This is a genomic window from Paenibacillus sp. J22FR5, assembly GCF_059691975.1.
Map to the genome: position 1 here is coordinate 1 of NZ_JCAUAN010000017.1, position 57,671 is coordinate 57,671.

Genomic DNA, 57,671 nt, shown 5'->3' on the forward strand with positions numbered 1-57,671 from the left:
AGATTCGACCTCACGGTCGACACCCTTGTCTTAAGCTATGGCTACTACTGCCTTCGCCATTCGGGACTTGAACCCTAGAGATAGCGCCCATGCTGGGCGCACACGGATAAAGCCCGTACGGTAATGACCGTACGGGCTTTGACAACGGCGGAGCCTTCTGACACAGGTTCTTTTATATAGCTAACGCATCTCTGTGTTCTTCATCTTCAGGGAACTCGTTCATTTCTTGGTAGGCTAGTTCTTTTTCCTGCCATGCTAGAAATCGGAAAGGATCAATCCCTAAAGCAGATACAATCTCCTGAAGCTCTAACGTCGGTTTCATTATTACTAGCCTCCACAACATAAATTAGATTAGAACTGCTATATCTCTCAATCATCATGTCATTGGTTAGGTAGAGGGAGATGTTAACTGTTACTTACTATTATTATGGCCTACACTTGTCTTTATTGATAGAGGGTTAATTTGTCGAAGCCTGTATCATTCAATTAAGTCTTAGCAAAATCTCAAGCAATTTACTTGAATTGAAATAGAAAAAGCTTGGAATCGGTTAATGAAACACCTGATTCCAAGCTTATTGTTCGGCTTTTAGCTTACGGATCCTTCCAGGACGTCCATTCGCTTCGCATAGTCCTCAGAACGCACGCGATCCCGCTCCAGGATCGGCTTCAAATATTGGCCGGTATACGACCCGGCCACCTTCACGACATCCTCTGGCGTACCCGCCGCCACGATCAAGCCCCCGCGGTTACCACCTTCGGGCCCTAGATCGATGAGGTGGTCCGCCGTTTTGATGACATCGAGGTTATGCTCGATGACCAGTACGGTTTCACCGCTCTCTACGAGGCGGTGAAGGACCTTCAGCAGACGATCGATATCGTGGATATGGAGCCCCGTCGTGGGCTCATCCAGAATGTAGATCGTCTTGCCTGTGCTGCGGCGGTACAGCTCCGCCGCAAGCTTCACGCGCTGGGCTTCGCCGCCTGACAGCGTGGTTGCTGGCTGGCCGAGGGTCATGTAGCCCAGGCCAACATCGAGAAGTGTATTCAGCTTACGATGAATCCGCGGCAAGTTCTTGAAGAACTCGCAGCCGTCCTCAATCGTCATCTCCAACACTTCGGAAATGCTCTTGCCCTTGTACTTCACTTCCATCGTCTCGCGGTTGTAACGCTTGCCTTTGCAGACTTCGCAAGGCACGTATACATCAGGCAAGAAGTGCATCTCGATCTTAATGATGCCATCCCCGCGACAAGCCTCACAACGGCCGCCCTTAACGTTAAAGCTGAAGCGGCCTTTCTTGTAGCCGCGAACCTTCGCTTCGTTCGTATTCGCGTACACATCACGAATATCATCGAATACGCCGGTATAAGTCGCTGGATTCGAGCGTGGCGTACGTCCGATTGGGGATTGATCAATATCGATAACTTTATCGATATGCTCTAATCCGACAATTTCTTTGTGCTCTCCTGGGCGAACTTTGGCTCCGTTCAAATCACGGGCCAATGTTTTAAACAGAATTTCGTTAATCAGGGTACTTTTGCCTGAACCGGAAACACCTGTCACACAAGTGAATACTCCTAACGGTACTTTAGCTGAAACGTTACGGAGGTTATTTTCTTTGGCGCCTTTGACTTCAATCCATTTGCCATTCGGCTTGCGTCGCACAGCTGGAATCGGGATGAATCGCTTGCCGCTCATGTACTGACCGGTTAGCGAGTTCTCGTCTTCCATGAGCTCCGCAGGTGTGCCTTGGGCAATGACTTGTCCGCCATGGATTCCGGCACCAGGACCGATATCTATGATGTAATCCGCCGCCAACATCGTGTCTTCATCATGTTCCACGACGATGAGCGTGTTGCCCAGATCACGCATATGCTCAAGCGTTTGAATTAACCGTGTGTTATCTCGTTGATGCAGACCGATACTCGGCTCATCTAGGATATAGAGGACGCCCATTAAACTCGAACCGATTTGCGTTGCCAATCGAATCCGTTGCGCCTCTCCGCCAGACAAAGTGCCTGCCGCACGGTGCATCGTCAAGTAATCAAGACCTACATTCACAAGAAATCCTAGACGCGCTCTAATTTCTTTCAAAATCAAATTGGAGATCGTCAGCTCCCGTTCATTCAGCTCTAGACCCTTAAACCATTCCTCCGCTTCCCCGATAGAAAGAGCGGTTGCGTGTGCGATGTTTTTTCCGTTAATCGTCACGGCAAGTGTCTCCGGCTTCAAACGGTGCCCCTTGCACTTCGGACATGGCTTCGTACTCATGTAGGACTGGATATGTTCACGAATGCCTTCAGAGAAGGTATCCTTAAATCGACGTTCTAGGTTACGAATAATACCCTCGAAAGGAACCAGCGCTTCCTTCGATGCTCCCATATCGTTCTCATAGCGGAAACGAATTTTCTCGCCACCCGTTCCATATAGGATCACCTTCATTTGGTCGCTGCTGATCTCTGAGACCGGTACATTACGCGGAATCTTGTAGTGCTCACAAACAGCAGCAAGAAACTGTGGATAGTAGTTGGATGTACTGCCCGCCCACGCTTCAAATGCACCCTCTTCTATTGTTAACTTGTTATCGGGAACGAGCAGGTCGGGATCGACAATCATCTGACTGCCTAAACCGTCACAATCCGGGCAAGCACCAAATGGACTGTTGAATGAAAACATCCTTGGCGCAAGCTCTTCAACACTGAAGCCACATTCAGGGCATGCTAAATTCTGGCTGAACAATAGTTCTTCTTTGTCCATAATATCCACGATGACGCGGCCATTCGCTAATTTAAGCGCTGTTTCGAGTGAGTCTGCCAGACGTGTTTGCACATCATCTTTGACCACGATTCGGTCGACAACCACGTCAATCGTGTGCTTCTTATTCTTATCGAGCTCAATTTTCTCCGAAAGATCGACCGTTTCCCCATTAACGCGTACCCGAACGAATCCTTGCTTCTGAACATCCGTAAACAACTTCGTGTGTTCACCTTTGCGGCCCGAAATGAGCGGAGCAAGAATTTGAATTTTGGTGCGCTCCGGATACTCCATAATACGATCCACCATTTGTTCTACGGTTTGTGCGGTAATCTCGATACCATGCGTAGGACAGTGAGGCCGCCCGATACGAGCGAACAACAGCCTTAAATAGTCGTAAATCTCAGTTACAGTTCCCACCGTGGAACGTGGATTACGGCTTGTTGTTTTCTGGTCGATTGAAATGGCTGGTGACAAGCCTTCAATTGAATCAACATCTGGTTTATCCATCTGCCCAAGAAATTGACGCGCATAAGCAGATAACGACTCCACATAGCGCCGCTGCCCTTCTGCATAAATCGTATCAAAGGCCAGTGATGATTTCCCCGATCCACTTAAGCCCGTCAGAACAACGAACTTATCACGCGGAATGATGACATCAATATTTTTAAGATTGTGAGCTCTAGCTCCTTTAATAACGATCTGATCTCTAGACACAGATACCCTTCCTCTCCTATGTGAAGCTGAACCCTCTTCTAAGCATCAGCCTTCATTTCCATGATGGCGTCACGAAGCTGTGCCGCACGTTCGAACTGCAGATTCTTCGCCGCCTCTTTCATCTCGACTTCTAAGCGCTCAATGAGGGATGCTCGATCTTTCTTCGACATCTTAGCACCCTTCACATCAGCTAGATAATCTGACTTCTGTTCTGCGACCTTGGTTGCTTCGATCACATCACGGATTTTCTTCGCAATCGTCTGCGGTGTGATGCCCAGTCTTTCATTGTTAGCTTCCTGCAAGGCCCGACGACGATTGGTCTCCGAGATCGCCTTCTCCATAGAATCGGTGATCTTATCGCCGTACATAATGACGCGACCATCCGAGTTCCGCGCCGCACGGCCGATCGTTTGAATCAACGAACGCTCGGAACGGAGGAATCCTTCCTTATCCGCATCCAAAATGGCAACAAGCGACACTTCGGGTAAATCAAGACCTTCCCGGAGAAGGTTGATTCCGATCAGCACGTGGAAAGTCCCCAAACGCAAGTCCCTCAGAATCTGCATCCGCTCAAATGTCTTAATATCCGAGTGCAAATAACGCACTTTAATCCCAATTTCCTTGAAGTAATCGGTCAAATCCTCCGACATCTTCTTCGTTAAGGTGGTCACAAGCACCCGCTCGTCTTTGCGAACACGGTCTTGAATTTCTGCGATGAGATCATCAATTTGACCTTTGGTAGGACGCACTTCAATAATCGGATCCAACAGCCCTGTTGGCCGAATAATTTGTTGAATCATCGTCGGGCAATGTTCTAATTCATAAGGGCCCGGCGTTGCTGAAATATATAAAATTTGACTGACCTTCTCCTCAAACTCCTCGAAACGCAGCGGACGGTTATCCAGTGCGGAAGGCAGACGGAAGCCGTGGTCAACCAACACATCTTTCCTCGCTTTATCCCCGTTAAACATCGCGCGAATTTGCGGTAACGTCACGTGAGACTCATCGACCATGAATAACATGTCGTCTGGGAAATAATCCATCAGCGTATACGGTGTTGCTCCCCGCTCACGGAATGTTAATGGACCCGAGTAATTCTCGATTCCTGAGCAGAAACCCATCTCTTCCATCATTTCCATATCATAGCGCGTTCGCTGCTCCAAACGTTGTGCTTCCAGAAGCTTACCTTGCTCCTTCAGCTCGGCAAGCCGTTCCTCCAGCTCCCGGCCAATATTCACGAGCGCACGTTTCATCGTATCCTCGCCTGTCACGAAGTGAGACGCCGGAAAAATCGCAATATGATCCCGTTGGCCGATAATCTCACCCGTCAGGACATTGATTTCAGTAATCCGCTCAATCTCATCGCCAAATAACTCAACGCGGACTGCGTGTTCACTATGCGAGGCCGGGAAAATCTCCACAACATCGCCACGCACACGGAACGTACCGCGAACAAAGTTCAGATCATTGCGTTGATATTGAATATCCACGAGTCGATGCAGGATTTCCGTTCGTGATTTCTCCATCCCCACACGTAACGAGAGCAGCAAATTGCCGTACTCCATCGGTGAACCCAAGCCGTAAATACACGATACGCTGGCAACAACAATAACGTCGCGACGTTCAAATAACGAGCTTGTCGCCGAGTGACGAAGCTTATCGATCTCTTCATTGATGCTGGAATCTTTCTCGATGTAAGTGTCGGAGGAGGCAATGTAGGCTTCTGGCTGGTAGTAATCATAGTAACTAACGAAGTAGGATACCGCATTATGAGGAAAAAACTCTTTGAATTCGCTGCACAACTGTGCGGCTAAGGTTTTATTGTGGGCAATAATCAAGGTTGGTCGGTTTAGTTTGGCTATCACTTGCGCTGCTGTGAACGTTTTCCCTGTTCCCGTAGCACCGAGCAGCGTCTGATGCTTGTTGCCGGCTTGTATGCTCTGGACGATCTCCTCAATAGCTTGAGGCTGGTCCCCTTGCGGAAGAAAATCTGATACAAGCTCAAATTTCTTAGAGCTCATGACGAGTTCACTCATCCATTATCACCCTCATTGTCGAAATAAATCGAACTTTTATCCTATAAACTTTCCCAAACGACATTCCGATATAGAAGTCTATGGAACTTTTACGTACATATATGAAGGATTGCAATAACTATCCAACATAAGAATGTTTGTTCTCGTTTTTCCATTATACTATTTTTAAATCATGGATGCAAACAGCTTTATCTGTTTTAACCTTATTCAAAGCGGCTTTCGCCGTGTTTTGGTTCCTATTCTTTTTATGCTAATTAGGAGTGGTACAGTCATGGATTTGACAACAGTATTAGGATTACTATTAGGTCTTGCAGGTTTAATCGGCGGGTATATGTGGGATGGCGGTCATATCAGCTCCTTGATCATCCCCAGCGCATTGCTCATCGTGTTCGGCGGAACCTTCGGTGCAGTCGCCGTTAGCTTCCCTGGCTCTATATTAGCCAAAATCCCCAAAGCACTCGGCGTTGCCTTCATGCAAGTGAAACGAGATCCTGGTGCAACCATCAACGAAATTGTCGAAATGGCTTCTATCGCTCGCAGAGAAGGTGTACTTGCCCTTGAACAGCGCGCTCAGGAGCACGATAACCCATTTTTGAAAGACGGATTAATTATGGTGGTAGACGGAACAGACCCCGAGCTAACAAGGCAAATTCTAGAGCTTGAAATGGACGCCATTGAACATCAAATTAATAATATGTCAAAAGTATTCGAAGCTGGTGGCGGATATGCGCCAACAATGGGGATTATCGGTACAGTCATGGGACTTATTCACGTTCTAGGAAATCTAGAAGATCCTTCCTCACTCGGCCCAGCCATTGCGGTTGCCTTCACAGCTACTCTCTATGGTGTTATGAGTGCCAACTTGGTTTATTTGCCAATCGCTAATAAAATTAAAGTCCGCGGTAAAGAAATGGTCAATGAAATGGAATTGATGCTAGAGGGCATCCTTGCCCTACAGGCTGGTGAAAATCCGCAATTAATTAAGAAAAAACTGAACTCCTTCCTCCATGATAAATCGAAAAAAGCCGTAGAGGAGGATGACGTTAATGGCGAGGCGCGGTAAGAAGCACGAAGAACATGTTAACCATGAAAGATGGCTTATTACTTACGCTGACTTAATTACGCTTCTGCTCGTATTTTTCATTATTATGTATGCGATGAGTAAAGTGGATGTTCAAAAGTATGCCGTTTTGGCGCAAGCCTTAAACCTGCAATTCCAAAAAGCTGACTCCATCTTGGATAAAAACCATGGTATCAGCGGTTCGATGACCCCGAAGCAAGGTGACGCGGACAGCAAGGACAAGGATTTCACACAACATAATCAAGACGAGCAGAAAGAAGAGCATGACAAGACGAAGACAGAAGACAGCGAGAAAGAAAAGCGGGAGAAAGAGCTTCAGGATCTCTTAAAGCAAGTACAAGCTTATATTAAGGATCAAAATTTAGAAGCGCAAGTATCCGCCAGTGATACGGAACGCGGTGTAGCGATCACGCTCAATGACTTATTCCTGTTCGATTTGGGAAAAGCGGATCTGAAGGCGCCATCCTTCCCGATTCTGCAAAAACTAGCCTCACTCTTTCCAACATTGAAAAGTAAGGTCAGCATCGAAGGTCACACAGACGACTTACCGCTTGCTCCAGGATCTCCTTATAAGGATAACTGGGGACTATCGTTTGCCCGTTCCCTTTCTGTTCTTCGCTATTTCAGCGATACGGCTAATCTAGATGATCATAAATTCATTGCTACCGCCTATGCGGATACCATGCCTAAAGTGGCCAACTCGAGCGATGCGAATCGCAGTAAAAATCGCCGCGTTGAAATCATTGTTTTACGGAACGATATTGCGCCAACGACTCCTGTTCAATAAATTACATCATCCACGGACGTATAATAGCCCTATATTCACTGCATAGTGGAGATAGGGCTTTGCTATGTTCTGCTCTGGTGATCAATGTGCATGCTCAAGCGTTTTGCCGACAATTCATGCAAAAAAAGAGCCGTCCTCTCCGTAGATTTCTCTACTGTGGGGACAACCCTTATCTCACAATGACTTCGTTGAATTGTTCGGTAACAAGCCCGTTAACTTGTTTCGCAAATAGCTAAACAGGTGCATGGGACGCTGCTCCAAGAAATACAGGACATCCTGATCTGGAGCCAGGAGAATGCCTAATTGATGATGATCTCCGTCAAAAATCCCTCGCTTCAGGAACCGAACCTCTCCTTGATCGTTCAGAACTTCCAGCCGGCAGAAAGCTGAATTCAGCCCCATCGCTGCGTGCAAATCCGTCTTCGTCTTGATTTTGTGCCCATTCACCTTGTGAATGATCTCACCGATACGAATGCCTAGCTCTTGGGCAGGACTATTCGGTACAACCGAAAGCACCATGAGCCCGCGTTCGGAGTGAATGTAGAAGGGCGTCCGCTTCGCTTCAGCCCATTGGTTATAGAACAGCACCCCTTCGTGAAGGGCTATGCTAAGGATCGCGCCTAGCAGCACGAGCGGCGTCCAATAGTGGGCAGCAATAGCTGCACCTAGCAGTAGGAGTCCGTACAGGTAGAGCAGATTAGCGCTAAATCGCGCCTGTTTCTTCGGCAGCTTCGAAATGGTGAGTTCCGTGAAACCAATCATCGCTGGGAAAGCTAGCAGTGTCCAACCTGCGCTCAGGTTCGAGGCAAACAGGGTTTGCCACTGCAAGCCGAGTTCACTCCCGCCAGCCATCGGCACTAGGAGGAACAGTGGGACAGGCCAAAAACCTTGCAGCTGCTGCCCGCCAATCATTTGCCCGCGCTTCCCTTCAAGAAATAGCGGCGTAGCCATTCTCGCTCCTTGGAAGCCGACCAGCACTCCCTCCAAGAGGTGCAGAACACCAACAATAACCAACAGGGAGGGGATATCCGCACTCGCGATGGTCTCGAGGATGTCATACGATTCGCGAAGGCTCGCAGCATTCGGAAACCATGAGAAAATCACTTGTGCAATCCCTAGAATCCCTACCGCGTAAGCTAAACACAAGAACCTGATGCGCAGAATCATCAGAACAACCGTTACCACCCATAGTACAATCACAATATCAACTTGGATCGAAACACCGACGAACAGGAGTAACACCGAGGCAACCAGCCCGCCTAACCATCCCCAAAGCACCACGCGCCACGTTTCGCTCAATAAGGAATGAAGACGTGTGTGAAATAACTTCCGTTCTAGTTGGATTTGCTTCCTGTAATGCAGAACAATAAATAATACACCTATATAGTAAAAAGGATTCGTAAACAGCCGCCCTACTGCAAGCAGCGCTCTGTCCAATAATTGAAACCACACATCCATACGAATCTAGGCTCCTTGGTAAATAGAAATAGGAAGGCCGCCTAAGCAACCTTCCTACACTAGTTCGACTGCAAAAGCTTATTTCCTGCCGCTCTTGCACAATTTCCATTAACTTACGGTCATTATTTCCCTAGCTGTTTCTGAATTTGGTAGACCGCTGCTTTCAGCTGTGAGTCGTTTTTCGGATCACGGATTTGCGCTAAAATTGCTTTTTCAATTTTGGCCGCTGTATCCGTATCTACCTCACCAGTCACAGGCAAGTCGTTCGTACGTTGGAATGCCTTGACTGCCATTACTGTTTTGTCACTGAAATAGCCATCCGTCCGTTCTGGATTGAAGCCAAGACCTGCAAGCATCAGCTGCAAATTCTTTACATCATCGCTTGTACTGTCTTGTTTCAGCACTTCCTTCTTCGTCAGCGGAGCCGCTTTGAAGTACCCTGGCTGCTCTACAGCAATATCCGGCGTGATGCCTTTTTTATGAATCCAGTTGCCATTTGGCGTCAGCCATTTGTACACCGTCATCTTAATATTGCTGCCGTCGCCCATTTCCTTCTCGAACGTCACTTGAACCGTCCCTTTTCCATAGGACGTTTCTCCAACGATTTTACTGCCAACTGCTTCTTGGAATGCACCTGCCAAAATCTCAGATGCGCTCGCGCTTCCTTTATTAATCAACACGGTAACTGGGTAATTCTTGCCTTTACCAGTGGAAGGTGTCGGCTCCCGCTTCCCGTCGCGATTCTCAACTTGCACGATTGGCGTTCCACTCTTTACAAATGGATTCACGATATCCACTACGACATTCAATAGACCGCCAGGATCATTACGAACATCGATGACAAGTCCTTTCATCCCTTTGGCCTCAAGGTTTTTCAGCTCTTCCGCAAAACGAACCGCGGTGTTGGAGGAGAATTGACGAATCTCGATTTTTCCAATCTGATCCTGCATCATTTCACCATAGACGGTTTCAACATCAATATTGTCTCGGACCACGATGACTTGCACTGGATCTCCTGTCCCTTGACGCAATAAATCCAGCTTAGCCTGCGTACCCTTAGGTCCGCGGATTTTCATGACTGCTTGATTCAAGGTAAGCCCGTCCAATTTATCGCCATTCACAGAAAGGACAACATCTTTGGATTGAATCCCCGCTTTCTCTGCAGGTGAACCCTTAATCGGTGATACGATCACGAATTTACCATCCTCAAGCGATACCTCAGCCCCGATGCCTTGGAAAGAGGATGTAATACTTTCATCGAACTGCTTCGCTTCTTTCTGATCCATATACACAGAGAACGGATCTTCTAACGATTCCAGCATCCCGTTAATAGCACCGTTAACTAACTGATCATGATCAGGCTGTTTCAGATACTTGCTCTCAATCAGCTGAAACGTGGTTGCGATTTTGCTTAAATCCTTGCTTGAGAGTCCGGACGTAGCGGATACCGAAGTAGCCGTTCCACCCGTTGTTTGCTCTTTCTGTCCCCAAGTAAAGGATGGATCTACAATCGTTAATGTAACAATACTGCTTGCAAACATAGCTAACAGAACAAATACAATGACCGTGCGACCTTTGAATTGCAAAGCGAGATTCACCACCTTTTTCCTAAAACCGAATTTGAGTTAGCCTGTTTGTAGTATATGACAAGCCCTTCCTCTTTTATGAAAAAACCTCTATCGAGGTCATTCATGGATGAGCGACCGCGTATAGAGGTAGGCTTTATCGCCAATAAGAAAGCCTTTTTCGGGAACCGAAAACTTATACTTTCTTATGTGGTAACCAAGTTGTCCTATCGCAAGAACGGTTTAGGATCGGTAGGCACTTCATTTTTCCTTACTTCAAAATGCAAGTGATTGCCGGTTGCCTGACCCGTGGAGCCTACGCCGGCAATTTTATCACCGCGCTTCACGACATCACCGACTTTGACATAAATCCCATCATTCATGATATGTCCATATACCGTCCACAGCCCATTCCCATGATCGATAATGACACAGTTCCCGTAGCCGTTCATCCATGAAGCGTAAATCACAGAGCCATTCTCCGCCGCTAGAATCGGTGTTCCTTTGGGCGCACCTAAGTCAATGCCTTTATGATTCTCAGGTTTCCCCGTGACGGGATTAATACGATAACTAAAATCAGAGGTAATTGGCGCTTGTACAGAGAGAGGGTATCCGAGCTTGCCGCCCGCATACGTAAAAGGTGACTTCGCATTGCTTGCCGCCCGCTTCTTCGCTTGCAAATCCGCCTCTTGCTTCGCTAATTGTGTAATCTGATTATCGCTTTCCTCCGAAATCTCCTCTAGCACTTTCTCTTGCTTGGAGAGTGAAGCAATCTTCACTTCCTTCGCCTTTTCTTTCGCTTGCAGATCGTCTCGCAGGGCATCCGCTTCCGCATAAAGCCCCTTCACGCTCTCAAGCTGCTTCTCGGTTTCGGCCTTCTTCTGCGTAACCATCTCTTTATCTTTCATATTCGACTCTAGTATTTCTTTATCTTGATTCACAATAGATTTAAGCGCTTCGATCCGATTCAAAAAATCAGAGAAGCTCGTCGCACTCAACACCACGTCCATGTAGGAAACGAATCCGTTCATATACATCAGGCGAACACGGGATTTCAGCATATTGTCGCGGCTTTCAACGCGTGCGGCGGCTTCATCCAATTGTTTCGCGTTAGCTTCCAAGTTGTCTGATACTTGGTCAATTTGCTCATTCAGTTGCGTTAGCTTTTTACTTGCTTCGTTGACCTGGTTGACAAGGGCATTCATATCCTTCGTCGTCTGGTCCTTCTCTGATTGCACCTTCGTGATTTGGTTTTGGGCGTTATTGGCTTTCTGCTGCGCTTCCGCCTTCTGCTTCTTGAGCTGCGTCAACTGCTGATCGATCTTGTCCGTTGCCGAAGCGGCATAGCTTGCCGCATTAGGGATGGTCAGTGAAATTGCCATTCCTAATGTCAGCACTACAGGTAGAATTTTCTTCTTCAAGCACGTAGCCTCCCCATCTTCAAGCGTTTTATGCTGCATGTATGGTTTGAATCTCTTACGTTCTGAATTAAAATAAACGACTACGCCGTCCATTTAGGACGAGTGCGTTTATCCAAAAATATAGCCGTCCTATTGCGTGAAACATATTAATTCTTATATTTCTACAAATCTATGAATCTTTGAAAATGAGAAATGAAAAGAAGATGAAAAAGGAGGCAGAGGAACACTCTACCCCAGTTTCATTTAAGGTTACCTCTATACGCGTAGGAATTTCCTTACGGAGATGAGGGAACCCCATACCCCAATCACAATGCCCAAGCCGATCAACAAAACGGTCATCGTAGGCGCAATATTTTCGAAAGGTGTCAATTTAATCATCAACAAATTCAAATTCAATGAGCTTAAGTTGAGCAATTTCCAATAGCCTGCAAGAATGATTGCTGTTGGGATGGCAGATCCAATGAAGCCGAGCAAAGCACCTTCAATGAAGAACGGCCAACGAATAAAGGAGTTTGTGGCACCCACAAGCTTCATAATCGAAATTTCCCGTTTTCTAGCTAAAATCGTGATTTTGATCGTATTGGCAATTAAGAATACCGCTGTAAAGGAGAGCAAAACTACGATGCCGATACCGATCCAGCGTGCAATCTTCGTTACTTTAAACAGGGCTTCAACGGTTCCTTTGCCGTAATTCACCTTATAAATAGGCTTCGGATCCTTGCCGATGTTTAGTGCAGAGATTTGGTCCGCCACACTCGCCACATTCCGCGGATCGTTTACTTCGATCGTGAACGCATCGTTTAGAGGATTGTTATCTCCTTCGAAGCCATCTAGGAGTGCCTTCCCACTATCGCCAAGCTTCTCGCGCAAATAGACAAGTCCCTCTTGCTTCGAAACAAATTTAATCGTTTTGACTTCAGGGATCCCTTGGATTTGCGTTTGGAGTGCCGTGATTTGATCCTGGGCAGTGTTAACCTCCAGATACACATTGATCTCGACCTGTTGCTCAATTTGTGTGGCTACATCATTGACATTTAAGGTTATGAGTACGAAAACACCAAGAATAAATAAGGAAATCGCAATGGAGCTAATCGACGCGAACGTCATCCAACCATTTCGCACGACATTTTTCGTACCTTCTCGCAGATGACGAGAAACTGTACTAATCTTCATAGCCATATTCCCCCCGTAATTGATCGCGAGCAATAAGGCCATTCTCAATCGCAATAACGCGCTTACGCATCGTATTTACGATTTCTTTGTTATGCGTGGCCATGACAATGGTGGTGCCGCGGAAATTAATTTCCTCCATCAATTTCATAATTCCCCATGACGTATCAGGGTCGAGATTTCCTGTCGGTTCATCAGCGATAATGACGGAAGGGCTGTTGATTATTGCCCGGGCAATGGCAACACGCTGTTGTTCGCCACCGGATAACTGCGATGGAAGTGAGTTTGCTTTGTCTTTCAGCTTAACGAGTTCAAGGACTTCCATGGTGCGTTTCTTGATTTGCTTCTTCGGAGCCTCAATAACTTCCATGGCGAAAGCTATATTTTCAAAAATATTTAATTTCGGAAGTAAACGATAATCTTGGAAAATAACGCCAATATTCCGACGAACATAGGGAATTTTGCGTTGCTTCAACTTTTCTAAATTAAAGCCGTTCACAAAAATTTGACCTTTGGTCGGTCTTTCTTCTCTATACATCAACTTCATGAAAGTAGATTTACCTGCGCCTGAAGGCCCAACCACATAGACAAATTCATTGCGGTCCACTTTTACATTAATACCTCTTAATGCGTGAGTCCCGTTGGCGTATGTTTTCCATACGTCCTGCATTTCGATCACAATATCACATCCTAATTATATAGATAGCCTATATCCATTCGACACAAAAGGTGAAAATCCTTCTAAATCCTCTTTGAAATTCATGGGGAATACCGTCATTATACCATGGTTTGTACATATTTTAGCCGAATCAGGAATATGTACTAAATGGGCAGGGAGATTGATACATATAGAGAGACAGGCCGTATCACATTCGTATGTAAAGGAGTGGCTGTTCATGACACGCTCATTCAGAAACCCCATCCCCTATCTCTCTGTCGCTCTTAGCTTGTTCGTGACGTGCGGCATTGCACTCTACTTATATGGATCTCAATCTACATTCCCCGCTAATGTCACAATTGCAGGCTGGCGTGTAGGCGGAATGTCCTACGCATCTTTTCAGTCAGAGTTAGCGCAACGCCTGAATCAACTGTCATCTTTCCCGATTTCCCTGCACACGTCCTATTCGGAAATTCCTGCCAAAGAGCTGCCGCTCGGACAACTTGGTATTCGCTATGACCAGCGTGTTCTAACAGAATCCATGCAGCAATTAACCGGAGACTCCCTGCTAGGTCGTATCAAAGCGCGCTGGACCCTGCGAAATGCCAATATCCCGCTCCAAGTCTCCGTCGATTCAACCCAGCTTACTGCGACTGTGAAGGACACTTGGAAAGAGCTGTATTCGAAACAACCCGTTGCCGCCAAGCGAATCCTCAAATCTCAAGATCAGGTTACCTACGAGCCAGAGCGCAATGTGCTAAGAATTGATACCACGCACTTGCAAGAGCAGCTGCAAACCATCGCCCCTACCTTGGGTACCTTGACGCACGCCGCGCCGATAGGGCTCTCTTTGCCCGTATTCGAGCTGAGCCCCTCCGTAACGCTGGCAGCCCTGAAGCAGCAGGGCATCGATGGCAAAATATCCGAATTCACGACCCTGTTTCCCCTATCTGGGGAAGGACGGGTTCACAATATACGCGTAACCGCGACATCCATTCAAGATTACCTGATGGCACCCGGCGATACGTTCGATTACAGCAAAATTATTGAACAAACAGAAGCCAAATTCGGCTACAAGGAAGCACCCGTAATCCTGAATGGGAGCCTCGTCCCAGGCATTGGCGGCGGCATTTGCCAAGTATCCTCGACACTCTATAACGCAGTCCTCCGAAGCGGCCTTGAAATTGTTGAGCGGCGCAATCACTCACTCCCTGTCAGCTACGTCCCTCTTGGGCAGGATGCCACATTCGCTAGTGGTTATATTAATTTCAAATTTCGTAATAATACGAACAGCTATGTCTGGATTCGAACCATAACGACGGATTCGGCGGTTACCGTGAAGCTTTTTGGCCATCAGACGCCTTCGATTACATATGACATTGACTCCAAGGTTGTGGAAACCATTCAGCCACCGGTCAAATATGTGAACAATCCGAGCTTAAGCCCAGGCTTAGAACGCCCGATCTCTACAGGAAAGGTCGGTTACAAGGTTGAGACCTATCGGATCAAGCGTGAAAACGGCACGCTCGTCAGCAAAGAGTTAATCTCCAAAGATCAATACTCAGCTGTACCGACAGTTATCGCCGCAAACCGCAAAGACATCCAAACGGAAGATCGTAACCCCGCTGCACCGAAGCAGCGTATTATTGAAGATGGCGTCAAGGGACCTGCTGTACAATGATAAACAATAAATGTGATTAAAACATGAAGGTCATGTGACTGTAGTTACTACGTCATTATGACTTTTTTCTTTTATGATAAGACTATGGAAAGAGTATTGAAGGAGGCATATCGATGAGTAAAGCGGATTATTTCAAAGAATTAAACTATCGTCTGCGCGGACTTCCCGAGAAGGAACGTCAAAATATATTAAAGGTTTACGAAGAATTATTTCAAAAAGCTGTAGAAAATGGTAAGCACGAAGATGAGGTTGCGCAATCTCTCGGCTATCCGCGCGTACCTAACTGGGATGCACAGAAGGATGCAACTCCAGCTGTTCCCGTACAAGAGAAAGCTCATGACCATACAACAAGTTCGTATGAAGCTCTTGCAAATCATGCTGATGATGATGCTACGTATTTGAGTGAAGATCAAGTAGAAAAGACAGCTATCCCCTATGCCAAAACACCTGAGCCACCAGCTGCTGGACCTAAAATTCCTGTACAAGCGCCTGAAGCTTGGGAGCCGCCTTCCTATACGCAGCCGCCTCAGCCAAATTACCCCCCCATGTATAACTCGCCTTATCCGAAATCTTATCCAACGAAGCCAGACACGGGGATTAAAGCGATTATTATTTCGATTATGCTCGGTTTCTTTAATCTCATGTTCGTCGTAGGTCCTTGGTTCGGGGTTTGCGCCGCGCTGATCGCGTTGTTTGCTGCAGGCTTTGCCCTTCTGATTGCGCCCATCATCGGCGTGCTCACTAGCTTAGCGGGAACAACTGGCAGTGACTTTCAATTCATTTCATTTTCCCTGCTTGCCTGCTTCGGCTTAGGAATCATCATCACTACGCTTAGCTCTTGGCTGCTCAAGCAGTTTTTCAAGCTTAGCTGGAAGTACATCCAATTCAACGCCAAACTGATTAAGGGGGTTTAAGCCATGCAACGTAAAGTGAAATTTTTCTTATTGACTGGCTTTATCTGCCTTGGGGTAGGCCTGATTGGAGCTGCTGTATCCTTCCAGTCCCTCGACTTTGATACAGGCGTCTCAAAAATTGCTATTGAGAAAAAGATAGCCGCAGCGAATATCGATACATTGATTATTGATAATCATATCTCAGGCATCACCTTCGTTCCTAGCAATTCGGATGAAATTAGCGTTCGTCTAGTTGGTGCTGCGCGGTCCGAAAATGCACAGAATTGCACGGTCGAGGCCACGACAGAAGGTACGAATACATGGCGAGTGAACGTATGCACGAACAAAAAGCCGCATATTAACATTGGATTTGACTTAACAGAATTAAAAAGCTTACTTAGTGGTCAATCCCTTCGCCTACGCACAGAAGTCAGTCTTCCAGACAAGCTTTACAAGGGGATTACGGTTTCTACAGATACAGGCGGAATCACGTTCAAAGAAGTGAAAGCTGAGAAGCTAACCGCTAGTACGGATACAGGCGGGATCACGGTTGACCGCTATGAAGGGAAAACACTCAATCTGCAAACGGACACAGGCAGTATTCACGTCAATGACGGACAGGGCAATGTGAAGCTCAAAACCGATACAGGCAGCATTACAGCAGCGCTCCGGGATCTTGGTGATTCGGTTTCGCTCGAATCCGACACAGGCAGTATTCGCCTGCAGTTAGATCCTACACCTACAGATGTTAGCTTTGATCTGAGTTCAGACGTAGGCAGTACCAATCTGGATGTGCCAGGTGTGAACGTACAGCAACGAACCAGTCATAACAAAGCGAAAGGCTCAATCGGCAATGGCAGCAAAAAAGTAACGGCTCGCACGGATACCGGTTACATTGAGGTTAGAGGTAGATAGTAAGCGACATATTCTGATGAAAGAACGAGGCTATCTCTTAGGTCTATTTAGACCATTTGAGTCAGCCTCGTTTTCTATTTCAAATAGGTCTGAATCTTTTCAAGGAGTCGATTCCAATCAATCGGCTTCGTATCGAAGTCATCGCATCCTGCCTCGAAAGCCATCTCCCGATCTGCAGCCATCGCATGGGCGGTTAGGGCAATAATCGGGATGTCCTTCGTCTCTGGTGCTGCTTTGAGCAGACGTGTGGCATTCCAGCCATCCAGCACAGGAAGGCTCATATCCATAAGAATAAGGGCTGGTACTTCGCTCCTTGCTGCGTCTACACCTTGCTGTCCATCCGTTGCCATGATGACTTCATAGCCTTTGCGCATTAGACGGCGGGACAGCATGTCACGATTCATTTCGTTATCTTCGACTAATAATATTTTAAACATCGTCGTCTGCTTCCTTCTTGCTTCGAATATAAGCTTGCTCCCCATGGTTCTGGTCACTCATCGAACTAGCCATGAGGCTGCGAATTTCATGTAACAGCGTTTCGCGTTTAAAGCTTCCTTTTTGGATAATGTTTTTCACATAGCCGTTCAGTCGCAAACGATCCTCTGACGCGATATCCTTCGCCGTTACCACAACGACCGGAATCCATTGCCATTCCTCACGTTTGCGCAGTTCCGTTACGAACTCGAATCCATCCATGCCCGGCATCATTAAATCTAGCAGAATCAACTGAGGCAGCGCTTGTGACATCATATTCAAGGCCGCGCGCCCATCCTTTGCTTTTGTTACCTTGAAGCCTTCTCTCTCCAACATTTGAGTCATCATGTGACTTGTTGTAACATCATCCTCTATGACGAGTACAGCGTTGGTTTGCCGCTCTGGGATATGCTTATTCAGCACAGAAATCAATTTATCGATATAAACCGGTTTGGTCAAAAATTCCGCTGCGCCAAGCGCATAGCCCATATTTTTGTCATCGGTCATCGACATCATGATAACGGGAATGCCGGATAATTCCGGGTCGTTTTTGAGCGTCGTCAGAACGGTCCAGCCATCCATCCCCGGCATAAGTACATCTAAGGAAATCAAGGTAGGCCGCAGCTCTCGGGCGAGTCGAACGCCTTCTTCTCCATTTTGGGCCAGAGCAACCGTACAGCCTTCTTTACTGAGAAAACGCTGCATCTGCTGCAGCATAGCCGGGTCATCATCAATGACTAGCACCGTGCGGTTTTCCTGTGTCGTGGGTGGGCTGCTCTCCTGGAATGAGTCGTCGCTGCCGCTCGCACGATTCTCCTCCATGGGCAACCATGCGGTAAAGGTTGTACCTTGACCATATACACTATCGACGGTGATGTGACCGCCCATCATTTGGCACAGCTTCTGTGAGATCGCGAGTCCAAGCCCGGTGCCTCCGTACTTCCTTGTTGTCGAGGAATCGGCTTGCTTAAACGCTTGAAATAAATGTTCCATCTGCGGGGCTGTCATGCCGATACCGGTGTCTTGAATGCTAAAACTAATGCCCGTCTGCCGATTAACCCTTTCATAACCAACAGTTAGCCAGATCGTACCATCCTTCGTAAACTTACTGGCATTGCTCAACAAATTGAACAGCACCTGCATCAGCTTCGTGACGTCCGTCCTTATTTCACCCTCAGGGAAAACGACCTCCAATCGGTTGCCTCCCGCCTCCACCAGCGGATTAACGGTCGTCAGCACATCGCGAATCAGTGTCGGTATATCACATACTTCCAAGTAAAGATCCATCTTACCGGCTTCAATCTTTGAGAGATCCAGAATATCATTGATCAGCGTCAGCAGATGCTTGCCGGCGCTATGGATTTTGCTCAAGTCATCTGCAAATGCAGGTTCATTCATGTCTTCGGCATCTTCTTTGAGCATCTCACTATACCCGATGATGGCATTCAGCGGTGTACGCAGCTCATGGCTCATGTTCGCGAGGAACTGACTTTTGATCTGGTTGGCTTCAATGGCTTCGTCGCGCGCTTTAGACAGTTCCGCTGTACGTTCTTTCACCAATTCCTCCAGCTGATCGTTCAATTGTCTCAGTTCTTGATTCACGTAATAAATTTCCCGCGTTTTCTGCTCGGCTATCTGTTCGGCTTCCTTCCGCGCTTTCTTCTCCCGATCCAGCTGCCTTCGAAGAACATCTAGTTCTTGCATGTCTTGCATTTATTTCACATCCGCACTCGTTAAAACAAACCGGGCCGCGGTTCCTTCCTCCAAATTCTCGCGCACCATATTAATCTCCTCACCATAGTGCTGAATGCATCCGTTAATCAACCCTTCGGCCAAATCGGCAAAAGGTCGCGAGGATCGGTACGTCATCATCAACGTTCCAGCTACTGATGTGTCATATTCGAACGCAGGCAATTCAGCGCCTGGATAGAGCTTACGGACTTCTACGTGAATATAGCTGTCTACTTTTTGCAAAAAGCTGAATACCGTGCTGTTTTCTTGCAGAAATTGCGGATGCAGCTGGGTCAGCTGGCCGAACAAATATTCACCGAAGGTAATGATCAAGTCGGTAATGGGGATGCCTGTCCGCTGGCCTAGCTGCACAATAAGCTGAATCATTTCATGATGATCATAGGTGCCGACTGAGGTGTAGCTGCCGCCTGAAGGCAAGTCAGAGCCCTCAATAATTTGATCCACTACGCCCAGAGAAAATTTATTTTCGACCATTTCGAGAAAAGAAGTAAACACCATGCCTTTCATACGAACACGCTCCCATTTCTATTTAGAATTGTTCTCTCTCCCTACGATGTGCATGAAAGCATCCACGACTTGGGGGTCAAAATGCATTCCACGCTGCTTCTGAATTTCTGTCAAAGCTTCCTCGGCCGACCATGCCCGTTTATAGGGGCGCTCATGTGTCAATGCATCATAGAAGTCAGCAAGCGCCACAATGCGTCCTGCAAGCGGAATGGCTTCGCCGCTTAATCCGTTCGGGTAACCCGTTCCATCCCACTTCTCATGGTGGGATAGGGCAATCGTATGCGCCAACTGCAAATCCGGGAATTGACTTCCCTCGAGTATACTGGCACCTATCGTCGTATGAGTTTTCATCTGCTCGAACTCTTCAAGGGTGAATCTTCCGGGCTTTAATAAAATATCATCAGGGATGCCGAGCTTTCCAAGATCGTGCAAAGGCGTGGCACGCTCGATGAGCTCTGCCTCGTGCTCGGGCAGCCCTAGAGAAGAAGCAATCTCCTTCGCCATTTGACCTACACGCTGCGTATGCTGTCCCGTCTGATCATCACGGAATTCAGAGGTCCGTCCAAGCAATTGCAAGATTTCCAGCTTCGCTTGTTCCAACTTGGCGGTCCGTTCCTGAACACGTTGCTCCAGAAGTTGATTCTGGTCTTGCAGCTGTCTATGATAAAACCTTGTTTTTAGTAAGTTATTAATCCGTAATACCACTTCTGTTTTATCTAATGGCTTCGTAAGGAAATCATGCGCACCCAGGTGCAGCGCTTCTTTCTTGGCCTCCTGCGTCACATCGGCTGTAAGCACTAAGATTGGTAGAAAATGACCTTCCTCCACCCGTTCCTTCAAAAGCCTCAACGCAGCAAATCCATCCATTTCAGGCATATGCAGATCTAATAAAATAATATCGGGTTTAACCTTGTCAAACAGGGATTCTAGCTGTTTGGGATCCGTCGTACAGTGTAAATTGGAAAAACCTGCACGGCTCAGTATTCGTTCTAGCAGGCTGATATTGTACGCCTGATCGTCGATAATCAGAAAACTAGCGCTTTGCATCCAAATTTTATCCATGTATGTACCTCATTCCATCCTTGCTATTCAAGCATAAGTCGTATGTATATTTTACCATATATATCATGCTGTGTGATGTTGAAATGTCGATATAAGTCATAAAACAGGCTGAAATAAGCGTTTATTTCCGTAAATTGTAATATTTTGTCGGAGAAATTTTGACCGAAACGCAGCTATCCAGCATCGACGGTATCGCAGCTTCGGTTAAAAACTTAAATGAGATGCCGCCCAGCTGCAGAATGTCATTCAGCAATTTAAAATATAAAAGTCAGTGCAAAAAAAAAGCTCTTCTCAAGCATCCTACATGGTAATTTCCCCTTTAAGTAGACAGGGAAATTACCATCATGGATGATGGGAAGAGCTTCTTTATTTAAGAGATACGTTATTTTTTTGAAAATAAGCTTATTTACTTTTCTCTAAAAAGTCATGCAACCACGACTGCGACTCTGCCAGCACTTGCTCCGCGCGACCAATGGCCTCGCTCACTTGATTGCTTGCCGTTCCGCCGTAGACATTACGAGCATTCACGACTTGCTCTGGCTGAAGCACCGCATAAATATCGGACTCGAAAAGCGCGGAGAACGTTTTGAACTCCTCGATGCTCATGTCGAGCAAGTATTTTTTGTTTTGGATGCAATAGAGAACCGTCTTGCCGATGACTTCGTGCGCTTGGCGGAAAGGAAGACCTTTGTTCACCAGGTAATCTGCGATATCCGTAGCGTTCGAGAAATCTTGGTTCACAGCTTGACGCATGCGATCTGTGTTCACTTTCATCGTTGACACCATCGGTGCAAACAATTGCAACGCACCTTGCAGGGTACGAACCGTATCGAACATGCCTTCTTTGTCTTCCTGCATGTCCTTGTTGTACGCCAGCGGCAGCGACTTGAGTACGGTCATGAGACCGAACAAGTTGCCATAGACGCGGCCGGTCTTACCACGGACGAGCTCCGCCACGTCCGGGTTCTTCTTCTGCGGCATGATCGAGCTGCCGGTGCAGAATGCATCATCGAGTTCGATGAACGCGAACTCGGTCGAAGACCAGAGCACCATTTCCTCGCTGAAGCGAGAAAGGTGCATCATGATCATGGACGCATTGGAGAGGAACTCCAGGATGAAATCGCGGTCGCTGACTGCATCCAAGGAGTTCTCATACACGCGTCCGAACCCGAGCTGCTCCGCCACGAAATGGCGGTCGATCGGGAAGGTCGTGCCCGCGAGCGCGCCAGCGCCGAGCGGCAGCATGTCTACGCGCTTGTAGCTGTCCTGCAAGCGCTCAAGGTCACGCTGGAACATGCTGACGTAGGCCATCAGATGGTGCGCGAACAGGATCGGCTGCGCACGCTGCAGATGCGTATACCCTGGGATAATCGTATCGAGATTAGCCTTGGCTTTCTCAAGCAAAGCTTCTTGCAGCTTGATCAGCAAGCCAACGAACTCAACCACGCGCTTACGCAGGTAGAGATGCATGTCCGTCGCAACCTGATCATTACGGCTGCGGCCCGTATGCAGCTTACCGCCGACAGGACCGATCAGGTCGATCAAGGTTTTCTCGATATTCATGTGAATATCTTCATTCTGAATCGTGTACTCCAGCTCGCCGCGGCGAATCATGCCTTGCACAGACAGCAAGCCGTCTTTGATTTTCTCCACATCGTCAGCAGGAAGAATCCCGCATTTGCCCAGCATCGTTACGTGCGCCAAGCTGCCTTCAATATCTTCCTCGGCAAGCTCTTTGTCGAATGTAATGGATGCGGTATATTCTTCGACCAATTGGTCGGTTTTCTTCGTGAAACGTCCACCCCAAAGCTTAGACACCGTGCATGACCCCTCTCGTATTAACCTACCTTATGAGACAACCTTATGGATAGCCCAAAGGCTTTCCACGAAGGGAAAGCCCACGGCTGAGCAGCTATAATTGACAACGAACATCATGTATGTGATGTAATCGCTGCAATGGAATTACTTCTTCGCGTTTTGTTCCACGCCGGAACCTACTTTCAAGCGCAGCGCATTCAAGCGGATAAAGCCTGTTGCGTCACCTTGATCGTAAGCTTTCGTTGGATCAGCTTCCATTGTCGCGATATCCGGGTTGTATAGGGATACTGGGCTTTTCACGCCAGCGCCCATTACGTTACCTTTGTACAATTTCAGACGAACTGTACCGGATACGTTCTTTTGGCTCTCGGACACAAGAGCTTGAATCGCCAAACGCTCAGGTGCGAACCAGAAGCCATTGTAAACAAGGGATGCATATTTCGTAATCAAAGAATCACGCAGATGCATAACGTCGCGATCCATCGTGAGGGATTCCATTTTGCGGTGAGCGGTGAACAGAATCGTACCGCCCGGAGTTTCGTACACACCGCGGCTCTTCATGCCGACGAAACGGTTCTCAACCATGTCTACACGGCCAATCCCGTGTTTACCACCAATTTCATTCAACGTTTCCATCACTTGAAGTGGGGAAAGCTTCGCTCCGTTGATCGCTACGCAATCGCCGGCAGCAAACTCAAGCTCAATGTATTCCGCTTGATCTGGTGCGTCTTCTGGCGCAACGCTCAGCACGTACATGCCTTTGTTGTCGTCAGCTGCTGCATCGAACCATGGATCTTCCAACATGCCGCTCTCGAAGGAGATGTGCAAGAGGTTACGGTCTGTTGAATAAGGCTTCGCTGCGGATGCCGTTACCGGAATGTTGTGCTTCTCCGCGTAAGCGATCATCTCTGCGCGACCTGGGAACTGCTCGCGGAATTCTTCCAAACGCCAAGGCGCGATCACGGACAGCTCAGGCGCAAGCGCCGCTGCAGTTAGCTCGAAGCGCACTTGGTCGTTACCTTTGCCCGTAGCGCCGTGGGCAATCGCTGTTGCGCCTTCAGCGCGAGCGATCTCAACCATACGCTTCGCGATCAAAGGACGCGCAATGCTCGTGCCGAGCAGGTATTGTCCTTCATACAGAGCACCCGCTTGGAACATCGGGTTGATGAAATCTTTCGCGAACTCAGCGCGTAGATCGTCGATGTAGATTTTGGATGCGCCAGTTGCGAGCGCTTTTTCCTCCAAGCCGTCCAGCTCATCCTTTTGCCCGATATCCGCTGTGAAAGCAATGATTTCTGCGTCGTAAGTTTCTTTTAACCATTTGAGGATAACTGATGTATCCAAGCCGCCTGAATATGCGAGTACGATTTTTTCCTTAGCCATGTCTACTTTTCGCTCCGTTTCTACACTCTCATTTGAAATTTATATCATTGTCGCGGCCATAATGGCCTTTTGCGCATGAAGACGATTCTCTGCTTGGTCGAAAATAATGGAATGCCCGCCATCGATGACGCCTTCACTCACTTCTTCCCCACGATGTGCAGGTAAGCAGTGCATAAACAAGTAATCCTGCTTCGCATATTTCACCAAAGCTTCGTTCACTTGGAAGTTTTTGAACGCGATTTCCCGCTCTTGCTGCTCCGCTTCTTGGCCCATGCTAGCCCATACATCCGTGTAGATGATGTCCGCATTCTCAACAGCTTCGCGTGGATCGCGGGTAACGAGCAGGCTTCCGCCTGTTTCGGCCGCGTTTTCCTTGGATTGACGGATCACTTCTTTATCCGCTTCATAGCCCTCTGGTGAAGCGATCGCGAAATCCATCCCCAGCTTGCTAGCCCCCATCATGAGGGAGTGCACCATGTTGTTGCCATCGCCAATGTAGGCGACTTTAATGCCTCTCAGGCGACCTTTTTTCTCCAAAACCGTCTGATAATCCGCCATCACCTGGCAAGGGTGCGCATGATCGGTTAAGCCGTTAATGACAGGCACTGTCGCTCCGCGCGCCAGATCGATTACCTTGCGGTGCTCGTAGGTACGAATCATGATCCCGTCTAAATAACGGGACAGGGTTTGAGCGGTATCCCATACCGTCTCTCCGCGGCCCAGCTGCAGATCATTTTTGCTTAGGAAAAGCGCTTGCCCTCCCAATTGGTACATCCCCACTTCAAAAGACACACGCGTACGCGTCGACGACTTCTCAAAAATCATGCCCAGCGTTTTACCCGCTAGTACGGCATGCGGCTCTCTCGCTTTCTGCTTGCGCTTCAGCTCGATACCATAGTGAATCAAATATTCGATTTCTTCCGCTGTATAATCAACCAAAGCAAGAAAATCCTTGCCCTTCAACTGGGCAGCCAGTTCTTCCTTGACCATGCTATTCATGTAATCCAACCTCTCTTCGATAAACTTCGGTTAGACGCCGCTGATGGTTGATGCCTTCTGGGAGAGGACACCGCACACCACATCTAACGCCTGATCCAAATCTTCTTGCGGTATAGTTAACGCCGGCACTAAACGAATCACGTTAGGTCCTGCTGGAATGACCAGCACGCCTTGCTTGTGGATCTCACTAATGATTTCGCCCGCTGGCTGTGTACATTCGATCCCAATAAGAAGGCCAATACCACGAATACTCTTGATCAGCGGATTGCCCGCCAACTTGCTCTCTAACTTATTCACCGTGTACTCGCCTAACTTGGCTGCACGCTCCGGCAATTCATTCGTAATAATCGTGTTTAGGGCCGCATGACCCGCCGCTGTTGCAATCGGTGTGCCACCGAATGTGGAACCATGACTACCCGCGCTGAACGCTTCCGCCAAGAATGCTTTGCCCAGCATCGCACCAATCGGGAACCCGCCGCCAAGACCTTTAGCTAATGTGAAAATATCAGGCTCTACGCCATAATGCTCATAGGCAAAAAGCTTACCTGTACGTCCTACGCCCGTCTGGATTTCATCCGCGATCAGGAGTAGATTATGCTCCTTGCATAGCTCAGCTAGCTGCTTCACGAATTCAGGATCAGCTGGCAATACGCCGCCTTCCCCTTGCACGAATTCAAGCATGACCGCACACGTACGATCGTTCACAAGACTGCGGACAGACTCGATATCGTTATAATCGGCATAGACGAAGCCTTCTGGAAGCGGAAGGAAGCCTTCCTTTACTTTGTCCTGACCGGTAGCTGTTAATGTAGCAATCGTACGCCCATGAAAGGACATGTTGAACGTGATAATCTCGTAACGACCGTTGTTCAGCACCTTTTGCGAGTAGCGACGCGCAATCTTAATCGCCGCCTCATTCGCTTCTGCCCCCGTGGAACAGAAAAACACATGATCCGCACAGCTGTTGTCCGTCAATAAACCAGCCAACTTCTCTTGATTCGGAATATGAAAAAGATTGCTCACATGCCACAGCTGATCCAGCTGCTCGATCAATTTCTCCTTCACGGCTTGCGGTGCATGCCCGAGGTTCGCAACGGCAATACCGCTCATCATATCGATGTATTCCTTGCCTGTGTCATCCCACAGTCGGCTGCCCTCACCTTTTACTAGCGTGATTGGATATCTGGCGTAGGTTGGAAACAACGAGCTTTTCCCTTGTTCTGTCATGTACATTCCCTCCTTATGGGTTTCTGATTACCTTACAATGCGTGTACCGATGCCTTCGCCTTTCAGCACTTTGCTTAACACGTTCGGCTCCGAGCCGTTCACGATAACAACTTCCTGCACTTGCCCTTGTATACAAGCAATCGCTGCACGAACTTTTGGGATCATGCCGCCATAGATGTCGCCGCTTGTGATCATCTCTTCAATCTCCGCTACGCTGACGACAGGAAGCACTTTCTTCTCGCCATCCACGACCTTCATAATGCCGGGAACATCCGTCACAACAACCATTTGCTCCACACCAAGGTGAGAAGCCACAGCACCAGCCGCCGTATCGGCGTTAATGTTATACCTTTGTCCGCCATCTGCACCAAGACCAACAGGTGCGATAACGGGGATGTAGCCCATGCCAACGATTCCCTGAATCAGCTCCGCATTGACCTTGGTTACATCGCCAACAAGGCCAACCTCATGACTGTTAGCTACAGGTTTCGCTTCGATCAAATGTCCATCCACACCGGACAAACCAAGTGCCTTCGCACCCGTCAACTGAATACGCCGAACGATTTCTTTGTTAATCTGACCGGATAGCACCATTTCCACCACGTCGAGCACCGATTCATTCGTTACCCGTAGTCCGTTCACGAAGCCAGACTCGATGCCCAGCTTACCTAACGTCTCCGAAATGGCAGGACCTCCACCATGCACGATGACCGTTACGATTCCCTCTGATTGAAGCTGACGCATATCTTCAAAAAAACTACTAGGCAGCGCCGCAAGCGTGCTACCTCCGCATTTCATCACAAAGCAATTGTTCTTCACTGCTCTTTCCCCTTTACGTTCGATAAGCCGCATTAATTCGCACATAATCATAGGTCAAGTCGCAGCCCCAGCCTGTTGCTTTGCCTTCACCCATATGTAAATTCACATGAATTTGAATCGTATCTGTTTTCAAATAAGCCAGTGCCGCTTCCTCATCGAACTTCACCGGACGCGACTGCGAAAGCACTGCGATATCGCCGAGGCGAATATCGACCGTGTTCACGTTCACCGGCTGACCTGAGTAACCGACAGCCGCAATGATCCGGCCCCAGTTCGCGTCAGCGCCGTAAACGGCGGACTTCACGAGGCTCGATCCGATGATCGACTTCACGATCTTACGAGCCGCATCGTCGCTCTCTGCGCCGATTACCGTCGTCTCGATCAGCTTCGTCGCTCCCTCGCCGTCACGCGCAATCGCTTTGGCGAGGTATTCGCCAACGTACTGGAACCCTGCTGCGAAAGCATCCCAATCCGGGTGTCCCGGATGCAGGGAGTCGCCGCCGGCCAAACCGCTTGCCATCACCACGACCATGTCGTTGGTGCTTGTGTCTCCGTCAACGGTAATCATGTTGAACGTATTATCTGTAATCCTGCTTAGCAATAGCTGCAGGTATTCGCTCTCAATCGCGACGTCGGTTGTCATGAAACCGAGCATCGTAGCCATGTTCGGGTGAATCATCCCCGAACCTTTAGCTGCCCCGGCAATGTAAACCTCTTTGCCGCCAACCACAACACGGACGCACGTCATCTTCTGTACGAGATCCGTTGTCAGGATCGACTGGCAGAAGTCTTCGCCTCCGTCTAGCTTAAGCTTCGCTGGCAGCTGCTCGATGCCGCTCAGCACTTTGCCCATCGGCAGAAGCTCGCCGATGACGCCTGTGCTCGTTACGCCGACGTGGTGCTCCGCCACGCCCAGTGCCTTCGCACTAGCCGCACGCATTGCGCGAGCGTCGTCCTCGCCTTGCTGGCCAGTGCACGCGTTGGCGTTGCCGCTGTTCACGATCATCGCCTGCAGCTTACCGCTGTGGGCGATGCTTTCTTGCGTCACGCGCAGCGGTGCCGCTTGGAACGCGTTCAGCGTATAAACGCCTGCCGCTGTTGCTGGTACATCACAGATGATCGCGCCAAGATCATAGCGCTCCGTCTTCTTCAATCCGCAGTGCAGTCCGCCTGCACGAAAACCCTTCGGTGTTGTCACTGTGCCCTCTGGCACGACAGTAAAGCTAACTTGGTCCGACATGGTCGTAGGCTCACCTATCCTCATCTTCTAGTTATGGATATACCGGTGCGAACAACAACCCTGTCGTTTCGTCCCAGCCTTGCATAATATTTAAATTCTGGATCGCTTGACCTGCAGCGCCCTTCACGACATTGTCGATCACTGACACGATGGTTACACGTCCTGTACGCTCATCAACTGCGAAGCCGATATCACAGAAATTCGAACCTGTTACTTCCTTCGTTGAAGGATACTTTCCTAACGGGCGAATCCTTACGAACTTACGGCCTTCATAGTACTGACGATACTTTTCGATGAACTCTTCAGCTGTATGTTCACCTGTTAACGTGGCATACATCGTAGCCATAATCCCACGCGTCATTGGCACAAGGTGCGTCGTAAACGTCGTCACAACCGGTTTCCCTGCAATGCGGCTCAGCGCTTGCTCGATTTCCGGGATGTGTTGGTGTTTATTTATTTTGTAAGCCGATAAATTCTCATTCACTTCGGAATAATGTGCGCCTAAGCTCAATCCGCGACCCGCACCGGATACACCCGACTTCGCATCAATGATAATCGTGGACGGATCGATCCATCCCGCTTCCACCGCAGGAATAAGACCTAGCAGCGTCGCTGTTGGATAACAGCCTGGGTTCGCGATCAGATCACTGCCCTTCACTTCGTCTCCGAACACTTCGGACAGACCGTAGATCGAACGAGCCAAAGCTTCTTCGGAAGCGGCCGGCTTTTTGTACCATTTTTCATAGTCGCTTGCAGACTTCAATCTCAAATCACCCGAAATATCAATGACCTTCAGGCCTGCTGCCAACAACTTCGGCGAAAGCTCTGCGCTCACACCCGCTGGTGTTGCCAAGAACACAACATCCGCTTTACCTGCGATCAGATCAACATCGAGGACATCGAGGATATCCACAATCACTTCCTGCAAGTGTGGAAAATGCTCCGCCAAAGGCGCTCCTGCGTTCGATGTTGATATAACAGATGTAATGTGAACATGTGGATGCGCCTGCAAAAGACGAATCAACTCCGCACCACCGTATCCTGTAGCTCCAATAATAGCCGCTCTTATGCTCTGACTCATTCGAATTCCCTCCCGATGTTCCGAAAATATATGTATTATTATACATTCGTATACATAATAATTCAATGAATTTTTTTGCGTGTTCCGTTGGGCTGAATTCGCTCTCCAGCAAGGCATTTCAAGGCTTTTTTAGACATAAAATGCGGAAATTTATATTCACAGAATAGTCTGACTATATTCGTTCATATGCACAATATGCAATGAAATTACGTTAGATGTGCATAAAACATGGCCTAGTACTTCCGTCGCCATCTCCATCCCAACTTAACCATTATCCCAAACTCAGGAGTGAGAAGGCAAATTATGTTTCAACTCTCTTAGTTATGCACATATCTGTGTGCGTAGTGTGGATAAACACTGGGATTATGCACAGTTTGCCAACAACTTATCCACAATTCAAAAAAGACCATCAGGCAACATACATCCTGAAAGTCCTGATAATTCCGATCATCCTCGCTGAAAACTGATGCTCCTTCGCTACGCGTGCCGCTTAAATCCTTCTCCCAATACCTCATTCGTTTCGCTCAAAATAACAAAAGCCTGCGGGTCCACCGATTGTACCAGTGTTTTCAACCGACTGACCTCATTCTGTTTCACGACCACCATCATGACCGTCCGCGATTCTCCCGTAAATCCGCCTGAGCCGCTAAGCTCTGTTAAGCCGCGATCCAAATCGTACAAAATCGCCTTACGAATGGCATCCGTATGATCCGAAATGATAAAGGCCACTTTGGCATAGTTGAAGCCGAGCTGCACGATATCGATGGTCTTCGTCGTCACGAATAAACCGATCATCCCGTAGAGAGCATTCTCAGGGGTAAACACCACCGCAGAGCTGATGATAACGAGGCCATCGAAGATAGCGACCGAGAAGCCTAGACTTAGACCTGAGTATTTGTGCAGCATTTGCGCTGCAAGCCCGAGTCCACCTGTGGAGCCACGTCCTTTGAAGACGATACCCAGACCAAGGCCCACACCCATACCTCCATACACAGCAGCCAACAGTGGGTTATGTGTAGGTACACCTAAATGACTCGTTATCAGTACACAGAAAGGGAAAATAATCGAGCCCACAACGGCTTTGATGCCGAACTTCTTCCCAAGCAGCCAAAGTGCTAATAGTAAAATAGGAATGTTCAGCGCCCACTGTGTGTACGCGGGGTTTATGTTGGTGACTTTCTGCAAAATGGTAGAAATCCCTGATACCCCTCCAGTTGCAATTTGGTTGGGGTTCAGAAAGCTGTTAAAGCTCGCCGCCATAATTAGCGATCCAACTAACAGCAATATATATTCGAATACGGTATGGCCCTTACTTCCGATCTGTATTCGCGGTTCTCTTCTGGACACACGTGGTCCTCCTTCGTTCGTTTACATGAAAAATCCTACACCTATTAGGTGTAGGATCAACGTTTATGACGTGATACATGCACAGCCCCGCAAATCAGCTTGTTCGGCATGCATGATTTCGTGTGGTGTTGTAGGCCCTATTACTCTGGCTTCCGAATTTGATGACGCAGGTACGCATCGATGAAGGTATCTAGATCGCCGTCCATGACCGCTCCAACGTTACCGGTCTCTGCCGAGGTTCTGTGATCCTTCACCATGCTGTAAGGATGGAAGACGTAGGAGCGGATTTGGCTGCCCCACGCAATATCCGACTGCTCGCCGCGAATCTCAGCAAGGTGCTTCAATTGCTCTTCGATCTTCCGCTCATAGAGCTTGGAGCGAAGCATCTTCATCGCTTTCTCGCGGTTCTTGATCTGCGAGCGCTCTTGCTGACAGCTCACCACGACGCCAGTCGGGATGTGCGTTATCCGCACAGCCGAGTCCGTGGTGTTAATATGCTGACCGCCGGCACCGCTTGCGCGGTACGTATCGATCTTGAGATCCTCGGAGCGGATCTCGCCCACGTCAGTGTCGTCTTCGATCTCTGGCATCACATCACATGATGCAAAAGAGGTGTGACGACGGCCAGAAGCGTCAAACGGCGAAATGCGCACGAGACGATGCACGCCCTTCTCAGCCTTCAAGTAGCCATAGGCGTTGAAGCCTGTGATCTGCAGCGTGACACTCTTCACGCCAGCTTCGTCGCCGGGCAAATAGTCGAGTACCTCGACTTTGTAGCCCCGCTTCTCCGCCCAGCGGCGGTACATGCGCAGCAGCATCTCTGCCCAGTCCTGCGACTCGGTGCCGCCGGCACCTGGGTGCAGCTCAAGGATGGCATTCAGCCGGTCATACGGCTGATTGAGGAGCAAGCCGAGCTCGAAGGATTCGAGCTTCTTGATGAGTGCCGCGATGCCTGCTTCGATGTCTTTCACGAGGCCTTCATCGTTCTCCTCTTCTTCGAGTTCGACCATAACCTGAATGTCCTCGAACGCGTTCGTGAAGCCTTGGAACTCTTCAACGACACTCTTAATTACGTTGAGGTCCGCGATGGTCTTCTGGGCACGCTCGTTATCGTCCCAGAAGTCCGGTGCGCCCATTTTTTCCTCAAAATCGCCAATCGCTTCTAACTTATGATCTAAGTCAAAGAGACCCCCGTAATTCGGTTAGTCGCTTCGCTGTTTCTCTTAAGTCTTGTTTCACTTCTGGTTCTAGCATGTCTTACACCTCGTTTATTCTTCTCTCATGTACCTAGACAAGGTTGTTGTTGTTGAAATGCCTTACATGCCTTGCCCGTGGCACTGCTTGAACTTTTTACCGCTGCCGCATGGGCATGGGTCATTGCGTCCGATACGCTGCTCTTCACCACGAACGAGCGGCTTCTTACCGCCAGCTTCATTCTTCGTGTCAACAGCCTGACCTTCCGCTACTGCTTGACGCTCTAGGTTGCTCTGTACATGTGCTTTCATGATGTACATGGCGACTTCTTCACGGATGTTGTCGATCATCTCTTGGAACATCTCAAAGCCTTCGAATTGATACTCACGAAGCGGATCCGTTCCGCCGTATGCACGAAGATGAATACCTTGGCGCAGCTGATCCATCGCATCGATGTGATCCATCCATTTGCTATCCACCGCACGAAGCGCTACGACTTTTTCAAATTCACGCATGAACTCTGCACTAATCTCAGCCTCACGCTCATCATAACGTTTGCTCACAAGCTCTTTGATCTGATTGATGATCTCTTCTTGCTCTTTGCCCCACAGATCTTGATCGGTGATTTGAGCTTCTTCATGCAATAGATTGTTGTTTACGAAGTTTGCAACCTCGTGCAGTTCCCACTCTTCCGGAATTTGTTCTTCTGGACAGTGTGCTTTCACAATGCGCTCGATAACGGCACCGATCATACCCTCGATAACTTCGCGGATATTCTCAGACTCCAGCAGCTCGCGACGTTGTTTATATATAATTTCACGTTGTTGATTCATAACATCGTCATATTGAAGGACGACTTTACGCACGTCGAAGTTGTTACCCTCAACGCGTTTTTGCGCGGATTCTACAGCACGGGAGATCAATTTGCTTTCAATCGGTTGATCTTCTTCCATCCCCAGACGATCCATCATCGCCATAATATTTTCAGCGCCGAATCGTTTCATCAATTCATCCTCAAGGGAGAGGTAGAATTGCGAAGAACCTGGGTCACCTTGACGTCCTGCACGTCCACGCAGCTGGTTATCGATCCGTCTGCTCTCATGACGTTCTGTACCTATGATATGCAAACCGCCAGCATCATGTACGCCTTGACCTAAAACGATGTCCGTACCGCGACCTGCCATGTTCGTTGCAATCGTAACTGAACCTGGTTGACCCGCACGTGAAACGATTTCCGCTTCTTCGGCATGATATTTGGCATTCAATACTTTGTGTTGAACGCCTTTCTTCTTCAGCATCTCAGAAAGCTTCTCTGAGTTCTCAATCGATACCGTACCGACAAGCACCGGTTGATTCAGCTTATGACGTTCTACGATTTGCTCAACTACGGCTCTGAACTTACCGTTCTCTGACTTATAAACCACATCCGGTAGATCCTTACGAATCATTGGGCGGTTCGTCGGCACGATAATAACTTCAAGGCCGTAAATTTTCTTCAACTCTTCCTCTTCCGTCTTCGCCGTTCCCGTCATCCCCGCCAACTTGCGGTACATACGGAAATAGTTCTGGAACGTAATCGTTGCGAGCGTCATGCTCTCATTTTGAACCTTTAGCTGCTCTTTGGCCTCAATGGCTTGGTGCAACCCATCACTATAGCGACGGCCTGTCATAATACGGCCCGTAAATTCATCAACGATCATAACTTCTTCTTCTTGAACGACGTAATCTACGTCACGTTTCATAATGAAACGAGCTTTGAGCGCCTGTGTCACGTGGTGGTTCACATTCACATTTTGATGATCGAATAAGTTCTCAATACCAAATGCGCGCTCCGCTTTCGCTACGCCTTCTTCTGTCAGCGCGACTGAACGCACCTTGATGTCGATCGTGTAGTCCTCTTCTTCTTTCAGCGTCGAAACAAAACGGTCCGCCGTAAAGTACATATCTGTCGATTTCGCAGCTTGTCCAGAAATGATCAATGGCGTTCTCGCTTCATCGACTAGAATGGAATCGACCTCATCGATAACCGCATAGTACAGCGGACGTTGAACCATCTGCTCTTTGTAAAGCACCATGTTGTCACGCAGGTAGTCAAACCCGTATTCGTTATTCGTTCCATACGTAATATCACAAGCATAAGCAGCTTGCTTCTCTTCATGAGACAAATCGTGTAGGTTAACTCCAACCGTCAAGCCGAGGAACTCATAGATTTGACCCATTTCAGCGCTATCCCGTTGTGCCAAATAGTCATTGACTGTTACAACATGTACGCCTCTACCAAGCAAAGCATTCAAATAAACAGGGAGTGTTCCAACGAGCGTTTTCCCTTCCCCTGTTCTCATCTCCGCGATACGGCCTTCGTGCAGCACCATACCCCCAATGAGTTGAACGTCATAGTGACGTTTACCTAGCACACGCCAAGCTGCTTCTCTAACAACAGAGAAAGCTTCTGGTAATAAATCATCGAGTTCTTCGCCTTTCTCAAGACGGTTTCTGAACTCCGTTGTTTTCCCTTTTAGCTCTTCATCGGACAGCGGCTTAATGCCAGCTTCAAGCTCGTTGATGTAGTCAACGGCCTTGAGCATCCGTTTAATCTCCCGTTCATTGGAATCACCAAAAATTTTCTTCACTAGTCCTAGCATCGGTGAACCCCTTTCCCTTGCGTTCGTATCCTTAAATTGTACCACTTATGACAGTCTTGCCGCAACAAACGACCGTTCTCTTCCTTATAAAACCAATAGAAATAGGACTTAAAAACCATGGATTCCCGTATTTCTTAGTATGAAATGGAGAAGCTACTAACATGCATGTGCGAATCGATGACTTTGTTCGTTAATTGAAAAAGCTTAATTCGATGACATCGAATTAAGCTCACTTGATCATTTTGTATAGGAATGTTTATAAATTCGTATTAGGCAATTTGTTTATGCATTACATTGCCGGTTCGATTAGACCATACTTGCCATCGTCCCGTTTGTACACCACGTTAACCGTGTCTGTATCCATATTGGAGAATACGAAGAAATTATGACCCACCATATTCATCTGGAGAATCGCTTCTTCCACGTCCATCGGCTTCAAATTGAAGCGTTTGTTACGTACGAGCTCAAAGTCCTCTTCCTCTTCCATATAAGAGGTCGCTGCAGCTTCTACCTTGAATAGGTCACGCTTGCCGCCTTCTTGGCGAATTTTACGATTCGTTCTTGTCTTATGCTTGCGAATTTGACGCTCTAATTTGTCCACAACCAAATCAATGGATGCGTACATGTCTGTGTTACGTTCTTCTGCTCGTAGCAGCACACCTGTTAGAGGGATGCTCACCTCGATAGCTTGTAGACCTTTAACTACACTTAGCTTTACTTGTACATCGGATGTAAGGGGAGCTTCAAAATACCTCTCTAGTCTATTCAACTTCTTCTCGACATAGTCTCTGAGGGCTTCAGTAACTTCAAGGTGTTCTCCACGAATGCTAATTTCCATAGTTAAACATCTCCCTTCCTTCTTACATTATACTACATTCCATCCCATCTTCATAATTCCTTTAAATTCCGATCTAAACTTTCTATAGTAACGTGCAAAAAAACACCCCAGGTTCATTCCCCAGGGTGATCTTGTTCGTAGGTGTATGCGATCGGCACAACGCGTGCCTAATAATTATAGTCTGCTTACGTTTGCAGCTTGTGGTCCGCGTGCGCCTTCAACGATGTCAAACTCAACAGCTTGACCTTCATCTAGCGTTTTGAATCCTTCGGACTGAATCGCTGAGAAATGTACGAATACGTCCCCACCATCTTCACGCTCGATGAAACCATAGCCTTTTTCTGCGTTAAACCATTTCACTTTACCTTGCATAACGTACACAATCCTTTCGTTTTAAAAAATATAAAAAAAAGAGTCAGAGCAAAATGTAAGCCCTTTCTTTTTGACTATAACACCTATCCGCTTGACCTGTCAAATTATAACTTTCAATAAAATGAATATTTAGAAAATTCACATATATACATGCCGTGGATAAGTGCAGAATTTGTAGAATCCTGTCATGACGGGCTTTTTTACACTTTATTAACAAAGTTATTCACAGGTTTATGCACATTGTCCACAGGTGTGTTGCAGAGATTTCGGGATAACTTGTGGTGATCAAGCCAATTTATTCACAGATTGGGGCCAGATCGGATTGTTTATCCACGGATTACTGCCGGCGCATACTGATAATAGGGGATAAAAGAAAAAACCTTCTGCCGCGGCAGAAGGTTTCTGTGGATCTATTTTTTTCGATCAAAAAAGTAGCTCTCATCATCGTAATTATTATCATACGCATTCTTTTGAGTTCTCCCATTGTCAATCTTAGCCAATTGTGATCTAGCCTGATCACGGAATTGCGTTAGCTTTTGCAGGAAAATGGGGTCTACACTTAGGATTGCTTGAATACGATCCTTGTAATTCTCCTTCTCACACGCAGTAACAGCTTCAGTGGCGTTAATTAATGCCTCCATCAGCACACCTCGCTGCTCCATAAACTCGGAAAGCTGCTCGATATCCATCGAAATGAGCTCGGCAAGAGCCTGCTCTGTTCGTTGTTCTAGCTCAGCAACCAACTCATCCATGTGAAGCTCCAGCAGGTGCGGCACTCGCCGCGCTTCCTTTAGCTTGCAATGCGGCTTGCATCCATGTTTCTTTCAATTGAATCAAAAAACCTAGCACTTCTTCAGCTGGCTCCACTGATTTTTTCATATTGGCTTCTATTAAACGATGATTGAAGTAATCATATAATCTTAACAAATCAACGGCAATTGGAGCGTTACGATTAATCGTGATGGAGAATTCGCTAATAATGTCCTGTACCTTGACTAGGTTGGTGTTAGCGTCTTGGTAGTTGGTATTTTTCAAAGCCTCAATACCCGCACGGCAAAAACGGATAGCTCCATCACAAAGCATAATTAACAACTGTGCGGGAGTTGCTGTTTGAACTGTGTTTTCCAAGTATTTATTACGTTGGGCTTGAATCATGAATATTTCCCCCTAGTTTAAAGTAGGACTCTAACTAGCCCATCTGCTTTGATAGTTGATCGCTTTGTGCTTGCATTTGACTAATATACTTTTCCATAGCTGTGAATTGACTATAATAACGGGTTTGTAAAGCATCTAATTTCGTTGTCCAATCATCAATTCTTTTATCTATGTCCCTTGTTGTTTTTCCTAGCGTATAGCTGGAATCAACACTGGTAGTTACACCGGCTTTGGTTGTTATTTTACTAATAATGGAGGATGCTAAGTTATTAAGACGGGTAGCAATACCATCTCCACTGGTCGAGTCTTTCAATTTATCATCCGATACAAAAAGAGCCATCACCTGATCAGGTTTCTCTGCAATTGCCTTCTTAAGCTTCGCATCATCGATATAGATCTTACCATTATCCAAATAACTTCCAGAAATAAAACCGCCTGAAACCACACTTGTCGAGATACCAATATCCGCGAGGGCTTTAGCATCCCCAGACGGCAATCCGCTGACTGGGTTTGAGAAGGAAGTTCTTAAATTTTGAAGAGCCTGTTTCAATATATCATCACTATGAAGCATACCGCTTTTTGCTTTTGCTTCCCACGCAGTAATTTGATCATCTTTCATATCTTTACGTTGATCATCCGTCAAAGGAGTAAAATCTCTATAACGTTTTTCCGTTGTTTTGGTATTGATCGTATCGATTAATTCATTATATTTATCTACGAAATTTTTGATATTGGTGTAAATCGCGTCGGTATCCCCGGTCACATTGATATCAATCGCGCTTGCAGTTACTTTCTTTGCTGTAACGTTTAGTCCATTAACAGAGAATGAATTCGTATCATAAAAAGCGATTGCTCCGTTAAACTCAATTTTAGCCTGACTACCGGATTGGGTCACCTGTGTATAGATATTCCCTGTAACAGGAGCACCCATAGCAAGCTGAGGGATAACATTAGCCGCATTGTTCGTTTCATCGGTCAAAGTTACAGCTTTGGTTGGATCATCGTTAGGATTGTTAAATGCAAGATGATGATTGCTGTCCAAATAAGCAGATACACCTAATTTTCCTATTTCTGAACTATTAATGGAATCGATCAATTTGCCTATCGTCATTGTTTTATCAATGCTAATATCAGAAGTCGTCGTTCCAACTTTAACCCTTAGTGTCTTTGTAGATGTTAGATTCTGATCAATAAATGTCGTTAATGGAACGGAAAGATTAGGCGCTGGCGTATTAAGTTGACTCGGCACATTTGCAGCATTGTTATTTGCATCGGATAACGTAACTGTATTATCTGAAAATGCCAAATTATTATTGCTATCCAAGCTTGCTGTAACTCCAGCCGTACCAATTGCAGAGCTATTGATATTCTTAATTAATTGGTCATACGTTGTACTCTTATCTATTGTAAAATCCGCAGTTGTAGCACCGAAGTGAACTCTTACTGTCTTAATTACTTTATCTAGCGAACCGTCAATCACTAACGATCTTGCAAAGTTATTCGTCCCGGTTACTGTAGATCCTGTCGTTGCTCCAGCAGCACCACCTGATATTTTAAGGATAGCCGCCAAAGGATCAGGAATTGCACCTACACTTCCCATACTAATATTTACTTTTCCAGCTGATCCCGTTGATGAAGAAGTGAAAAAAAGCTTATCAATCGTAGAATCATAGCTTAGATTTACACCTGTTGTAATTGCCCCATTATTAATCGCTGAGATTACACTTCCAAGAGTATCTGTTGGTTTGATCTCAATCGTCTTGGTTCCCTTGGATCCACCTACTGTTAGTGTTGTAGTCCCTGTCAATCCTAAGTCAGACAAAGGAGTTGCTGATCCTTTTGTTGTTGCACTTAGCGCCCCCGATGTAACTGCTCCGGCTGTCGCAAGTTGGTCAACCTTTATCGTGTAATTCCCTTGGGTAGCAACCGCTGATCCTGTGACGCTTACACTATTTTCATCAACAGAAGTAGCTTTCTTCGTTTGATACTGTGATTGTAGCTTCATATTGAATGCTAAGTCGCGGAAGCTAATAATCTTACTATTTATTGTTCGGTAATCATCTCGTTGCCATTCAAGTGTCTGCTTCTGCTGCTTAAGCTTATCTTGAGGCATTCTAGCAGCTTTCATTAGCTTTGACACTGTATCATCAATATCTATTCCTGAATTTGTAAAACCACTCAAACGTTGTACCATGTTATCCTCCCTCTCATGTTGGAATACTACCTCTTCTCGTCAACAAGAATTCCTGCCATTTGCCATAGCTTAGCGACAAAATCCAGACTCTTCTCTGGAGGAATTTCACGTATAATTTCACCTGTATCTTTATCTAACACTTTTACGGAGATTAATTTCGTTTTTTGATGGATAGAAAACTCAAGTGTCGTTGTCCTGCCTTGTATAGCTTTGATGGCGTGCTCAATTGCTTTAACAACCTGTGCATCACTTATGGTGACATTTTCACCTTGTAATTCCGCTTGTTTGAGTTCAGTTGTATTCGTAAAATTGGATGCAATGAATACAGCTGCATTATTAGTCCCGATCTCATCCACTTTATGAACATTTACGTGCTCAGTAATAGACCTGCTATCTCCACCAGAATTTCCGAAACCACCCACAGGATTATTAATACTCATAAAACAACCTCCACCCGAAGATATGCATATATCTTTTATATCGGATAGAGGTTATAAAGTTATTAGCGATTATTTAGATAAATTAAGGATTGTTTCCGCAATACGTATATCAAGTTCTGTATCTATATCGATAGAGCGTTCTTTAGGCATTTGATAGGCAATTGTTTCGCTAGACAAGAAAGTCTTATTCAATAACAACCAATCCCATTTTGCAACATATACAGCCCCGTTTAATGCAACAAATGTCGGTAAATCTTGACGTCTTAAATTTACATCCTTATCCGTAAATATTGGTGTCATTTGATAGTTATTTTCTATTGAGAACATCCAATATGGACTTTTCTCAGTCTCAGAAACCGACACACAGGCATTTGAATTACTGGATATACATAATTCGATCGACTCGTCAATATCACTTGCACTGCGTAACGGAGATGTAGGTTGAAGTAACACAATATAATCATATTCCTTAAGTTTTTGTAACGTATAAATGACGGGGGCCATCCCAGACGTATCATCTCTTGCAAGTTCAGCAGGTCTTATGAAGGGAACTTCACATCCCCAACGCTGGGCAACATCAATAATTTCAGGATCTTCTGACGATAATACAATCCTATCAATATATTTTGACTTTTTGGCAGCTTCAATCGTCCAAGCGATTAATGGTTTTCCGGCGAGTTCTCTAATGTTCTTACGAGGAACGCCCTTAGAGCCTCCTCTAGCTGGGATTATTGCCAAAACCGTGCAGCCCTTTATCATAAGAACCTCTCTTTGAATTCATCATTTGCACGATTGAAATCATCCATACGCCCAATATCAATCCAGTACTCACGGATGGGGAAAACGGAGGTTTCCATTCTTTTGGAAATCGCTTCCTCAAATAAACTAGGCATATCAAAAAACATCATTTTAGGAACTAGATTCAACATCTCTGGATTTAGAACATAAATACCGCCATTCACAAAAAATTGTTGTATTGGCTTCTCTACAATTCTCATTAATTGATGGTTATCCACCTCGACAACGCCATACGGAACCTGATACTCGTATTCTCTTACACACATGGTAGCTTGAGCGTTCGTATCGGTATGGAATTCAAGGAGTTGTTGGAAATTCACTTTTGTCAGCAGATCACCATTCATAACGATGATTGGCTCGCTCGGCACTTCCTCAATTAAACTTAGTGCTCCCGCAGTGCCAAGTCTCATATTTTCATAAATGTATTTGATTTCGACTCCCCACTTAGACCCGTCACCAAAATAATCTCTAATCATATCTGCTCGATAGTTTACAGATAAGTAGAAGCGATGAAATCCATGCTCAATGAAATTGTCTAGAATTGTTTCAAGAATTGGTTTGGTTCCAACTTTAAGTAAAGGCTTCGGGCAGTCGTCTGTCATAGGACTTAATCGTGAACCGAGACCTCCAGCCATAAGAACAATCCAATTATTCTTCTTCCTGGATTGAATTAATTGCTCTAGTAGCTCAATCTTTACAACGCGACCACTGTTGTCTAGAACGGGAATGTGTCGTAAAGCTCTCAATTTCATTTTAGTAAGTATGGTTTCTTTGCTTTCATTGACATTCGCCGTGATTGGCGATGATTGCATGACAAGATGGACAGGCGATGCTAAAGAAATCCCTTTTAATATCCCCCTACGAATATCTCCGTCTGTCACAGTTCCTTGGAGCTTATTGTCCGCATCAACTACGAGCGCAATTTGCAAGGCACCTTTATCAATAATTTCAAGAGAACTTAATATGGACGTGTCTGCATTGATTAATATTTCTCTCCAATTTTTCATCTATGCACTTCCTTTGCTGGGACTCCCACGTATGTACGGTGAGCTGGCACATCACTTAAAACCACCGCTCCAGCTCCGATAACAGAAAACTCATGAAGACTAACTTGCTGAATTATCGTTGCACCAGTCCCAATGTGGACACCATCGCCTACTTTGATACCACCAGACAATGTAACACCAGGTGCTACATGAACATGAGAGCCAACAACGCAATCGTGATCTACAGATGATCGTGTATTAATGATTGAATTCTCACCAATCTGTGTACCCGTTTGAATAATTGCTCCTGCCATGACTTGTACGCCTTCACCAAAGATAACATCAGAAGCAAGAATAGCCGAGGGATGAATAACTGGTATAAACGAATAACCTTTCGATTTAAAGGATTCATATATTTTTTGACGTAAATGTGTTGAACCTATGGAGCCCAGTGCATTTACTAATCTAATTTCTGATGGATCGTAATTATGAATAATGTAGTCATTCCCCAAACAAGGGATTCCTCGAAATGTGGTCAATTGGACCCGTGGATCTACATCCGTGAATCCCATAATATGATGAGATTGTAGGAGAAGAGAATCAATTAACACCCTCGAATGACCTCCGCCTCCTATCACAATAATAGGAAGTGTCATAACTGAACCTTATCATCTATCGAATAGTTTCGAGTCGCAGCTTTGCCAAGGTACTCCCAGAGATAGATCGGTGATACCCCGTCACCTGGGCGCTTAATTGTTAGGTTTTGTTCCGTAAATAGCTCACCTTGAGCAATTTCTCTCGCCGCTACAATACTTTTTCTAGCAATAGCACGATTAGCCAACTCTGATGGTACTGGACTTTTTCTTGGATGTCCTATCGCCTGCTCCACCTGTCTAATCGATTGAACCATCTGCTTTAACTCGTTTGGCTCTAAGGATGCTTGGTGATCTGGCCCTGGGAGGGATCTATCCAGTGTAAAATGTTTTTCAACCACAGCAGCACCTCTTGCTACGGCAGCAATGGTTATAGCGATACCTTCTGTGTGGTCGGAATAGCCAATGGGCAATTGAAATGTATGCTTTAACGTATCCATAACAAGAAGATTAACATCTTCATACGGTGCGGGATACTCCGTTGTGCAATGGAGAATTGTAACTTTCTCCTGCAGCAATTGCTGCCCTTCAGCTGAGACATACGCTTCTTGAAAAGAAGCTATTGAAGGTAGACGTGTGGCATCCCGATTCATAAATCCGAAGGCTAGGACACCCAGAGCCGTTTCAACCTCGCCAATGGTACTCATCCCTGTTGAAAGAATAATCGAAGCACCTGACTGTGCAGCTCTTAGGATAAGCGGTGCATTCGTTATTTCTCCTGATGGCAGCTTCAACATAGTGAGTCCCAAAGTTTGCACAAGTAAATCAACACTCTCAAGGTCAAATGGGGTTGATAAGAAATCTATCTTCTTTTGTTTACAATGATCAATGAGTGTCTGATGATCCTCTGCGCTTAGCTCCAGTTTCTTTAACATCTCGTATTGAGATTCAACTGCGTCCGTGTTTATTTGTTGATATTCGGCTTTAGGGGCTGATTTTGTAACAATGTTACTCGCTTTAAAGGTTTGAAATTTAACCGCATTTGCGCCTGCTTCAGAAGCTGCATTCACCAGCTCGATAGCCATAGCCAACGAGCCATTATGATTGACACCAGCTTCGGCAATGATGTAAGTTGGTTTCATCGAACATTCCCACTCCTTTAGCCGCGTCTCAAAACATATCGTGAAACCTTTTAACTAGTATGTCACCTAAGTCGGCATTCTTTAATTGATCTTTTATTTGAATGGAAGGCACACCCTCATCATAGGGCGTTTTCACACTTTGTAGGATTTGCTTAAATTCCGGAGAAAGTGCCTGTCTAATCGCCTTAATAATATTTTCTTTATGATTATCACAGTCTATAACTGATGCAGCTTTAAGTCGCCCGGATTGGCGAGAACCAATGTTTACAGTAGCTTTCTTAAATGAGGGAACCTCGATGAGACCACTAGAAGAATTCCCTATAACAACATCACATTGTTGAATCATACTTAAATAATTGACCTGCCCTAATGAGGCGAAAACTTTAACTCGATCTGGGTATTGATTTGCATACCGCTCGATATGATCGATAATGATTTGGCCCTCGGAATCTGAGTTTGGCTTTGTAATAATAACTGTAGCCTCGGGGAACGCTTCTAAAGCCTCTATTAACTGTGTGATTGCCAGCTCCGTCGTACCTTCTTTAACTGTCGTTGGATGGAAGGTAACTAAGAAGGCAGGAGTCCCTAATGAGCATTGCAAAATACCTTCCAGCTCTTCACGTTTTTTTAAAGGTAACCGCCTCATATTCTCAATGCCTAGTGCTCCAAAGTTAAATACACGTTCAGGCTGTTCACCTAATTGAATAACTCTATTGCGATAGGTGTCTGCTGCAACAAAATGCAAGTGAGACATTTTTGTAATCGCATGACGAATGGACTCGTCAATAGCTCCCTCCGTAATTTCACCACCATGCAGATGAGCAATAGGTATTCGAGCAATCATCGCCGCTTGGGCCGCTGCTAAGGCTTCCGTTCGATCTCCAAGAATAACGAGCATATCAGGCTGTAACCTTTTGAAAGCGTCAGCAAAGCCAATGGTAGCTAATCCTACAGACTTTGTTACTGCGCATGGCGTGTCACTTAACAGCAAGATTTCCAGCTTCTCATGGATTTCAAATCCGTCTTGTTCGATTTCCTTGTAGGTAAGTCCGAATTGTTGGGATAAATGCATACCAGTCGCTATGACCTGAAGCTCTAGCTCCGAATCTGACTGAATCTCCTTCATCAACCCCTGAAGTAATCCATAATCTGCACGTGTTCCAGTTACCACACATATAACCCGCTTACTGCTCATAGGTCTCCCCTAAACGAACACTGCTTGGAATATTCACAACTCTTCTACTCAAACTTTCAGCAACGCTCAAATCCATTTTGGGGCAATCCTTATACATATCCAGTTTATTTATTAATGTCCAAATAGGTCTTGTCATAATTCCTTGTTCATTCGTTAACTCGAGCAAGTTATCGCGTTGATCGGTCACTGCTTCATCGAGCAAAAGGACATTAAGCCAGTAATTACTTGAAGCGAAATCGGCTTCCTTAAAGCAAGCGATGCCTTCCATCGTTTCAAAAGCAGCGTGATACTGTTTCGCAAGCATTCGTTTACTATGAATAAATTGTGGGATTTGCTCTAATTGTGCACAACCAATAGCAGCATTAATATTCGGCATCCGATAGTTATAACCAATATGATCGTGAACAAACTCCCATTTATGTGGAACCTTGGCCGTTGTCGTCAAATGCTTAAGTTGCTTAGCTAGAGATGCATTGTTTGTCGTAATGGCACCGCCACCGCCAGTGGTCATAATCTTATTCCCATTAAAACTAAAAGCCGCAAGCTCTCCCCAGTTCCCAACATGCTTGTCTTTATAGTAGCTGCCCAGAGATTCTGCTGCATCTTCCACGAGTACTAAGTTAAACTGATGGCAGACTGCGAGGAGTGGCTCTAGATCAACCGGATGACCAAATGTGTGCATCGCAACCACAGCTTTCATTCGTCTTCCTGTATGCTTATTGTAGCAATACTCACCGCGGATCTCAGCAATCTCCACAAGATAGTCTTTCAGCTTAAAAGGGTCAACCCCCATTGTTCTATACTCACTATCTATAAAATGTGGAACAGCACCGCAATAAGCAATTGCATTCACAGTTGCAATAAAGGTTAATGCCGGTACGAGAATTTCATCTCCTGGCTTCACATTTAGAACTAGCAAAGAAACATGAAGTGCGGCTGTTCCATTCACAACAGCCACCGCGTGCTTGGCGCCTGTAAACTCGGCGAGCTTCTGTTCAAACTGATCAACATACTTACCAACAGAAGAAACCCAGCCAGTATCTAAGCACTCTTTCACATATGTCCATTCATTACCGCTAAATTTGGGTTCATGCAGAGCATTGAACCCGCCGGACGGTAGACATTCTTTCAGCTTATTTACGACTTCAATCACACTAAATTCATTTCTCATATATTATAAATTCCCGATTTATACATTTTGATGTTCTCTTCCTTCGTAAACCAATCAATCGTTTGACGAAGTCCATTCCTTAGGCCTTCACGTCCCTCATATTGCGGCTTCCAGCCTAACAGCGTTGAAGCTTTACCGTTGTCGGCCCATAGTCTTTCTACTTCACTTTTCGTTGGGCGCAATCGATCCTGATCGGTCACAATCTCCACTTGAGCACCCATCAGATCAGCTATTATCTCCACAGTTTCACCAATGGATATTTCATAGTTGCTTCCGATGTTAATCACTTCGCCCACAGAGCGTTCTGATTCCATGACGGAAATAAAACCACGCACCGTGTCTTCCACATAATTAAAATCCCTCGTTGGATGAATAGCCCCTAGTTGGATCTCTCGCTTCCCTGATTGAATCTGTGTAATGACAGTTGGAATAACCGCTCTCGCCGACTGACGAGGTCCATAGGTATTGAAGGGTCTAATCACGGAAACTGGCGTTTGGAAAGAGGAGTAGAACGACATCGCAATCTGGTCTGCGCCAATCTTAGAGGCTGAATACGGCGATTGCCCTTGTAAAGGATGTTCTTCTGTAATAGGTACGAACTTGGCTGTTCCGTATACTTCACTTGTAGAGGTATGAACCACCTTTGAAATACCGAGTTCTCTTGCCGCTTGTACGACATTAAGTGTACCTTTGACGTTGGTATCAATATAAGTATCAGGAGAGTGGTACGAATAGGGAATAGCAATTAAAGCTGCAAGGTGAAGAACCACATCACAGCCTTTCATTGCTTCTTTAACTCCGTAAGGATCTCGAATGTCTCCTGAGAAAATTTCGATATTTTCTTGAATCTCCTTGGGTGCGTAGTCTAGCCATCCCCAAGTATTAAAGGAGTTATAGAGAACGAAAGCCTTTACTTTATATCCAGCTTTCACCAAAGCTTCAGTTAGATGAGAGCCTATGAATCCATCTGCACCAGTAACAAGAATTTTTTTAGTCATATCATCATCACTCCGTTGGTCTGAGCCTTAATATATAATCTTGAATCGCTTCAAATATAGGAGTTATCGTTTTCATATCCACTTGACACCCATACATAAACTTCCCAAAATGCTGCATAATCAATTCTGCTTTGGCCACAAAGTCATTCTCAAACTTAATTTTGCCTAGATTTTTGATTAGCAATTCTTCCTGAACCCTGTTCATAGGTTTAATGAAAGTACTATAAAATTGGTTAGCTGTTATTTTCATAAATAGCTTATCGAACTTAGGGAATAGTTCACCTAAGCGTTTCTTATCTTTATGTTCTTTGCAACGATTCATATCGTTAAAGAAGCTCGTCGCTTGGTTATAATACTTATACAGCTGTTCATACTCTCTTTTCATTTCGGTCGCTTGTTTTTGAGCATAGGAGATATCATAACTATACCCGTTGTCATGAACATACCACTGTGGATCGACAACTCGCTCTTTAAATCGTGTATGTATCACATCTTCAAGGGACATAAACGTGGTATGCTCAATCTTCGCTCCACCTTGTGTTGTATTAATGACTTCCATGCCTGGACGTAATTTCAGGGTAGCTTCGATTTGATTCTTCATAATCAAATAACTCTGATTGGATTCTATTTGTTCACCATCAACGCTTTCAACGAGAACGGCATCTCTTCGGTCAGCTGGCAGCACATCTGCTTGCTCTCTAATCACCAAGGCTCCAGTGGAATAAAGCATATTGTTCCTGAAAGCCAGGTTCTGCCCTACTAGAATAACTAAATTAGACTGTAAAAGAAACAGTAACTGAAGCGCAATGACTGAAATCGTACCTGCATCATGCACAGCTTCTAAAACAGGTTTGCTTTTTTCTTGTAGGTAGAATGGTGCGATCGGATCTTGGTTCGTAAGCATGTGTAGTTTAGGACCATTGAAGTATTTAAGCACTTCAAACCCTACGCTACTGCCAAAGATAAGTGGAATGTTTGTAATCTCCAATTCATTCAGCTTTTCAAATACCTTTTGGTTCATTTGCGTGGGGTCATACGTACAAGCTGCGTCAGGATAAATATCATGATTAAGCAGGGCATTAATTGATGTACCCACTGAGAATATATAAGCTAAGCCATGTTCTTTGATGTATTTAAGATGCTCTATCTCATCTTGTAGAGATGGACCCGCAGCAACGATTATGACAGGTTTTCCTTTGAAAATATCCTTCTTCTCTAACAAAATGTTCGGTGTTTTTATCGTTTCTTCAAAGTTAATTAAACTATTGAAGATCCAACGCTTTTCATAACTCATATTGACTTGCAGCGTTGTTTTCTTTTGTGAAAGTAATTCTTTAAACAAGGAAGAAAACTGTTGAAACTTCTCCACAAATATTTTTTCATAACTAGGCAATTGTACTAACAGCATTTCTTCATGCATTTCTTCAACAAGACGTTTTAATGAAGACTCCGCACTCGCCATACTCGTTTCCAAAATTAGATTCTTACATTGTGCAGGAAGCTTGGGAAGTGAAATGCGAGATAAAAAAGCCTCGAATAATTCAGGAACAGGTTCATATAAGGTAAAAGGAATGCCTGGATATTTAATCATGAAAGCTTCTATATGATAGCCAAGGCCTACACCATAAAAAAAGACATGCTTGTATTGCTCAACATTCTCAAATTGTTGAATGAATTGAACGGCCTCATCTTTGGGATTATATTTACTGTGTAAAAACAAAGATTTACCCTGATGTTCGATTACTACGGTAGAATCTCCACTTCTGGATGGGAGAACGTCAAAAGAAACACCATCCGTTCTTTGCTTCAATTCTTGCAGTTGGTTCCATACAGGAGTGAACCTATTCTTAAGAAATACGATGTTATCAGCTGAGATCATGACGTAGTACCTCATTATCAATAGTAGTTGTTACAGTAACTAGTAACTGATCTAGGATTGAAACAATTTCATACTTCAAAATATCCCCCGTTAAAACCAAATCTCCATTCTTCAAAGCATCTTCCAAGTTAGAAAGTTCTTCTTGAAGTGATTTGGATATGTCTATATACGCTGTCGAATTATGATATTGATTTTTGGTTTGTATCACTTCAATATTTTGCGTCACCCACGAAAGTCCTTCGAAAAGCTGCGTCAACTTATCCCAGCTTTCTTTCGTAGCCCCTTGATAGAATTCATCTGCTAGCTTGGTTACCTCTGGTAGAGCTCCCTCTAGATATTGCTGCATAGTAAGGACAGATTCATCCAACAACTGCTTCAATGTTTGAACCTTTACGTTAACTTCTTGTATCCCTTGAATATGTTCGATCATATATTCTTGAAATCCTTCAAAAACCTCGACACCATCAATTTCCATAAGTTCAAGGTATACTTCATTTTCGTTCAGAATATCTTCTATTTGGTTCAAACTAGACTCAATAGAGCTTATATCGTTAGGGTAAGAAATCGATTGATCTAATATCGTAATAATCACAAAGTAGCCCCCAGTTATGCAATAATAATGAATTTAGTATTATTATCGGCATAAGCAGAGGCTTTTATTAGATAGAAAAAACCCTCGAACAATAAAGTTCGAGGGTTTTCGACAAGAACGTTAGAATTAACGAAGCAATTGAAGAACGCCTTGTGGTTGTTGATTTGCTTGAGCCAACATAGCTTGAGCAGCTTGGGAAAGGATGTTGTTCTTCGTAAAGTCCATCATTTCTTTCGCCATATCAACGTCACGAATACGGGATTCAGCACCTGTCAAGTTCTCAGAAGCTGTTTGCAAGTTGTTGATTGTGTGCTCAAGACGGTTTTGTACAGCACCCATTTTGGAACGTTGTGCAGATACCGTTTTGATTGCATTATCAATGGAATCAATAGCTTGGGAAGCTCCGTTAGCACTAGTAACATCTACACTGGAAATACCCAGAGCAGCCGAACGCATATCGCCTACAGCGAAACTAATCGTTTGACCACGGTTTGCACCGATTTGGAACGACATACCGCCGCCGCCTGCAGCTTCTGTTTGAGCAGAACTCAAGCCGAGGTCAGAAAGACCTGTTTGACCTGGACGGTCAGCGAAGGAAACCGGACCAGATGGGCTGGCAACTTGGAATCTTCCATCGTTCGATACGGTTACAGATACATGCTCAAGGAAATTAGAATCTCCCGAAGTGTAACCATTAGCTGTGTTGTATGAATCAATCGAAGCATTAATACCAGATGCGATATGAGATGCACCGGAAGTCATAGGTGTAACACCGCCAGAAATACCGGAAATGTTAACAACAAGATTGATATTGCCAATCTTCATGTCCCCAGATAGAGCCGCACCAGCTGGAATGTCAGCGCCAGCGTAATAAGTTTTTCCGCTTGTAACTGTACCAGTGGTTGTCATAGTATCAAGGACTCCACCACCACCACCGCCGCCAGAAACCGCAATTCTAGCACCGTCGCCTTTTTTAGAACTTTCCAAGATTAAATGGCCACTAGAACTTGCGTACCCAGTGATATGTCCTACATTGACGCCAGCTTTATCAATGGCTTCATTGATTTTGTTAACAATCAGGTCAGCAGCGGCTTTTTGAGTGGCTTTGCTAGCTGTTACACCAGACAACACGTTCCTCTCAGCCGTTGTTAATGTAGACCAATCAACAGTAACATGAGTGCCGTCAATGTCAATACCTTCTCCACTAAACAGCGCCGGTTGGACACCAGACATCGAAGCCGTACCGGACATTTTAGCACCGCTCAACTTAGCAACAACTGCACCAGTTGTAACGTTTTGAGCAATGCTACCGCCAGCTGCACCTTTAAGAGCACCATTCAACAATTTTTGAGTATTGAACTCAGTTGAATTACCGATACGGTCGATCTCTGATTTCAGTTGACCAACTTCTTCTTGCAGAGCAGAACGATCTTCAGCTGTGTTCGTTCCGTTAGCGGATTGGTCAGCCAATTCGCGCATACGTTGAAGGATGGAGTGAGTTTCGTTCAATGCACCCTCAGCTGTTTGAATCAAGGAGATACCATCTTGAGCATTCTTGGAAGCCATATCCAAACCGCGGATTTGAGCTCTCATTTTCTCGGAGATTGCTAGACCAGCTGCATCATCACCAGCGCGGTTGATGCGAAGACCGGAAGACAATTTCTCAAGGGATTTGCTTGCTGCTGCTGTGTTACCCGTCAATTGACGGTGTGTGTTCGCTGCTGCGATATTGTGATTAATTCTCATTTGTTTTCTTCCTCCTGAAGGTTCGTTTGATCCACATCCATGTGGATTTAATTGTAGGCTGCAAGCGGGTCGGCCGCCCTGCTTGAAGACCCATTGATATATATATCGTCCTAGCGATTCCCAAAGTTTATAGCTATAATAAAAAAAATGTCGACCAGAGGTCGACATTTTGATTTATTTGGGTCTATTGATTAGTTTGCTTAGGTTCAGAGGACTAATCTTACTAGCAGTAGCTTCTTTATTGGACTCCTGGATGTGCTGATAGATCTCTTTGCGAAATACTTCAACATGCTTTGGAGCACTGATGCCAACACGAATCGTATCACCTTCACTACCAAGAATAACGATCTCGATGTTATCTCCGATCATAATGGATTCGCCTTTTTTTCTAGCCAAAACAAGCATGCTCCTCACCCCTCCACTTGCGTTGTTTCACTCAACACAATTTCATGTTTGACGTTATAATCAGAGTCATGCAGAATAATTTGCTTGGCTTCATTCGTCTTTATATTCCAAATAATCGGTGCCAATAGGTTCAATGTGATTTTCGTATAATCATTATTTACTGTAACGACAGACCATACCAGTACATCATCGGGCTTCTCGATCTTCAACTCGTCCTGCACGACTTCAGGCAGACTGATATCATAATCCCCAAAGAAGTGAAATGGATCTGTAACGAGAAATGAAAGATCACCTTCCTGCACAGATTGAATATATGAGAAAGGAGCACTGTCCTCAGGCTGTACCAATGTAAACTGAGTTAGCTCTTCAAACCCTGGAACTCCTTGTGTGAAAGTGATGATATCAGTTTCTTGAACCTCTAGTTCGCCGAAAAATAGGGTCGAAATTTTCATGTGTCGCAGCTCCTTCAGTTGGAAGTATTCAAATAAAAAAAAGCCATAGAAATCATCTATAGCCTGATTATAACCCATTATGTTTTGAAATCAATTTGTGGCAACGAAATATCCACCTTAGGATATTGTCTCATATAAATATCGAGCTTTCCTCGATTGTAATCAATCTCAGGCTTGTTTACGCGTGCGTTGACATTGACTTTGCCGTCTGTAACGTTAATTTCTGCCTTATGAGCTGTATACGTAATATCCACATTGTCAAAAGATGCTTCACCGTAGTAATCAAGCTCTGGATGACTAACACTAAGATCCTTCGCGATCTCTGCAATCGCATTTCCACCTAGATGAATGGCAGCCATCCGGTTGCCATCTTCCACGCGCCTTGCAATGCCTTGCATCGCGATCTCATGACACTGCGAATAAATTCGGCTCAAAGCCGTAAGTATCGGTCCTTGACCAAGGGCATCCCATGCACGGCTCTGATCTATTTCAAGATCTCCTCGGGGCTGACGAATATCCTGCTTAGGCCGATCCACTTGCATTTCATAAGTAGGTCTTGGTTGTTTAATATCTTGCGTACCCAGATCAGCGTCTATCCCGATTAGAGCCGGTTGCTGGCTTATTTGTATTTGAGGAATACTTAGCAGTTCAACCGCCTCCTAATCGAGATAATTAGTGTAGGAAATCAACTAAAGTAGGGACAATTACTTTGGATCCTGCAGATAGAGAAGCCTGGTAGACGTTCTCTTCCATTTTCAAATTGGTAATAACCAATGACATGTCGGCATCTTCCGTCTTTGATTGCAGACTTTGCAAGTTAATACCAACATCTTTCAAACGATCCTCCGCAAGCTGGACGCGATTCGTTTTGGCACCAATATCTGCCCTTGCTCCTAGGACTCCGCTCATCCGCTGATCCATAAGCTCAATAGACTTCTGAATACTCGGCTGATCTCCCGCTTTCAATGCATTAGATAGATCCTTCAAAATCTGAAAGGCATTATTCGCATTACCAGATTTACCGAAGACTTGTTCAGCCGTTTTGTTCATCGCAATTTGAACGCCAGCACCGATTTCGAACTTAATCTCTCCGTTATCCGTCACAGCGGTAGCTGCATTATCTGGATCAGGGAACGGAGCTTTATCTGTGATTTGACCATTGAAAACAAACTTCCCGTTGAACTGACTATTACCAATATTTGTCATTTGATTATAAAGTTGATCAATTTCTGTTTTCATCGCATCCATTGACTCTTCCGAGTTAGTGCCATTCGCAGCTGTTACAGCAAGCTCACGAGCTCTTTGCATAACGTTTCCTGTTTGATCCAGCATCGTATCCGTGTAATCCAAGAACGAAACCGTCGCATCGACGTTCCTTTGATATTGATCGTTCGCACCAAGCTCACTGCGATAGCGCATAGAGAAGCTGATTCCTACTGGATCATCAGAAGGCTTATTAATTCTACGACCTGTCGATAATTCGTCTTGAAGCTTATCCATCCGTGTTAAATTTCCGTTCAAATTACGCAGCAACTGCGTATTCAGCATGCCTTGCGTGACGCGAAGTGCCATTGCCTTTCCACCCCATATTTCTTGTTATGTTTGTTTGAACTATCTGCCTACGACGCCCATAGAGTTAATAACTTTATCAAGCATTTCATCGAATGTGGTTAAGGAACGTGCTGCCGCGTTATAGGCATGCTGATACTTAATCATATCGGCCATTTCTTCATCTAGAGATACACCGCTAACAGATTGACGTCTTGAATCCACCTGATCAACAAGAATCTTCTGATTTGAAACTTGACGTTGAGCTTCCTGTGTTTGAACCCCAATTTCGGAGACCACAGCACGTAGGAACTCATCAAATGAACCACCATTCAGAATAACTTTGGTGACGCCAGAGCCGTCAAAATTAAATTTATCATTTTTAATTGCCGCAAGTTTGAGAGCTAGCTCATTATTACCTTTAACCACTTTCTCAACACCGCTGGCATCTATATATGTTCTAGAAGATGCAGCAATATTCTCCACATTATCCGTAATGTTTGCACTAACCTTCATCGTTTCAGCAGCCGTACTAAAGTCTGCAACAGGGGAGAAAAAATCCCCCCCCTTCGTTGGAGGGTCTTGCAGTGTGTATCCTTCTTTATGCGTAGTGTTCACCGCAGTTACAATGGTAGATACCATCGAATTCAGTTGATTCTTATACTCTGAAACATAGCGTTGATTCGAAAGCATCAGGCCATACAGCTCTCCGCTGTTCAAATCTGACGGATATGCCGCACTTGCTGTGGATCCATCGAATTCTGTCGCTTCACTTGCGACAACGAGATCTTGATTACCCATTTTCACCCGATAACCACCGGATTCCTCTTGAACGTTAACATTAATGACTTTGGACAATTCATCTACTAACAAGTCCCGTTGATCGCGAAGATCATTTGCATTATTACCAAGACCTTCAACACGGAAAATCTCATTATTCAGACCCGCAATTTGCTTTAGTGTCGTATTCACCTGTGTCACTTTGACAGTTATGTTGTCATTTAAATCGGAAGAAAGGTCATTCAGCTGCTTTGCTGCATGGTTAAAGGCATCTGTTACAGCTAAAGCGCTCTCCTTCACAACGGCTCTTGTCTCCAAGTTATCCGGTTGTTTACTAAGCTCTTGCCAGGAATTCCAAAAGTTATCCAGCACCTGGCGAAGACCTGTATCAGAGGGCTCATTAATGATCGCTTCCAGCTTCTCTAGTGAATCTTGTCGAACGGTCCATTCACCCAAGCTCTTGTTCTCATTTGCGTACTGCTTATCGAGAAAAGCCTCACGTATACGCTTTACTTCTGTAAACTCTACACCTTGCCCCATTTGTCCTGGGATGGTGGATCGGTTTAAATTCAGTGCTTCGATGGGCTCAGCCGCAACCATTTTGACAACCTGACGTGAAAAGCCTGGCGTATTGGCATTCGCTACGTTATGTCCAGCCGTAGTTAGTGCTGCTTGCTGTGTAAGGATCCCCCGCTTGGATATTTCAATTCCGCCGAAAGTTGATCTCATAGTTTCCCTCTCCTAGGCCCTACTGGGTATTCTGAATGTAAATCTATTCCTAGCCTCTACGATCGAACAGTCCTTGCCGATTGCCACTCTTGGGTTGATTCGGATTCTTATACACCACATCATCATCCGGTGGGCCAATAATGAGATCAAGCGAATAGTCCACGAACGCCAACGACTGCTCAATTAATTGCTGGTTAATCACGTTACTGGATTTTAATTCCTCTATGGTAACAAGCAGCTTTTGTTGTGCTTTCATAAGCGCTTGCTTCTCTTCAGCTTTAAAAATAACTTTAATCAAATCACTAACCGTGATCTTGGGATTGGGATTGTAGCCTCTCGAGATCAAATAAGAGCCAATGAATTGAATGCGTTGCTGATTCGCCTCTGATATCGTTCTAACCCACTTGTTCTCTCGATTTATTATCAGATTCAATTCACTAATATTGTTGCTAACAAGGACCTGCGTCTTTACCTTTGCGAGTTCAAGCAGTGCTTCATGCGCTCCTTGTAGTGTGTTCATCGTTTCCAATAAAGGCTGTATCGACATGATCGTCACCTGCTCTTATCTATTGTTTATACGGGGTTCTTTATTTCAAGTACGGCAGTATTTTCTCAGCAATTTTCCCTGCATCTACATGGTAAGTCCCCGATGCCACAGAAGATTTCAATTGCTCGATTCGAAGGGTTTGCTCTTCCGTACGACTTCCTTGAGCACCTAGCAGTTCCTTTGCATGGGCTGAGATTTCAACCTGATCCTTCGCTTTACCTTTCTTGCTAGCAGCTTGCGCGAAAGCGGCATCTCCTGATTTCTTATACGGATTCACTGCGCCAATGCGCCCATTATCATTAATTTTCATACCGATACACTCCTATATTCTCCGACCTAAAAAATAAAATGCCGATAATCGTTAGAACTATTATCGGCATCTTCTATATGAAACTTTATATCTCTAAACGCCTATTTCGAAATTAGTAACGATCCCGCAACCGTTCTTGAATATTAAAGCTGACCTTCCCATCCTGTGCAATCTGATCCTGTCTCCGCCGATCATCTTCCGAACTATTCCTTACATCCTTCACAAGCTTAGCACGACATGTCTCACATATCGTATTCTCACGAATCGCTGTTCCACATACCTCACAGGAGTATGACATATTCGGTGCGTGCATAATCGAAATACGCCCTTCACGAATAAACTTGGTGATTTGCTTAACAGAAACGCCCGTTTCTTCGCTTAGTTCATGTATGTTGACTCCCTTATTTTTGCGCAGGTAGTTCAGGCATTTCTCATATTGCTGCTCCAGATCCTTCATGCAATTCGGGCAGAACTCTGCAAAGCCTTTCACAAATATTTTCCCACAACGCGAACAATTCGCCACATTCATACTCATTGTATGGCCTCCTTATTAGTATTCCCAGTTCCCACTTTTTAATTCCAGTTTACCGCAATTCGACAGCATTTGCCTATTACTATTTTTATTAAAATAAGACTTCACCACTTTCACCTTGCCCAGGTGAGTCCATAAATTTCGACAGATATCGACATCTGCTCTCTTATCGCCATCGCACATTGATTCATCGTACTCCCTGTTGTGTACACATCGTCTACGATATAAATGATAACCGCCGACCCCAGTGCAGCCACTTCACGCTGATTCAATGCATCGAATTCAAACACATGCGCAAGATCGTCGATCCTCTCATTTCGCTTTTTAAAGCTCTGTTTATCCGTATGCTTAGAACGATTGAGCAAGCGTACGACCGGGAGGTTCACCCGCCGACCTAATTCGATGGCCATTTGCTCAGCTTGATTGAACCCCCTCTCCTGCATACGGCGTTCGCTTACAGGTACGTAAGTGATGAACTCCCTCACTTGATCCGTTCCCACTGGCTGCGATACCTTCCTCTCCAACTGCAGTAACTGAAAAGAATGAACCAGCATATGGCCGAGAACTGCCTTCAGGCGTTCGTCCCCTCGATACTTATACCTCGCCAGAAGCTCTTTCATCGTTTCGTCATATCTGACCGCACTACGGCTTCTAGAAAAATGAGTATGCGGCTTCCGCCGACAATCCGGACAGTACTCTCCTCGTCCACACGATGGACAAACCACCTTGCGAATCCACGGAATCTGTGTGTAGCACGCGTGACAAAGGCCAAGCTCACTACGTTCAAGGCTGCTTAGTTGTTTGCATAATAAACAAGCCTCTCTCTTAGTTCCTAGCAGCGAAAATAACGCAACACTTACTTCCTTCCACCACCCGCTCATGTAACTCCTCCTTGCAGAAAACCGTGTTTACGCGCAATCCGATTCATTGTACGTATCTGTCGAACTGTTTCTTTCTGTGATTTCGTTATTTCGGCAGCGGCAAAATACACCTTCCCATGCGGGTCATCCTTCGATCTTCCTGCGCGCCCCGCCATCTGGACGAGCGCAGCTTCATCGAATAACTTCGAATCCGCATCCAAAATAAAAACATCAGACTGGGGCACCGTTACCCCTCGTTCAAGAATGGTCGTCGTGACGAGGATACGAATCTCTCGATTACGAAAAAGCTGAACCTTCTCGGTACGCGATGCGTCTTTGGAGGAAGTTCCCTCCACACGAACAGCTGCCTTGTCCCCTTTTAACTTACTTCTTAATAACTCTACCATCGGTTCTACGAGCTGGATATTCGGAACGAAAACAAAAACTTGAGCACCACGTTCAATGGAAACTTCTAACCGGGATTTAATCGGAAGTGGAATGGTTTGTGAAGCGATGAACTTCCTTAATGTAGGGGTAGTCATCAACTGAGGGACAGGCAGGGGATGTTTGTGAAAGCGTACGGGTACGCGAACATGCGGTAGACGCCCGCGCTCAGCGGCTCGCCTAATCAGATCAGGTGGTGTTGCCGACAGCAGGATATTCGTCCCGCTGGGCTTACATACTTTCGCTGCAGCATAGCTAAGCATCGGGTTGTTATGATACGGGAAGG

At 45.7% G+C, this 57,671-nt stretch carries 53 protein-coding genes (1 of these 53 running past the window's edge); 5 read left to right on the plus strand and 48 right to left on the minus strand.

The window, feature by feature from the left end:
* Positions 1-172: 172 nt before the first annotated feature.
* The 3 genes from AC58P7_RS20215 to uvrB form a co-directional block, all read right to left on the minus strand.
* Positions 173-322, minus strand: a complete 150-nt coding sequence (locus tag AC58P7_RS20215) for a hypothetical protein (RefSeq protein ID WP_497346017.1) — start codon at positions 320-322, stop codon at positions 173-175.
* A 264-nt stretch (positions 323-586) separates the two neighbouring features.
* Positions 587-3,469, minus strand: a complete 2,883-nt coding sequence (gene uvrA / locus AC58P7_RS20220) for an excinuclease ABC subunit UvrA (protein ID WP_497346019.1) — start codon at positions 3,467-3,469, stop codon at positions 587-589.
* 38 nt (positions 3,470-3,507) lie between these two features.
* Positions 3,508-5,505, minus strand: a complete 1,998-nt coding sequence (gene uvrB, locus AC58P7_RS20225) for an excinuclease ABC subunit UvrB (RefSeq protein WP_497346021.1) — start codon at positions 5,503-5,505, stop codon at positions 3,508-3,510.
* A gap of 271 nt (positions 5,506-5,776) precedes the next feature.
* Here uvrB and AC58P7_RS20230 point away from each other — a divergent pair, with 271 nt between their 5' ends.
* Both AC58P7_RS20230 and AC58P7_RS20235 read left to right on the plus strand, forming a co-directional pair.
* Entirely contained in the window at positions 5,777-6,568 is a 792-nt protein-coding gene (locus AC58P7_RS20230) for a flagellar motor protein (RefSeq protein ID WP_497346022.1), read from the plus strand.
* Entirely contained in the window at positions 6,552-7,373 is an 822-nt protein-coding gene (locus AC58P7_RS20235; RefSeq protein WP_497346024.1) for a flagellar motor protein MotB, read from the plus strand. Before AC58P7_RS20230 ends, AC58P7_RS20235 begins: the two co-directional genes overlap by 17 nt.
* Before the next feature lie 174 nt (positions 7,374-7,547).
* Here the strand turns inward: AC58P7_RS20235 and AC58P7_RS20240 are convergent, their stop codons facing one another.
* From AC58P7_RS20240 to ftsE, 5 genes are all read right to left on the minus strand, one after another.
* The gene (locus AC58P7_RS20240; protein ID WP_497346026.1) at positions 7,548-8,831 is read right to left on the minus strand and encodes a PDZ domain-containing protein; all 1,284 of its coding nucleotides are present in this window, start codon (positions 8,829-8,831) and stop codon (positions 7,548-7,550) included.
* A gap of 122 nt (positions 8,832-8,953) precedes the next feature.
* Positions 8,954-10,417: a S41 family peptidase gene (locus AC58P7_RS20245; protein WP_497346028.1), complete on the minus strand. Its 1,464-nt coding sequence runs from the start codon at positions 10,415-10,417 to the stop codon at positions 8,954-8,956.
* 206 nt (positions 10,418-10,623) lie between these two features.
* The gene (locus AC58P7_RS20250) at positions 10,624-11,817 is read right to left on the minus strand and encodes a murein hydrolase activator EnvC family protein (protein ID WP_497346030.1); all 1,194 of its coding nucleotides are present in this window, start codon (positions 11,815-11,817) and stop codon (positions 10,624-10,626) included.
* Positions 11,818-12,072: 255 nt separating this feature from the next.
* Positions 12,073-12,990 carry a permease-like cell division protein FtsX gene (gene ftsX, locus AC58P7_RS20255; protein ID WP_497346032.1) on the minus strand — a complete coding sequence of 306 codons (918 nt, stop codon included), beginning with the start codon at positions 12,988-12,990 and terminating at the stop codon, positions 12,073-12,075.
* Positions 12,980-13,666 (minus strand): cell division ATP-binding protein FtsE, encoded by a 687-nt coding sequence (gene ftsE / locus AC58P7_RS20260; protein WP_497346034.1) that lies wholly within the window; start codon positions 13,664-13,666, stop codon positions 12,980-12,982. Before ftsE ends, ftsX begins: the two co-directional genes overlap by 11 nt.
* Positions 13,667-13,883: 217 nt before the next feature.
* On the opposite strand from ftsE, the gene AC58P7_RS20265 reads away from it, so the two are divergent.
* From AC58P7_RS20265 to AC58P7_RS20275, 3 genes are all read left to right on the plus strand, one after another.
* A complete protein-coding gene (locus tag AC58P7_RS20265; protein ID WP_497346036.1) occupies positions 13,884-15,326 on the plus strand; it encodes a VanW family protein in 1,443 nt (480 codons plus the stop codon).
* Between the two features lie 113 nt (positions 15,327-15,439).
* Positions 15,440-16,240: a DUF1700 domain-containing protein gene (locus AC58P7_RS20270; RefSeq protein ID WP_497346037.1), complete on the plus strand. Its 801-nt coding sequence runs from the start codon at positions 15,440-15,442 to the stop codon at positions 16,238-16,240.
* Positions 16,241-16,243: 3 nt separating this feature from the next.
* Complete coding sequence (locus tag AC58P7_RS20275) at positions 16,244-17,134, plus strand: DUF4097 family beta strand repeat-containing protein (protein WP_497346039.1); 891 nt, start codon at positions 16,244-16,246, stop codon at positions 17,132-17,134.
* A 74-nt stretch (positions 17,135-17,208) separates the two neighbouring features.
* On the opposite strand, the gene AC58P7_RS20280 is transcribed toward AC58P7_RS20275, so the two are convergent.
* The 40 genes from AC58P7_RS20280 to AC58P7_RS20475 all read right to left on the minus strand — a co-directional run.
* Entirely contained in the window at positions 17,209-17,571 is a 363-nt protein-coding gene (locus AC58P7_RS20280; RefSeq protein WP_497346041.1) for a response regulator, read from the minus strand.
* Positions 17,564-19,321 carry an ATP-binding response regulator gene (locus tag AC58P7_RS20285; protein ID WP_497346043.1) on the minus strand — a complete coding sequence of 586 codons (1,758 nt, stop codon included), beginning with the start codon at positions 19,319-19,321 and terminating at the stop codon, positions 17,564-17,566. Before AC58P7_RS20285 ends, AC58P7_RS20280 begins: the two co-directional genes overlap by 8 nt.
* Positions 19,322-19,867: a heme NO-binding domain-containing protein gene (locus AC58P7_RS20290; RefSeq protein WP_497346045.1), complete on the minus strand. Its 546-nt coding sequence runs from the start codon at positions 19,865-19,867 to the stop codon at positions 19,322-19,324.
* Between the two features lie 18 nt (positions 19,868-19,885).
* Entirely contained in the window at positions 19,886-20,929 is a 1,044-nt protein-coding gene (locus tag AC58P7_RS20295) for an HD-GYP domain-containing protein (RefSeq protein ID WP_497346046.1), read from the minus strand.
* Between the two features lie 402 nt (positions 20,930-21,331).
* Complete coding sequence (gene argH / locus AC58P7_RS20300; RefSeq protein WP_497346048.1) at positions 21,332-22,747, minus strand: argininosuccinate lyase; 1,416 nt, start codon at positions 22,745-22,747, stop codon at positions 21,332-21,334.
* 144 nt (positions 22,748-22,891) lie between these two features.
* Complete coding sequence (locus AC58P7_RS20305; RefSeq protein WP_497346050.1) at positions 22,892-24,130, minus strand: argininosuccinate synthase; 1,239 nt, start codon at positions 24,128-24,130, stop codon at positions 22,892-22,894.
* Between the two features lie 39 nt (positions 24,131-24,169).
* The gene (argF, locus tag AC58P7_RS20310; RefSeq protein WP_497346052.1) at positions 24,170-25,129 is read right to left on the minus strand and encodes an ornithine carbamoyltransferase; all 960 of its coding nucleotides are present in this window, start codon (positions 25,127-25,129) and stop codon (positions 24,170-24,172) included.
* A 30-nt stretch (positions 25,130-25,159) separates the two neighbouring features.
* Positions 25,160-26,356: an acetylornithine transaminase gene (argD, locus tag AC58P7_RS20315; protein WP_497346054.1), complete on the minus strand. Its 1,197-nt coding sequence runs from the start codon at positions 26,354-26,356 to the stop codon at positions 25,160-25,162.
* Positions 26,357-26,383: 27 nt separating this feature from the next.
* Positions 26,384-27,208: an acetylglutamate kinase gene (gene argB, locus AC58P7_RS20320; protein WP_497346056.1), complete on the minus strand. Its 825-nt coding sequence runs from the start codon at positions 27,206-27,208 to the stop codon at positions 26,384-26,386.
* Positions 27,189-28,415, minus strand: a complete 1,227-nt coding sequence (argJ, locus tag AC58P7_RS20325) for a bifunctional glutamate N-acetyltransferase/amino-acid acetyltransferase ArgJ (protein ID WP_497346058.1) — start codon at positions 28,413-28,415, stop codon at positions 27,189-27,191. Before argJ ends, argB begins: the two co-directional genes overlap by 20 nt.
* A gap of 31 nt (positions 28,416-28,446) precedes the next feature.
* On the minus strand, positions 28,447-29,496 hold the full coding sequence (argC, locus tag AC58P7_RS20330; RefSeq protein WP_497346060.1) for an N-acetyl-gamma-glutamyl-phosphate reductase: 1,050 nt from the start codon (positions 29,494-29,496) through the stop codon (positions 28,447-28,449).
* A gap of 477 nt (positions 29,497-29,973) precedes the next feature.
* Positions 29,974-30,843: a YitT family protein gene (locus AC58P7_RS20335; RefSeq protein ID WP_497346062.1), complete on the minus strand. Its 870-nt coding sequence runs from the start codon at positions 30,841-30,843 to the stop codon at positions 29,974-29,976.
* Between the two features lie 140 nt (positions 30,844-30,983).
* A protein-coding gene (gene prfB, locus AC58P7_RS20340) for a peptide chain release factor 2 (protein WP_497346064.1) occupies positions 30,984-32,097 on the minus strand; the annotation gives its coding sequence in 2 pieces (ribosomal slippage) (positions 30,984-32,024 and positions 32,026-32,097; 1,113 coding nt in all).
* Positions 32,098-32,159: 62 nt separating this feature from the next.
* Entirely contained in the window at positions 32,160-34,679 is a 2,520-nt protein-coding gene (secA, locus tag AC58P7_RS20345; RefSeq protein ID WP_497346229.1) for a preprotein translocase subunit SecA, read from the minus strand.
* Between the two features lie 289 nt (positions 34,680-34,968).
* Positions 34,969-35,517, minus strand: coding sequence for a ribosome hibernation-promoting factor, HPF/YfiA family (gene hpf / locus AC58P7_RS20350; RefSeq protein WP_497346066.1), 549 nt, complete (start codon positions 35,515-35,517; stop codon positions 34,969-34,971).
* A 174-nt stretch (positions 35,518-35,691) separates the two neighbouring features.
* On the minus strand, positions 35,692-35,889 hold the full coding sequence (locus AC58P7_RS20355; RefSeq protein ID WP_028556842.1) for a cold shock domain-containing protein: 198 nt from the start codon (positions 35,887-35,889) through the stop codon (positions 35,692-35,694).
* A 410-nt stretch (positions 35,890-36,299) separates the two neighbouring features.
* Complete coding sequence (fliT, locus tag AC58P7_RS20360; RefSeq protein WP_497346068.1) at positions 36,300-36,665, minus strand: flagellar protein FliT; 366 nt, start codon at positions 36,663-36,665, stop codon at positions 36,300-36,302.
* On the minus strand, positions 36,634-37,044 hold the full coding sequence (gene fliS, locus AC58P7_RS20365) for a flagellar export chaperone FliS (RefSeq protein ID WP_497346070.1): 411 nt from the start codon (positions 37,042-37,044) through the stop codon (positions 36,634-36,636). Before fliS ends, fliT begins: the two co-directional genes overlap by 32 nt.
* 34 nt (positions 37,045-37,078) lie before the next feature.
* Positions 37,079-39,238, minus strand: coding sequence for a flagellar filament capping protein FliD (gene fliD, locus AC58P7_RS20370; protein WP_497346072.1), 2,160 nt, complete (start codon positions 39,236-39,238; stop codon positions 37,079-37,081).
* A 26-nt stretch (positions 39,239-39,264) separates the two neighbouring features.
* Entirely contained in the window at positions 39,265-39,678 is a 414-nt protein-coding gene (locus tag AC58P7_RS20375; protein WP_497346074.1) for a flagellar protein FlaG, read from the minus strand.
* A 69-nt stretch (positions 39,679-39,747) separates the two neighbouring features.
* Entirely contained in the window at positions 39,748-40,437 is a 690-nt protein-coding gene (locus AC58P7_RS20380) for an acylneuraminate cytidylyltransferase family protein (RefSeq protein WP_497346076.1), read from the minus strand.
* A complete protein-coding gene (locus AC58P7_RS20385) occupies positions 40,434-41,483 on the minus strand; it encodes a nucleotidyltransferase family protein (RefSeq protein ID WP_497346078.1) in 1,050 nt (349 codons plus the stop codon). Before AC58P7_RS20385 ends, AC58P7_RS20380 begins: the two co-directional genes overlap by 4 nt.
* Complete coding sequence (locus AC58P7_RS20390; RefSeq protein WP_497346080.1) at positions 41,480-42,118, minus strand: acetyltransferase; 639 nt, start codon at positions 42,116-42,118, stop codon at positions 41,480-41,482. Before AC58P7_RS20390 ends, AC58P7_RS20385 begins: the two co-directional genes overlap by 4 nt.
* Positions 42,115-43,197, minus strand: coding sequence for an N-acetylneuraminate synthase (gene neuB, locus AC58P7_RS20395; RefSeq protein WP_497346082.1), 1,083 nt, complete (start codon positions 43,195-43,197; stop codon positions 42,115-42,117). Before neuB ends, AC58P7_RS20390 begins: the two co-directional genes overlap by 4 nt.
* 28 nt (positions 43,198-43,225) lie before the next feature.
* A complete protein-coding gene (gene neuC, locus AC58P7_RS20400) occupies positions 43,226-44,392 on the minus strand; it encodes a UDP-N-acetylglucosamine 2-epimerase (RefSeq protein ID WP_497346084.1) in 1,167 nt (388 codons plus the stop codon).
* Positions 44,382-45,563, minus strand: a complete 1,182-nt coding sequence (locus tag AC58P7_RS20405) for a LegC family aminotransferase (protein ID WP_497346086.1) — start codon at positions 45,561-45,563, stop codon at positions 44,382-44,384. Before AC58P7_RS20405 ends, neuC begins: the two co-directional genes overlap by 11 nt.
* Complete coding sequence (locus AC58P7_RS20410; RefSeq protein WP_497346088.1) at positions 45,560-46,561, minus strand: NAD-dependent 4,6-dehydratase LegB; 1,002 nt, start codon at positions 46,559-46,561, stop codon at positions 45,560-45,562. The genes AC58P7_RS20405 and AC58P7_RS20410 overlap by 4 nt, the downstream gene beginning before the upstream one ends.
* A 7-nt stretch (positions 46,562-46,568) precedes the next feature.
* Positions 46,569-48,440, minus strand: a complete 1,872-nt coding sequence (locus AC58P7_RS20415) for a motility associated factor glycosyltransferase family protein (protein WP_497346090.1) — start codon at positions 48,438-48,440, stop codon at positions 46,569-46,571.
* Entirely contained in the window at positions 48,427-49,032 is a 606-nt protein-coding gene (locus AC58P7_RS20420; RefSeq protein WP_497346092.1) for a DUF8042 domain-containing protein, read from the minus strand. Before AC58P7_RS20420 ends, AC58P7_RS20415 begins: the two co-directional genes overlap by 14 nt.
* 126 nt (positions 49,033-49,158) lie before the next feature.
* Entirely contained in the window at positions 49,159-50,778 is a 1,620-nt protein-coding gene (locus tag AC58P7_RS20425; RefSeq protein ID WP_497346094.1) for a flagellin N-terminal helical domain-containing protein, read from the minus strand.
* Positions 50,779-50,952: 174 nt separating this feature from the next.
* Positions 50,953-51,183 carry a carbon storage regulator CsrA gene (csrA, locus tag AC58P7_RS20430; RefSeq protein ID WP_497346096.1) on the minus strand — a complete coding sequence of 77 codons (231 nt, stop codon included), beginning with the start codon at positions 51,181-51,183 and terminating at the stop codon, positions 50,953-50,955.
* A gap of 5 nt (positions 51,184-51,188) precedes the next feature.
* The gene (gene fliW / locus AC58P7_RS20435; protein ID WP_497346098.1) at positions 51,189-51,635 is read right to left on the minus strand and encodes a flagellar assembly protein FliW; all 447 of its coding nucleotides are present in this window, start codon (positions 51,633-51,635) and stop codon (positions 51,189-51,191) included.
* Between the two features lie 77 nt (positions 51,636-51,712).
* Positions 51,713-52,282, minus strand: a complete 570-nt coding sequence (locus tag AC58P7_RS20440) for a DUF6470 family protein (protein WP_497346230.1) — start codon at positions 52,280-52,282, stop codon at positions 51,713-51,715.
* A gap of 25 nt (positions 52,283-52,307) precedes the next feature.
* Complete coding sequence (gene flgL, locus AC58P7_RS20445; protein ID WP_497346100.1) at positions 52,308-53,207, minus strand: flagellar hook-associated protein FlgL; 900 nt, start codon at positions 53,205-53,207, stop codon at positions 52,308-52,310.
* 39 nt (positions 53,208-53,246) lie between these two features.
* A complete protein-coding gene (flgK, locus tag AC58P7_RS20450) occupies positions 53,247-54,692 on the minus strand; it encodes a flagellar hook-associated protein FlgK (protein ID WP_497346101.1) in 1,446 nt (481 codons plus the stop codon).
* A 49-nt stretch (positions 54,693-54,741) separates the two neighbouring features.
* The gene (locus AC58P7_RS20455; protein ID WP_497346103.1) at positions 54,742-55,239 is read right to left on the minus strand and encodes a flagellar protein FlgN; all 498 of its coding nucleotides are present in this window, start codon (positions 55,237-55,239) and stop codon (positions 54,742-54,744) included.
* A gap of 40 nt (positions 55,240-55,279) precedes the next feature.
* The gene (gene flgM / locus AC58P7_RS20460) at positions 55,280-55,549 is read right to left on the minus strand and encodes a flagellar biosynthesis anti-sigma factor FlgM (protein ID WP_497346105.1); all 270 of its coding nucleotides are present in this window, start codon (positions 55,547-55,549) and stop codon (positions 55,280-55,282) included.
* Between the two features lie 112 nt (positions 55,550-55,661).
* Positions 55,662-56,078, minus strand: coding sequence for a flagellar protein (locus tag AC58P7_RS20465; RefSeq protein ID WP_497346231.1), 417 nt, complete (start codon positions 56,076-56,078; stop codon positions 55,662-55,664).
* Positions 56,079-56,194: 116 nt separating this feature from the next.
* Positions 56,195-56,962 carry a ComFC family protein gene (locus AC58P7_RS20470; protein ID WP_497346107.1) on the minus strand — a complete coding sequence of 256 codons (768 nt, stop codon included), beginning with the start codon at positions 56,960-56,962 and terminating at the stop codon, positions 56,195-56,197.
* Positions 56,959-57,671, minus strand: the final stretch of a protein-coding gene (locus tag AC58P7_RS20475) for an ATP-dependent helicase ComFA (protein ID WP_497346109.1). It continues 1,135 nt past the right edge of the window; the window shows 713 of its 1,848 coding nt (coding positions 1,136-1,848); the start codon falls outside the window, past its right edge — the gene reads right to left on this strand; the stop codon is at positions 56,959-56,961. Before AC58P7_RS20475 ends, AC58P7_RS20470 begins: the two co-directional genes overlap by 4 nt.

Excerpts from the sequence above, each read along its gene's own strand:
- AC58P7_RS20265 (WP_497346036.1), top strand. The coding sequence starts at position 13,884 with ATGACACGCTCATTCAGAAACCCCATCCCCTATCTCTCTGTCGCTCTT.
- secA (WP_497346229.1), bottom strand. The coding sequence starts at position 34,679 with ATGCTAGGACTAGTGAAGAAAATTTTTGGTGATTCCAATGAACGGGAG.
- AC58P7_RS20230 (WP_497346022.1), top strand. The coding sequence starts at position 5,777 with ATGGATTTGACAACAGTATTAGGATTACTATTAGGTCTTGCAGGTTTA.
- AC58P7_RS20215 (WP_497346017.1), bottom strand. The coding sequence starts at position 322 with ATGAAACCGACGTTAGAGCTTCAGGAGATTGTATCTGCTTTAGGGATT.
- fliW (WP_497346098.1), bottom strand. The coding sequence starts at position 51,635 with ATGAAAATTTCGACCCTATTTTTCGGCGAACTAGAGGTTCAAGAAACT.
- AC58P7_RS20470 (WP_497346107.1), bottom strand. The coding sequence starts at position 56,962 with ATGAGCGGGTGGTGGAAGGAAGTAAGTGTTGCGTTATTTTCGCTGCTA.
- AC58P7_RS20280 (WP_497346041.1), bottom strand. The coding sequence starts at position 17,571 with ATGTTTAAAATATTATTAGTCGAAGATAACGAAATGAATCGTGACATG.
- AC58P7_RS20275 (WP_497346039.1), top strand. The coding sequence starts at position 16,244 with ATGCAACGTAAAGTGAAATTTTTCTTATTGACTGGCTTTATCTGCCTT.
- neuB (WP_497346082.1), bottom strand. The coding sequence starts at position 43,197 with ATGAAACCAACTTACATCATTGCCGAAGCTGGTGTCAATCATAATGGC.
- argD (WP_497346054.1), bottom strand. The coding sequence starts at position 26,356 with ATGACAGAACAAGGGAAAAGCTCGTTGTTTCCAACCTACGCCAGATAT.
- AC58P7_RS20465 (WP_497346231.1), bottom strand. The coding sequence starts at position 56,078 with ATGAATGTGGCGAATTGTTCGCGTTGTGGGAAAATATTTGTGAAAGGC.
- AC58P7_RS20380 (WP_497346076.1), bottom strand. The coding sequence starts at position 40,437 with ATGATAAAGGGCTGCACGGTTTTGGCAATAATCCCAGCTAGAGGAGGC.
- AC58P7_RS20285 (WP_497346043.1), bottom strand. The coding sequence starts at position 19,321 with ATGCAAGACATGCAAGAACTAGATGTTCTTCGAAGGCAGCTGGATCGG.
- AC58P7_RS20305 (WP_497346050.1), bottom strand. The coding sequence starts at position 24,130 with ATGGCTAAGGAAAAAATCGTACTCGCATATTCAGGCGGCTTGGATACA.
- AC58P7_RS20375 (WP_497346074.1), bottom strand. The coding sequence starts at position 39,678 with ATGAGTATTAATAATCCTGTGGGTGGTTTCGGAAATTCTGGTGGAGAT.
- AC58P7_RS20235 (WP_497346024.1), top strand. The coding sequence starts at position 6,552 with ATGGCGAGGCGCGGTAAGAAGCACGAAGAACATGTTAACCATGAAAGA.
- AC58P7_RS20270 (WP_497346037.1), top strand. The coding sequence starts at position 15,440 with ATGAGTAAAGCGGATTATTTCAAAGAATTAAACTATCGTCTGCGCGGA.
- AC58P7_RS20455 (WP_497346103.1), bottom strand. The coding sequence starts at position 55,239 with ATGTCGATACAGCCTTTATTGGAAACGATGAACACACTACAAGGAGCG.
- AC58P7_RS20405 (WP_497346086.1), bottom strand. The coding sequence starts at position 45,563 with ATGAGAAATGAATTTAGTGTGATTGAAGTCGTAAATAAGCTGAAAGAA.
- flgK (WP_497346101.1), bottom strand. The coding sequence starts at position 54,692 with ATGAGATCAACTTTCGGCGGAATTGAAATATCCAAGCGGGGGATCCTT.
- hpf (WP_497346066.1), bottom strand. The coding sequence starts at position 35,517 with ATGGAAATTAGCATTCGTGGAGAACACCTTGAAGTTACTGAAGCCCTC.
- AC58P7_RS20390 (WP_497346080.1), bottom strand. The coding sequence starts at position 42,118 with ATGACACTTCCTATTATTGTGATAGGAGGCGGAGGTCATTCGAGGGTG.
- AC58P7_RS20290 (WP_497346045.1), bottom strand. The coding sequence starts at position 19,867 with ATGAAAGGCATGGTGTTTACTTCTTTTCTCGAAATGGTCGAAAATAAA.
- argB (WP_497346056.1), bottom strand. The coding sequence starts at position 27,208 with ATGCGGCTTATCGAACGTAAAGGGGAAAGAGCAGTGAAGAACAATTGC.
- argC (WP_497346060.1), bottom strand. The coding sequence starts at position 29,496 with ATGAGTCAGAGCATAAGAGCGGCTATTATTGGAGCTACAGGATACGGT.
- flgL (WP_497346100.1), bottom strand. The coding sequence starts at position 53,207 with ATGGCACTTCGCGTCACGCAAGGCATGCTGAATACGCAGTTGCTGCGT.
- ftsX (WP_497346032.1), bottom strand. The coding sequence starts at position 12,990 with ATGAAGATTAGTACAGTTTCTCGTCATCTGCGAGAAGGTACGAAAAAT.
- AC58P7_RS20355 (WP_028556842.1), bottom strand. The coding sequence starts at position 35,889 with ATGCAAGGTAAAGTGAAATGGTTTAACGCAGAAAAAGGCTATGGTTTC.
- flgM (WP_497346105.1), bottom strand. The coding sequence starts at position 55,549 with ATGAAAATTAATGATAATGGGCGCATTGGCGCAGTGAATCCGTATAAG.
- argF (WP_497346052.1), bottom strand. The coding sequence starts at position 25,129 with ATGAATAGCATGGTCAAGGAAGAACTGGCTGCCCAGTTGAAGGGCAAG.
- AC58P7_RS20425 (WP_497346094.1), bottom strand. The coding sequence starts at position 50,778 with ATGAGAATTAATCACAATATCGCAGCAGCGAACACACACCGTCAATTG.
- neuC (WP_497346084.1), bottom strand. The coding sequence starts at position 44,392 with ATGAGCAGTAAGCGGGTTATATGTGTGGTAACTGGAACACGTGCAGAT.
- AC58P7_RS20415 (WP_497346090.1), bottom strand. The coding sequence starts at position 48,440 with ATGATCTCAGCTGATAACATCGTATTTCTTAAGAATAGGTTCACTCCT.
- AC58P7_RS20410 (WP_497346088.1), bottom strand. The coding sequence starts at position 46,561 with ATGACTAAAAAAATTCTTGTTACTGGTGCAGATGGATTCATAGGCTCT.
- argJ (WP_497346058.1), bottom strand. The coding sequence starts at position 28,415 with ATGTCGGACCAAGTTAGCTTTACTGTCGTGCCAGAGGGCACAGTGACA.
- fliS (WP_497346070.1), bottom strand. The coding sequence starts at position 37,044 with ATGATTCAAGCCCAACGTAATAAATACTTGGAAAACACAGTTCAAACA.
- csrA (WP_497346096.1), bottom strand. The coding sequence starts at position 51,183 with ATGCTTGTTTTGGCTAGAAAAAAAGGCGAATCCATTATGATCGGAGAT.
- AC58P7_RS20240 (WP_497346026.1), bottom strand. The coding sequence starts at position 8,831 with ATGGATGTGTGGTTTCAATTATTGGACAGAGCGCTGCTTGCAGTAGGG.
- uvrB (WP_497346021.1), bottom strand. The coding sequence starts at position 5,505 with ATGAGTGAACTCGTCATGAGCTCTAAGAAATTTGAGCTTGTATCAGAT.
- AC58P7_RS20385 (WP_497346078.1), bottom strand. The coding sequence starts at position 41,483 with ATGAAAAATTGGAGAGAAATATTAATCAATGCAGACACGTCCATATTA.
- fliD (WP_497346072.1), bottom strand. The coding sequence starts at position 39,238 with ATGGTACAACGTTTGAGTGGTTTTACAAATTCAGGAATAGATATTGAT.
- AC58P7_RS20295 (WP_497346046.1), bottom strand. The coding sequence starts at position 20,929 with ATGGATAAAATTTGGATGCAAAGCGCTAGTTTTCTGATTATCGACGAT.